The 56935-nt window shown below is 72.6% G+C and carries 51 protein-coding genes and 2 pseudogenes (1 of these 53 cut by a window edge); 34 read left to right on the forward strand and 19 right to left on the reverse strand.

Annotation, left to right across the window (positions count from 1 at the left end; translation table 11 throughout):
- The first annotated feature begins 116 nt into the window (after nt 1–116).
- The 10 genes from QOZ86_RS18390 to QOZ86_RS18435 all read left to right on the forward strand — a co-directional run bounded on the left by QOZ86_RS18390 (nt 117) and on the right by QOZ86_RS18435 (nt 10243).
- Nucleotides 117–1061, forward strand: a complete 945-nt coding sequence (locus tag QOZ86_RS18390) for an ABC transporter permease (protein ID WP_284493425.1) — start codon at nt 117–119, stop codon at nt 1059–1061.
- The gene (locus QOZ86_RS18395) at nt 1058–2080 is read left to right on the forward strand and encodes an ABC transporter permease (protein ID WP_284493426.1); all 1023 of its coding nucleotides are present in this window, start codon (nt 1058–1060) and stop codon (nt 2078–2080) included. The genes QOZ86_RS18390 and QOZ86_RS18395 overlap by 4 nt, the downstream gene beginning before the upstream one ends.
- Before the next feature lie 2 nt (nt 2081–2082).
- Nucleotides 2083–3129, forward strand: a complete 1047-nt coding sequence (locus tag QOZ86_RS18400) for an ABC transporter ATP-binding protein (protein WP_284493427.1) — start codon at nt 2083–2085, stop codon at nt 3127–3129.
- On the forward strand, nt 3126–4229 hold the full coding sequence (locus QOZ86_RS18405; RefSeq protein WP_284493428.1) for an ABC transporter ATP-binding protein: 1104 nt from the start codon (nt 3126–3128) through the stop codon (nt 4227–4229). Before QOZ86_RS18400 ends, QOZ86_RS18405 begins: the two co-directional genes overlap by 4 nt.
- Nucleotides 4226–5524, forward strand: coding sequence for a CaiB/BaiF CoA transferase family protein (locus tag QOZ86_RS18410; protein WP_284493429.1), 1299 nt, complete (start codon nt 4226–4228; stop codon nt 5522–5524). Before QOZ86_RS18405 ends, QOZ86_RS18410 begins: the two co-directional genes overlap by 4 nt.
- A 2-nt stretch (nt 5525–5526) precedes the next feature.
- The gene (locus QOZ86_RS18415; RefSeq protein ID WP_284493430.1) at nt 5527–6663 is read left to right on the forward strand and encodes an acyl-CoA dehydrogenase family protein; all 1137 of its coding nucleotides are present in this window, start codon (nt 5527–5529) and stop codon (nt 6661–6663) included.
- Complete coding sequence (locus tag QOZ86_RS18420; RefSeq protein WP_284493431.1) at nt 6660–7742, forward strand: acyl-CoA dehydrogenase family protein; 1083 nt, start codon at nt 6660–6662, stop codon at nt 7740–7742. Before QOZ86_RS18415 ends, QOZ86_RS18420 begins: the two co-directional genes overlap by 4 nt.
- Nucleotides 7743–7770: 28 nt before the next feature.
- Entirely contained in the window at nt 7771–8556 is a 786-nt protein-coding gene (locus QOZ86_RS18425) for an enoyl-CoA hydratase/isomerase family protein (protein WP_284493432.1), read from the forward strand.
- A gap of 112 nt (nt 8557–8668) precedes the next feature.
- The gene (locus QOZ86_RS18430; protein ID WP_284493433.1) at nt 8669–9781 is read left to right on the forward strand and encodes an MFS transporter; all 1113 of its coding nucleotides are present in this window, start codon (nt 8669–8671) and stop codon (nt 9779–9781) included.
- Nucleotides 9782–9829: 48 nt separating this feature from the next.
- Nucleotides 9830–10243, forward strand: coding sequence for a nuclear transport factor 2 family protein (locus QOZ86_RS18435; RefSeq protein ID WP_284493434.1), 414 nt, complete (start codon nt 9830–9832; stop codon nt 10241–10243).
- Between the two features lie 128 nt (nt 10244–10371).
- Here the strand turns inward: QOZ86_RS18435 and QOZ86_RS18440 are convergent, their stop codons facing one another.
- Both QOZ86_RS18440 and QOZ86_RS18445 read right to left on the reverse strand, forming a co-directional pair.
- Nucleotides 10372–10773 carry a VOC family protein gene (locus tag QOZ86_RS18440; RefSeq protein ID WP_284493435.1) on the reverse strand — a complete coding sequence of 134 codons (402 nt, stop codon included), beginning with the start codon at nt 10771–10773 and terminating at the stop codon, nt 10372–10374.
- Between the two features lie 361 nt (nt 10774–11134).
- Nucleotides 11135–12358, reverse strand: a complete 1224-nt coding sequence (locus QOZ86_RS18445; RefSeq protein WP_284493436.1) for an ISAzo13 family transposase — start codon at nt 12356–12358, stop codon at nt 11135–11137.
- A 118-nt stretch (nt 12359–12476) separates the two neighbouring features.
- Here QOZ86_RS18445 and QOZ86_RS18450 point away from each other — a divergent pair, with 118 nt between their 5' ends.
- The 8 genes and pseudogenes from QOZ86_RS18450 (at nt 12477) to QOZ86_RS18490 (ending at nt 22622) form a co-directional block, all read left to right on the forward strand.
- Nucleotides 12477–13700 carry an acyl-CoA dehydrogenase family protein gene (locus tag QOZ86_RS18450; RefSeq protein WP_284493437.1) on the forward strand — a complete coding sequence of 408 codons (1224 nt, stop codon included), beginning with the start codon at nt 12477–12479 and terminating at the stop codon, nt 13698–13700.
- Between the two features lie 135 nt (nt 13701–13835).
- Nucleotides 13836–16034, forward strand: a complete 2199-nt coding sequence (locus tag QOZ86_RS18455; RefSeq protein ID WP_284493438.1) for an acetate--CoA ligase family protein — start codon at nt 13836–13838, stop codon at nt 16032–16034.
- 32 nt (nt 16035–16066) lie between these two features.
- Nucleotides 16067–16804, forward strand: coding sequence for an enoyl-CoA hydratase-related protein (locus tag QOZ86_RS18460; RefSeq protein ID WP_284493439.1), 738 nt, complete (start codon nt 16067–16069; stop codon nt 16802–16804).
- 65 nt (nt 16805–16869) lie between these two features.
- The gene (locus QOZ86_RS18465) at nt 16870–18009 is read left to right on the forward strand and encodes an acyl-CoA dehydrogenase family protein (protein ID WP_284493440.1); all 1140 of its coding nucleotides are present in this window, start codon (nt 16870–16872) and stop codon (nt 18007–18009) included.
- On the forward strand, nt 18006–19088 hold the full coding sequence (locus QOZ86_RS18470; RefSeq protein ID WP_284493441.1) for an acyl-CoA dehydrogenase family protein: 1083 nt from the start codon (nt 18006–18008) through the stop codon (nt 19086–19088). The genes QOZ86_RS18465 and QOZ86_RS18470 overlap by 4 nt, the downstream gene beginning before the upstream one ends.
- Nucleotides 19085–20533, forward strand: a pseudogene (locus tag QOZ86_RS18475) (UGSC family (seleno)protein). The gene QOZ86_RS18470 and the pseudogene QOZ86_RS18475 overlap by 4 nt, the downstream one beginning before the upstream one ends.
- Nucleotides 20530–21564 (forward strand): hypothetical protein, encoded by a 1035-nt coding sequence (locus QOZ86_RS18485; RefSeq protein WP_284493444.1) that lies wholly within the window; start codon nt 20530–20532, stop codon nt 21562–21564. Before QOZ86_RS18475 ends, QOZ86_RS18485 begins: the two are co-directional and overlap by 4 nt.
- Nucleotides 21504–22622: a hypothetical protein gene (locus QOZ86_RS18490; RefSeq protein ID WP_284493445.1), complete on the forward strand. Its 1119-nt coding sequence runs from the start codon at nt 21504–21506 to the stop codon at nt 22620–22622. The genes QOZ86_RS18485 and QOZ86_RS18490 overlap by 61 nt, the downstream gene beginning before the upstream one ends.
- Nucleotides 22623–22654: 32 nt before the next feature.
- Here the strand turns inward: QOZ86_RS18490 and QOZ86_RS18495 are convergent, their stop codons facing one another.
- The 5 genes from QOZ86_RS18495 to QOZ86_RS18515 form a co-directional block, all read right to left on the reverse strand.
- The gene (locus QOZ86_RS18495; protein ID WP_284493446.1) at nt 22655–23275 is read right to left on the reverse strand and encodes a hypothetical protein; all 621 of its coding nucleotides are present in this window, start codon (nt 23273–23275) and stop codon (nt 22655–22657) included.
- Nucleotides 23276–23434: 159 nt separating this feature from the next.
- Nucleotides 23435–24679 (reverse strand): amidohydrolase, encoded by a 1245-nt coding sequence (locus QOZ86_RS18500; protein WP_284493447.1) that lies wholly within the window; start codon nt 24677–24679, stop codon nt 23435–23437.
- 455 nt (nt 24680–25134) lie between these two features.
- On the reverse strand, nt 25135–26676 hold the full coding sequence (locus QOZ86_RS18505) for an HNH endonuclease signature motif containing protein (RefSeq protein ID WP_284493448.1): 1542 nt from the start codon (nt 26674–26676) through the stop codon (nt 25135–25137).
- Between the two features lie 39 nt (nt 26677–26715).
- Entirely contained in the window at nt 26716–27450 is a 735-nt protein-coding gene (locus QOZ86_RS18510) for a hypothetical protein (protein WP_284493449.1), read from the reverse strand.
- Nucleotides 27451–27635: 185 nt separating this feature from the next.
- Nucleotides 27636–28217: a hypothetical protein gene (locus tag QOZ86_RS18515; protein WP_284493450.1), complete on the reverse strand. Its 582-nt coding sequence runs from the start codon at nt 28215–28217 to the stop codon at nt 27636–27638.
- A gap of 149 nt (nt 28218–28366) precedes the next feature.
- Between QOZ86_RS18515 and QOZ86_RS18520 the strand changes: the two genes are divergently transcribed.
- The 3 genes from QOZ86_RS18520 to QOZ86_RS18530 are packed head-to-tail and all read left to right on the forward strand — an operon-like array spanning nt 28367 to nt 32143.
- Nucleotides 28367–29899 carry a class I adenylate-forming enzyme family protein gene (locus QOZ86_RS18520; RefSeq protein ID WP_284493451.1) on the forward strand — a complete coding sequence of 511 codons (1533 nt, stop codon included), beginning with the start codon at nt 28367–28369 and terminating at the stop codon, nt 29897–29899.
- A gap of 46 nt (nt 29900–29945) precedes the next feature.
- Nucleotides 29946–30995 carry an LLM class F420-dependent oxidoreductase gene (locus QOZ86_RS18525; protein ID WP_284493452.1) on the forward strand — a complete coding sequence of 350 codons (1050 nt, stop codon included), beginning with the start codon at nt 29946–29948 and terminating at the stop codon, nt 30993–30995.
- Nucleotides 30992–32143 carry an acyl-CoA dehydrogenase family protein gene (locus QOZ86_RS18530; protein ID WP_284493453.1) on the forward strand — a complete coding sequence of 384 codons (1152 nt, stop codon included), beginning with the start codon at nt 30992–30994 and terminating at the stop codon, nt 32141–32143. Before QOZ86_RS18525 ends, QOZ86_RS18530 begins: the two co-directional genes overlap by 4 nt.
- 10 nt (nt 32144–32153) lie before the next feature.
- Here the strand turns inward: QOZ86_RS18530 and QOZ86_RS18535 are convergent, their stop codons facing one another.
- The 4 genes from QOZ86_RS18535 to QOZ86_RS18550 all read right to left on the reverse strand — a co-directional run bounded on the left by QOZ86_RS18535 (nt 32154) and on the right by QOZ86_RS18550 (nt 35109).
- Entirely contained in the window at nt 32154–32579 is a 426-nt protein-coding gene (locus QOZ86_RS18535) for a hypothetical protein (protein ID WP_284493454.1), read from the reverse strand.
- Between the two features lie 50 nt (nt 32580–32629).
- Nucleotides 32630–33664 carry a glutathione S-transferase family protein gene (locus tag QOZ86_RS18540; protein ID WP_284493455.1) on the reverse strand — a complete coding sequence of 345 codons (1035 nt, stop codon included), beginning with the start codon at nt 33662–33664 and terminating at the stop codon, nt 32630–32632.
- A gap of 51 nt (nt 33665–33715) precedes the next feature.
- A complete protein-coding gene (locus QOZ86_RS18545; protein WP_284493456.1) occupies nt 33716–34498 on the reverse strand; it encodes a hypothetical protein in 783 nt (260 codons plus the stop codon).
- Nucleotides 34499–34689: 191 nt separating this feature from the next.
- Entirely contained in the window at nt 34690–35109 is a 420-nt protein-coding gene (locus tag QOZ86_RS18550) for a DUF1810 domain-containing protein (RefSeq protein ID WP_284493457.1), read from the reverse strand.
- Nucleotides 35110–35231: 122 nt separating this feature from the next.
- On the opposite strand from QOZ86_RS18550, the gene QOZ86_RS18555 reads away from it, so the two are divergent.
- From QOZ86_RS18555 to QOZ86_RS18595, 9 genes are all read left to right on the forward strand, one after another.
- Nucleotides 35232–35360 (forward strand): hypothetical protein, encoded by a 129-nt coding sequence (locus QOZ86_RS18555; protein WP_284493458.1) that lies wholly within the window; start codon nt 35232–35234, stop codon nt 35358–35360.
- A gap of 93 nt (nt 35361–35453) precedes the next feature.
- Nucleotides 35454–35891 (forward strand): hypothetical protein, encoded by a 438-nt coding sequence (locus tag QOZ86_RS18560; protein WP_284493459.1) that lies wholly within the window; start codon nt 35454–35456, stop codon nt 35889–35891.
- A 122-nt stretch (nt 35892–36013) separates the two neighbouring features.
- Nucleotides 36014–37411 carry a DUF4407 domain-containing protein gene (locus QOZ86_RS18565; protein WP_284493460.1) on the forward strand — a complete coding sequence of 466 codons (1398 nt, stop codon included), beginning with the start codon at nt 36014–36016 and terminating at the stop codon, nt 37409–37411.
- Nucleotides 37412–37563: 152 nt separating this feature from the next.
- A complete protein-coding gene (locus QOZ86_RS18570) occupies nt 37564–38031 on the forward strand; it encodes a hypothetical protein (protein WP_284493461.1) in 468 nt (155 codons plus the stop codon).
- A 257-nt stretch (nt 38032–38288) separates the two neighbouring features.
- Nucleotides 38289–38570 carry a zinc ribbon domain-containing protein gene (locus tag QOZ86_RS18575; RefSeq protein ID WP_284493462.1) on the forward strand — a complete coding sequence of 94 codons (282 nt, stop codon included), beginning with the start codon at nt 38289–38291 and terminating at the stop codon, nt 38568–38570.
- Between the two features lie 21 nt (nt 38571–38591).
- Nucleotides 38592–39845 (forward strand): formamidase, encoded by a 1254-nt coding sequence (fmdA, locus tag QOZ86_RS18580; protein ID WP_284493463.1) that lies wholly within the window; start codon nt 38592–38594, stop codon nt 39843–39845.
- 57 nt (nt 39846–39902) lie between these two features.
- Complete coding sequence (locus QOZ86_RS18585) at nt 39903–40436, forward strand: DUF4916 domain-containing protein (protein ID WP_284493464.1); 534 nt, start codon at nt 39903–39905, stop codon at nt 40434–40436.
- Between the two features lie 468 nt (nt 40437–40904).
- Complete coding sequence (locus QOZ86_RS18590) at nt 40905–41177, forward strand: type II toxin-antitoxin system Phd/YefM family antitoxin (protein ID WP_284493465.1); 273 nt, start codon at nt 40905–40907, stop codon at nt 41175–41177.
- Nucleotides 41174–41464 carry a type II toxin-antitoxin system RelE family toxin gene (locus tag QOZ86_RS18595; RefSeq protein ID WP_284493466.1) on the forward strand — a complete coding sequence of 97 codons (291 nt, stop codon included), beginning with the start codon at nt 41174–41176 and terminating at the stop codon, nt 41462–41464. The genes QOZ86_RS18590 and QOZ86_RS18595 overlap by 4 nt, the downstream gene beginning before the upstream one ends.
- Nucleotides 41465–41540: 76 nt before the next feature.
- Here QOZ86_RS18595 and QOZ86_RS18600 read toward each other — a convergent pair whose 3' ends face one another.
- On the reverse strand, nt 41541–41699 hold the full coding sequence (locus QOZ86_RS18600; protein ID WP_284493467.1) for a hypothetical protein: 159 nt from the start codon (nt 41697–41699) through the stop codon (nt 41541–41543).
- A gap of 100 nt (nt 41700–41799) precedes the next feature.
- On the opposite strand from QOZ86_RS18600, the gene QOZ86_RS18605 reads away from it, so the two are divergent.
- Together QOZ86_RS18605 and QOZ86_RS18610 are read left to right on the forward strand one after the other, a co-directional pair.
- Nucleotides 41800–42228, forward strand: a complete 429-nt coding sequence (locus QOZ86_RS18605) for a hypothetical protein (protein ID WP_284493468.1) — start codon at nt 41800–41802, stop codon at nt 42226–42228.
- Nucleotides 42229–42426: 198 nt separating this feature from the next.
- Nucleotides 42427–45702 (forward strand): DEAD/DEAH box helicase, encoded by a 3276-nt coding sequence (locus QOZ86_RS18610; RefSeq protein WP_284493469.1) that lies wholly within the window; start codon nt 42427–42429, stop codon nt 45700–45702.
- Nucleotides 45703–45927: 225 nt separating this feature from the next.
- On the opposite strand, the gene QOZ86_RS18615 is transcribed toward QOZ86_RS18610, so the two are convergent.
- The 7 genes and pseudogenes from QOZ86_RS18615 to eat all read right to left on the reverse strand — a co-directional run bounded on the left by QOZ86_RS18615 (nt 45928) and on the right by eat (nt 55056).
- Nucleotides 45928–47172 carry a polyhydroxyalkanoate depolymerase gene (locus QOZ86_RS18615; RefSeq protein WP_284493470.1) on the reverse strand — a complete coding sequence of 415 codons (1245 nt, stop codon included), beginning with the start codon at nt 47170–47172 and terminating at the stop codon, nt 45928–45930.
- 132 nt (nt 47173–47304) lie between these two features.
- Nucleotides 47305–47479 (reverse strand): annotated as a pseudogene (locus QOZ86_RS18620) (IS110 family transposase); the annotation flags it as partial.
- Between the two features lie 63 nt (nt 47480–47542).
- The gene (locus tag QOZ86_RS18625) at nt 47543–47848 is read right to left on the reverse strand and encodes a type II toxin-antitoxin system PemK/MazF family toxin (RefSeq protein ID WP_284493471.1); all 306 of its coding nucleotides are present in this window, start codon (nt 47846–47848) and stop codon (nt 47543–47545) included.
- The gene (locus tag QOZ86_RS18630) at nt 47848–48090 is read right to left on the reverse strand and encodes a ribbon-helix-helix domain-containing protein (protein ID WP_284493472.1); all 243 of its coding nucleotides are present in this window, start codon (nt 48088–48090) and stop codon (nt 47848–47850) included. The genes QOZ86_RS18625 and QOZ86_RS18630 overlap by 1 nt, the downstream gene beginning before the upstream one ends.
- A gap of 132 nt (nt 48091–48222) precedes the next feature.
- Nucleotides 48223–52749: a cation-translocating P-type ATPase gene (locus QOZ86_RS18635; protein ID WP_284493473.1), complete on the reverse strand. Its 4527-nt coding sequence runs from the start codon at nt 52747–52749 to the stop codon at nt 48223–48225.
- Between the two features lie 80 nt (nt 52750–52829).
- Complete coding sequence (locus QOZ86_RS18640; protein WP_284493474.1) at nt 52830–53585, reverse strand: FadR/GntR family transcriptional regulator; 756 nt, start codon at nt 53583–53585, stop codon at nt 52830–52832.
- Between the two features lie 19 nt (nt 53586–53604).
- Nucleotides 53605–55056, reverse strand: a complete 1452-nt coding sequence (gene eat / locus QOZ86_RS18645) for an ethanolamine permease (protein WP_284493475.1) — start codon at nt 55054–55056, stop codon at nt 53605–53607.
- A 295-nt stretch (nt 55057–55351) separates the two neighbouring features.
- Here eat and QOZ86_RS18650 point away from each other — a divergent pair, with 295 nt between their 5' ends.
- Both QOZ86_RS18650 and QOZ86_RS18655 read left to right on the forward strand, forming a co-directional pair.
- Complete coding sequence (locus tag QOZ86_RS18650; protein WP_284493476.1) at nt 55352–56716, forward strand: glutamine synthetase family protein; 1365 nt, start codon at nt 55352–55354, stop codon at nt 56714–56716.
- Between the two features lie 34 nt (nt 56717–56750).
- Nucleotides 56751–56935, forward strand: partial view of a gamma-glutamyl-gamma-aminobutyrate hydrolase family protein gene (locus QOZ86_RS18655; protein ID WP_284493477.1) — the 5' portion only. 502 nt of this gene lie beyond the right edge of the window; only the first 185 of its 687 coding nucleotides appear in the window; it begins with the start codon at nt 56751–56753; its stop codon lies off the right edge, out of view.

Genomic DNA, 56935 nt, shown 5'->3' on the forward strand with positions numbered 1-56935 from the left:
CCCCCCCCCGGCACCTGTCCGACGGCGGTCGTCAGCCCCCGCCCGGATTGCTCCTGCGCCTGACGTGACCGTTCAGGTGCCCGACAGACAGCCCTCGTCCGTGATGGGGAGAAAACGTGCTCGGTCTGTTCGTCCGCCGGTTGCTGGTGAGCATCCCTCTGCTGCTCGTCGTCAGCTTTCTCATCTTCAGTCTGATCGTCCTCGTTCCCGGCGACCCGGCTGTCGCGCTCGCCGGTCCCCAGCCCACTCCGGAAGCCATCGAGGCGGTACGGGAACGGCTGGGGCTCAACGACCCGTTCCTCGTCCAGTACTGGGACTGGCTCAGTGGCGCCCTGACCGGCGACCTCGGCAACTCCCTCTTCACCGGTCAGACCGTCTGGGAGTCGATCATCGCCCGACTCCCGGCGACGCTGTCCCTCGCCGCGGCCGCCCTCGTGCTCGCCGTGATCCTCGGTCTCACGATCGGGGCTGTGGCCGGACTGCGCCCGGGCCGGCTGATCGACCGACTGGCCACCTTCCTCGCCAGCCTGGGGGTCGCGATCCCCTACTTCTGGCTCGGCATGATGCTGGTGCTGTTCCTGGCCATCCAGAACCCCTGGCTGCCGGCGGTGGGCTACGTACCCTTCTCGGATGACCCGGTGCAGTGGTTGCTGCACCTCGTGATCCCGGCGACAGCGCTGGCTCTCGCGCCCGCTGCCGTCATCGCCCGACAGACGCGGGCTGCCGTATCCACGGTCATGGCCGAGGACTATGTCCGCACGGCGAGGGCCAAGGGCTTGAGCCCACGGCGCGTCGTCGGCAAGCACGCCATGAAGAACGCGGCACTGCCGGTGGTCACGGTGTTCGGCATCGAGGCGAACCGGTTGATCGGCGGCACCGTCGTCATCGAGCAACTGTTCGCGATGCCCGGCATCGGCCAGCTGGCCTACCAGGGGGTCTTCTCCCGCGACTTCCCGATCGTTCAGGGAGTCCTTCTCGTCACGGCCTTGATGGTGCTCTTCATCAACATCCTCGTCGACGTCTCCTACGGCTACTTCAACCCACGGATCCGACAGTCATGAATCTTCCTAGTGCGGGGCGCCGGAGCCGGACGGACCAGGCGCAGACCGCCGTTACTGACGACGGATCGCTCTCGCCCGGCGTGGACCCCCATCAGCCGTCGGGGAGCGAGTCGCCCCCCAGCGCCCCGTCGGACTCGGCCCCGGGAACCGGCGAGGCGGCCGCGCCGGTCCGGTCCCCCGGGCTCCGGCGGTTCCTCCGTCGATTCGCCAGCAATCGTGTCTCCGTGGTGGCGCTCGGCATCCTTTTTCTCATCATCCTGGCGGCGGTGTTCGCCCCCTGGCTGGCGCCCTACGATCCCAACGCCATCGACGTCCGCAACCGGCTGAGTGCGCCGAGCGCCGTTCACTGGCTCGGGTCGGATGCGCTGGGCCGGGATACCTTCAGCCGCATCCTCTACGCAGGCCGGGCCTCGCTGTTCGCAGCGGCGACGGCCGTCGGTATCGCTGTTGCGGTCGGCGTCCCGTTCGGCCTCATCGCCGGCTACGTCGGCGGCCGGGTCGACTGGATCCTCGGCCGGGCCGCGGACGTGCTGATGACGTTCCCGGCGATCATCCTCGCGATCGCGATCATCGCCGCGACCGGTCCCGGGCTCACGAACGCGATGATCGCCCTGGGCATCGTCTACTCCCCCCGTCTCTTCCGGGTCGTACGCAGCGCGACGCTCGGCGTGCGGGCGGAGACCTACATCGAGGCCTCGGTGAGCATCGGGACGCCGGCGCACAGCATCATCGCGCGGCGGATCCTGCCGAACATCCTGTCACCCCTGCTGGTGCAGATCTCGCTCATGCTGGCGGCGGCTCTCCTGGCCGAGGCGGCTCTGAGCCTTCTTGGGCTCGGCGTGGTCCCACCGACTCCCAGCTGGGGAAACATGCTCGGTAACGCCTTCGGGGACATCCGAAGCTCGCCATTCCTCGTGTGGTGGCCAGGACTTGCGATCGCGGTGACGACTCTCTGCTTCAACCTCATCGGCGACGGGCTTCGCGACTCCCTCGGGCGCGAGGTAAGAAAGGGTGACTGACCATGCGCGATGACGTAGCCACGGTCGAACCGTCGAGGTCGACGTCGCTCCCCGAGGATGCGGACCGCATTCTCCAGGTCGACGGATTGAGCGTCGACTTCGCTACCGACCACGGTTGGGCCAATGTCGTCTCCGACGTCTCGTTCAGCGTCGGGCAGGGAGAAATCGTCGGGTTGGTCGGTGAGTCCGGCTCGGGCAAGACAGTGACCGGTCTGTCCATCCTCGGGCTGGTTCAGCGCCCGCCGGGGAGGCACGCGGGCGGACACATCTGGTTCGACGGCCGCGACCTGACCGCGATGTCCGACAAAGAGATGCGCGATGTACGCGGCAACGAGATCTCGATGATCTTCCAGGAGCCGATGACGAGCCTCAACCCGGCATTCACCGTCGGCGATCAGATCGCGGAGACGGTACGCCGGCACCGGGGTGGCAGCCGCAAGGCCGGGATGCAGCGCGCGGTGGAGGTGCTCGAACTGGTGGGCATCCCGAACGCCACCCAGCGTGTCCGGTCCTATCCGCACGAGTTCTCGGGCGGCATGCGGCAGCGGGCCATGATCGCCATGTCACTGGCCTGCGAGCCGAAGATCCTCCTCGCCGACGAACCCACCACGGCTCTCGATGTGACCATCCAGGCCCAGATCCTCGAGCTGCTCGGATCGATGCGGGAGGGGATCGGCATGGGTGTACTGCTCATCACCCACGATCTGGGTGTGGTCGCGGAGGTCTGCGATCGAGTCGTCGTCATGTACGCCGGCCAGGTCGTCGAGCAGTCCCCCGTGGCACCGATCTTCGAACGGCCGAGGATGCCCTACACCGAAGGACTGCTCTCAGCCATGCCGCAGGTCGGCGCCCGAAGCGGACGCCTGGCCTCCATCCCGGGACGCACGCCGGAGCCCTGGAACATGCCGCCGGGATGCCGCTTCCACCCCCGTTGTCCCTACACGGAGCCCAAGTGCACCGAGGGACCCATCCCGCTGGAGCCAGTCGGAGCCGGGTGGCTGAGCCGGTGCGTGCGCACGCACGAGCTCGAACTGAACGGAGCGAAGTGACGGAGAACCTGCTGGAGGTCGAGCACCTGCACGTCACCTTCAGGAAGAAGCGCCTGTTCGGGCCGGAGCACGCCGTCCGGGCAGTCAACGACGTCGGCTTCGAGATCGCGACCGGAGAGACTCTCGGCCTGGTGGGTGAGTCGGGGTCCGGCAAGTCGACAACCGGGCGTGCGGTCCTCCAGCTGGTTCCGGTCGAGTCCGGCGAGATCCGCATGGGAGGCCGCGATGTCGCCGGCTACAAGGGCAAGGCACTGCGGCGACTCCGCGCAGAGATGCAGATGGTCTTCCAGGACCCGTACTCCTCGCTCGACCCCTCGGCACCGGTCGGTGCCAGCATCGCGGAGCCGTTGCGGGTCCACCGGGGCCAGTCGAGGAAGGACAGCCGAGGGCGGGTCGCCGAGCTGCTGGACCTGGTCGGGCTCCGCCCGAGTCACGCCGACCGCTATCCCTACGAGTTCTCCGGTGGACAACGCCAGCGGGTAGCGATCGCTCGAGCGCTGGCGCTGAATCCCAAGCTGATCATCTGTGACGAGGCGGTGTCGGCGCTGGACGTGTCGACGCAGAACCAGGTCATCAACCTGCTCGAGGACCTTCGGGAGCAGTTCGGGCTGTCCTACCTGTTCATCGCTCACGATCTGGCCGTGGTGCGGCACATCTCGCACCGGGTGGCCGTCATGTATCTCGGCCACATCGTCGAGGTCGGGCCGACGGAGCGCGTCTACACCCGCCCCGCGCACCCGTACACGCAGGCTCTGCTCTCCGCGATCCCCGTGCCGGACCCGACACATCGGAACAGGGATCGGATCCTGCTGCGGGGCGACCTCCCCGACCCCTCGAACCCACCGTCCGGTTGCCCGTTCCACACCCGCTGTGCCTACGCCATGGATGTCTGCCGCCAGGTGATGCCGGAGATGACGCCGATCGACGGTGGCGGGGCGACCGCGTGCCACCTGCAGACGTCCGGCCCGGTTCTGAAGGGTGCGTCGCTCGCCGAGCTGGGCATGCCCGGCCGGCAGCGTCTCGACGCGACTCAGGACGACCACCGTCCGAGCCTCCTCACCGTTTCCGACGGCGGGCGCACTATCGGTGACGAGAAGTGACCGGTCCCTTCGACGGCCTCACCGTGGTGGAGTTCGGTCAGTTCGTCGTCGTCCCCTTCTGCGCCCAGCTCCTGGCCGATGCGGGGGCCAGGGTCATCAAGGTGGAGCCGCCGACCGGCGATTCGTACCGGTCCGGGCCCGCGCAGCTCGCACCTGGGGAGACTCGTCAGTTCCTGATCAAGAACCGCGGCAAGGAAAGCATCGCCATCGATCTTGCCCACCCGGAGGCACCCGCGGTCGTCCACCGGCTCATCGAGGCGGCTGACGTCGTCCTCGTTAATCTCAGTCCCGCCGCTGTGGAACGCCGCGGGCTCGACTACGACAGCGTGGCCGGCATCAACCCCCGGGCCGTCTACGGCGCGGTCACGGCGTTCGGCCACGTCGGCCCGGAGGCCGGGCTGCCGGGTATGGACGTGGTCGTCCAGGCGCGGTCCGGCCTGATGACGTCCCTCGCGGCGGAAGAGGACGGCCTGCCTCGACACAGCGAGGTGCAGCTGGCGGACTACTCGACGTCCCTCCTCCTGTTCGGCGGCATCGCTTCGGCTCTGTACGTCCGCGAGCGGACGGGCGTCGGCCAGCGGGTCGATGCCTCCTTGCTCGGCACCGCCCTCACGATCCAAAACAACTCCCTGGCGCACGTCTACGGGGAGGACGACTGGCGGCACGAGTTCGTCGAGACACGTCTCCCGGAGCTCCGCCGCGCCGGGGCGCCGCACGCCGAGGTGGAACAGGTTCGCCGCAGCATGCGTCCCGATCCGCCCAGCCACACCGCCCACTACCGCGTGTTCCGCACGCAGGACGGCAGCATCTCGATCGGCGCCGGAAGCGGGCACGCCCGTCGACGCCTCGCCGAGGTGACGGGGCTCGACGGCTCCTTGGCGGACACCGACCCAGCAGGTTTCGGTGTCCGCCTGGCGGGGGTCCTGGCCAGCCGGACGAGCGCTGAGTGGGTCGAGCTGTTCCGGGCCAACCAGGTCCCGGTCGCCGAGGTACGCCATCTCGAGGAGATGTTCTTCGATCCCCACATCGAGGCCGAGGGTCTGGTAGCCGACTACGACCACGAGACCGTCGGTCGCTACCGGGGTATCGGAGTTCCGCTCCGCTTCAGCGCAACACCCATGCGGGCTCACGCACCCTCACCGTCCTTCGCCCGCCACACCACGGCGCTGCTCACCGAGCTCGGGTTCGCCGAAGCAGATGTCACCGCCCTGATCGAGGCGGGCGCAGTCGTGGCCGGATCGCCGGTCGATGCGGCGGCCGATCCGTCTTCCGTTCCCGGCCCCTCAAGGAGGTAGTAGTGGAGTTCGCCCCGACCACCCTGACCGCTGCAGAAGAGGAACTGCGGTCCGAGGTCCGGGAGTTCCTCGCCGAGGAACTCCCGCCCGACTTCCGACCGGGACTCGGCATGGCCGCCGGCCACAACCCCGGATTTTCGCGCAAGCTGGCCGCCCGAGGCTGGGTGGGGATGGCGATCCCGCCCCAGTACGGCGGGCACGGACGGACCGCGGTGGACCGCTTCATCGTGACCGAGGAGCTGCTCGCAGCGGGCGCCCCTCTCGGGGCCCACTTCGTGGCCGACCGGCAGACCGGCCCCGCGTTGCTGCACTACGGCACGGAGGAGCAACGGCAGCGCTTCCTGCCCGCCATATCGGCGGGAGAGTGCTGGTTCTCCCTCGGCATGAGCGAGCCCGACTCCGGGTCCGACCTGGCCTCGGTCCGGACGGCGGCCACGAAGGTCGATGGAGGCTGGCTGATCAACGGCACGAAGATCTGGACCAGCGGCGCTCACCTAAACCACTACTTCGCCGTGCTGTGTCGCACCTCGCCCAACGAAGGGGACAGGCATGCCGGCTTGAGTCAGCTGATCGTCGACCTGTCGGCACCGGGAGTGAAGATCTCGCCGATCCCCTACCTCGACGGTAGCCACCACTTCAACGAGGTCCTGCTCCAGGACGTGTTCGTCCCGGACGACATGGTCCTTGGCGAGGTCGGTTCAGGGTGGCGGCAGGTGACGTCGGAGCTGGCCTACGAGCGGTCCGGGCCCGATCGCTACCTGAGCACCTTCAACGTGTACCGCGAGATGCTGCGCGAGCTGGCCGATCAACCACTGGATGACACCCAAACCCGAACGGTGGGATACCTGGCGGCCCGGTTCTGGACGATCCGGCAACTCTCCCTGTCGGTCGCCCGGCTCATCGACGCGAGGAGAGCGCCCGCCATGGAGGCCGCGTTCGTGAAGGACATGGGCACCGTCTTCGAGCAGGAGTCCATCGGCCTGCTGCGCGCCGCCGCGGACCGAGAACTCGACCCCGGTAGGGGTTCGCTGTTCGCTCGGCTGCTGGCAGAGGCAATCCTCACCGGTCCGTCCTTCACCCTTCGCGGCGGGACCACCGAGGTGCTGCGTTCCGTCGCCGCGAAGGGTCTGGGCCGATGAACGACGAACGACGGATGCTCGTCGACGCTGCCACGTCCATCTTCGAAGATCTGTGCTCGCCCGAAACCGTGCGTGCTGCCGAGCAGTCCGGCTGGCCGGGGCCCCTGTGGAGCGCGCTCGCCGAGGCCGGGTTCCCCTGGGTGTCGGTACCCGAGCAGCACGGCGGTTCCGGAGGCTCGGTCGCTGACGCCTGTGCGCTGCTGCGTGTCGCCGGCGCCTTCGCAGCGCCCGTACCGCTCGCCGAGACCGGCCTGCTGGCCGGCTGGGCGCTGTCGTCAGCGGGCCTGGAGCTCCCGTCCGGGCCCGCGACCGTGGGTGTCGGGAACCGCGACGACACTCTCGGACTGACGGGCAGTCCCGGCTCGTGGCGACTGAGCGGACAGCTGCACCGAGTGCCGTGGGCCCGCGAGAGCGAGCGCATCGTCGCCATCGCGCAGCAGCACGGCCAGGCCTACGTGGTGTCGGTGAAACCGGATGACACGAGGATCGAGCCCGGCCGGAACCTCGCCGGTGAGCCACGGGACACCGTTCGTCTCGATGGTGTGGCGACCTCCGACGATGCGGTGGCACCCGCCCCCGACGGGGTGTCCACGGACGCGCTGGTCCTGCGCGGTGCGCTCGCACGGGCCGCGCTGATGTCCGGTGCGCTGTCCCGCGTCAGTGCGATCACGATCCGCTACACCAACGAGCGGCAGCAGTTCGGGCGGCCGATCGCACGCTTCCAAGCCGTTCAGCAGCATCTGGTCAAGATCGCCGAGCAGACGGAGGCGGCCATCATGGCGGTGACGGCGGCAGCCGGGAACGCCGTCAGAGCGTGCGACTTCTTCGACGTCGCCGCCGCCAAGATCGTGGCGGGCGAGGCGGCCAACATCGCGTCCGCCTCATCGCACCAGGCCCACGGAGCGATCGGTATGACGAAGGAGTACGAGCTCGGTCAGCTGAGCCGGCGACTGTGGTCCTGGCGGGACGAGTTCGGCAGAGCCGAGGACTGGAGCCGATTGCTCGGGCGGCAGGTGGCAGAGGCGGGATCCGACGCGCTCTGGCCCCGCATCTCCACGGGTCTGTTCAGCAACGCCTGATACCACCTCACCTCGGAAAGGACTGGCCTTGCGCACTGAAAATGGTCTCTCGGTCGAGGTCGTCGACCGTGTCGCCCGCGTCACCATCGACCGGCCGGAGCGCCTCAATGCACTGAGCACGGGCCTGATGAAGGACATCGTCAGCACGTTCAGCGCATTCGACACCGACGACGACGTGTGGGCGGTGCTGCTGACCGGCAGCGGCGACCGCGCCTTCTCCGCCGGCGTGGACCTCAAGGAGGTCAACCAGAACGATGCTGCGTCCCGGCCCCCGACGATGCCCATGGGCGGTGCCGAACGCAACGTCTTCGAGACGGTGCTCGAGTGCAGCAAGCCGGTGGTTGCCGCGCTGAACGGTGTCGCTGCCGGGGGTGGTTGCGAGCTGGCGCTCGCCTGCGACGTCCGGCTGGCTGCCGACCACGTCCGCATCGGCCTGCCGGAGGCCAAGCGCGGCATGGGGGCCAACTTCGGGTGCCAGTTGCTCCCGCGCATCGTGCCCCGCGGCATCGCCTACGAATGGCTGTACACGGGTGAACTCGTACCGGCCCAGGAGGCTCATCGGTGGGGCCTGGTGAACCGGGTGATCCCGGCCGCTTCGCTGCTCGACGAGGCAGTCGCCCTGTGCCGGCAGTTGGTCGCCAATGCACCGCTGACCATCCGCCGTTACAAGGCGATGATCGGACGGGGCGGCGAACTTCCCCTGTCGGCAGCACTCCGCTTGAACGTCGGTCCGAACCCGTATCACAGCGAGGACCGCGCCGAGGGGGTAGCAGCCTTTGTGGAGAAGCGGGATCCGGTGTGGAGGGCACGGTGAGATCCGGCTTTTCCCTCCCCGCATGAGAACGCCAGGCGCCGCGCAGGCTGTGGACGCGACGCGTCCGCCGTCGATCGCGGGGCCGAGCGCAGCGGCAGTGGCGGTGGCCACCATGACCGTGCTGCCGCTGTCGCTCGTGGGCGGGCTGGCCATTCAGCTGAGCGCCGACCTGGAGATACCGGTCAGCGCGCTCGGGGCGGCATCCGCGGCGTTCTTCGGCGCCGGGACGGTGATGTCGCCCTTCGCGGGCGTCCTGGTCGCCAAGTTGGGTTCTCGTACCGCGATGCGTGTGTCGGCTGTCGTGGTGGGCGCCGTTCTCCTGGTCACCGGGGCCTGGGTGAACTCACTGCCGATCCTGCTCCTCCTCCTTGCGTTCGGTGGAGCCGGCAACGCCCTGGCGCAGCCCGCGACGAACCTGTTCCTGGCACAGCGGGTCACCGTCGGCAGGCAGGGCACGGCGTACGGAGTGAAGCAGTCCGCCATCCCGGCATCGAGCCTGCTCGCCGGCGTCGCCGTTCCGGCGCTCGGCCTGACGGTCGGCTGGCGCTGGGCGTTCCTGCTGCTGGCGGTTCCCGCGATCGTCCTGGCGCTGTGGGCGCCTGGCGGCGGCGGCAGGGACCACTGGGCATCCGACGCCACGGCGCGCCGACGACTGCCACGCAAGACCCTCGTGGTGATCGCCGTGGGGGCCGGCGTGGCCGCAGCATGCGCCACGAGCCTGAGCATCTTCTTGGTGGCCGGCGCGGTAGAGGCCGGGTGGGGCGAGGCCCAGGCCGGGCTGCTCTTCGCCGGAGCGAGCGCGGTGGGGATCCTGGCGCGGCTGGGATCGGGTCTGCAGGCCGACCGCCGAGGCGCGAGACACTTGGAGGTGGTGGCCCTCATGTTGGCCCTCGGAGCCCTGGGCTTCGCCACACTGGCCTCCGGGGATCACCTTCTGTATGCACTTGGTGCCACGATCGCCTACGGCCTGGGGTGGGGCTGGCCAGGCCTCCTCATCCTGTCGGTGGTGCAGCTGAACCCACACGATCCGGCAGCCGCGACCGCCCTCACCCAGGTAGGGACCTCGAGCGGCGCCGTGCTCGGGCCCCTCGGATTCGGCCTCGTCGTCCAGCATTTCGGCTACGGCCACGCGTTCGGCGCAGGGGGAATCGGGCTGGCCATCGCGGCGGTGACCATTCTTCTGGCAGCCAAGCTCGCGGGAAGGGAGACGGCCGCCGATTCATAGTTGTTCCGCTGTCGACCATCGACCCGTCGTCCCAACCCGGAGGCTTTCGTGAAGACCAATCGTCAACTCGTCGAGGACTATTTCGACGCCTGCACGCGGGGAGACGTGGAGGCGATCACCAGGTCATTCTGCGCCGATGCCATCGTTTACGACTCCAACGCCCGCCCGGTTGCAGGAGCCGATGAGATCGGCCGATTCTTCGCGAAGGTACGTGAGCAGCGCGGCGACGCATCCTGGCATATCGACACATTCGTCGAGGGCGACAGTTCCGCTGCGTCCGAGTGGACCATGATCGACCGCAAAGAATCAGAGGCATTGGTCGTGCGCGGGTCTGAGCACTACGAGTTCCGGGACGGGCGGATCAGCCAGATCCGGCAGTACTGGACGCACGACCCGAAGGGCGCGCGAACGGGACTCCGCGACTACCCCTACGAGGCTGATCCCCGCTTTGTGAAGCCCTAGGGACCGGGACCCGCAAGGCGGCAGTGCGGGGACCTCCTCTCGCCGGGTCGAGATCGACCACCCCTCCCGGTCGCTCCGCGGGCCCGGGCGCCGGTACCGACGTGCCGGCGCCCGGGCGACGGTTGTGCTCAGGCTTCGCTGAGCAATTCGACCCAGTTCCCGTCGGGGTCCTCCACCATGGCGATGCGCACTCCCGGCCGCAATTCAGTCGGCGCTACCGGGATGCGCCTGCCCGCCGCCTCGCAGTCCGCGACCACCTGTTCGAGGTCGGCGACTGACAAAGTCCAGTAGCGGTATCCCGTCGCACCCCTCAGTCCGCCCGGAGCGGCATTGTCGGCAGGAGGTTTCCGGAGCGAGATGATTTTTACAATGCTGCCGCCGCAGCCCAGTCGGTGCATGGTGCCACCGGGCATCTCCGTCTGCCCGAGATCCTCCAATCCCAGAACGTCACGGTAGAAGGTCAGGCACCCATCCGGGTCCGCCGCGACGATGCCGAGGTCGATCGATTCCTTGGTGAGCTTGATAGCCATGGCGGAAGGCTAGTGGAGACCGGCCCTCATTTCCTCGACCAGGTACGCCGTCCGTCCGATATGCCGCGACCGGGGGCCGGACAATCCGGAGAACTCGCCGCCGAGCGACCCGAGCCGGCGTGGCGGCCGGGTCGGCGGCGGAGCGACTGGACCCTCAGGCGGGGAAGCGCCGACAGCGCCATGGCCACAGGCGCGGGTCTTCGGTCGGTCGGGTGCGGCAGTGGTCGACGAACGGCTCGGACAGGCCCGGGCCGGCCGAGGCTCGGATCGCGTTCTACACCGCTGGGACACCAAGGCTCAACGTCGGCCATGACCGATCGAGGGACACCTAAGGGCTTGGCAGCGAATTACATCGATGTAGTTAGCAGTCGACGGTGACGTGCGGAGTGATGGTGTAGTTCCACTCCGGGTGGAACGGATCGCCGTGGAGTCGGACGGCGCCGAGTTCGGCGTCGGTGACCTTGATCTTGTCGGGGTAGGCGCCCTCGTCGAGGCGGGCGTAGACCTTCAGCCCGGTGCCGGTGGTGGTCGAGGTGATCAGGTCGATGATCACCTGGCGGCTTTCCAGCGGTTTGCCACGCCTGTTCATCGTGATGAAGCTGAACAGCCGGTGCTCGATCCTGTTCCACTTGCTCGTCGCCGGCGGAAGATGGCAGACCCGGATGGTCAGGCCGGTGGTGTCGGCCAGTCGCTGCAGTTCGGTCTTCCACAGCCGGGTGCGGTTGCCGTTGGAGCCGCCGCAGTCGGCGGTGATCGTCAGCGTCGTCGCGGACGGGAAGCGCGCCCTGCCGAGGTGCTCCCACCAGGACTGGATCGAGGCGACGGCGAACTGCGCGGTGTCGTGGTCGACGCCGACGCTGACCCAGCCCTCGTTGTTCGCCAGGTCGTAGATCCCGTAGGGGATCGCCTTGCCCAGTTCCGGGTCCTTGAAGTCGTGGGTGCGCACCTCGACGGGCTCACCCTTCGGGTGCCACTCGCGGCCGGCGTTCTTGAAGTCGCCGACCAGTTCCTTCTTCTTGGTGTCGACGCTGATCACCGGCTGGCCGGCATCGAGAGCCTCGCTGACCGCGGCGTTGATGTGCCGGAACTGGGCGTCGCGGTCCGGGTGCTGGCGGCCCTCTCGAGCTTTGACGTTGGCCTGCAGGCTGAAGCCCAGCTGGTGCAGCAGTTGCCCGACCACGAAGTGACTGACCCGATGCCCTCGCTCGCCCAGTGCGGCGGCCAGCTCGCGGGTGGACTTGGCCGTCCAGCGCAGCGGCCGCTCGGGATCCCCACGAGCCTCGTCGTCAACCAGCCGCTGCAGGTCCGACAGCAGCGTCGGGTCGGTCTCGGTCAACGGCTTGCGCCCGCCCCCGGTGCGACGCACCCGGTCGGTCACCGGCGCGCCGCCCGCCAGTTCGGCCATGCCCGCGGTCACCGTCTCCGGATGCAGCCCGCTGGCCCGAGCAACCTGGGCGACTCCGCCCCGACCCAGCGCCCGCGCCTCGGCCCCGGCCAGCAGCCGCCGCTGCCGTTCGTTCAGGTGTGGGAACACGCTGGCGTACTTCTCGGCCAGCACCTCATCGGAAACCCCGGTCGTCGCCACTCACCAACCTTGGCCCTCCACCGCTCAACCTGGAGTTGATCCCTGCCGGGCCCTAAGGTAGTCAGGGATTCGCCGACGGCGGCGCGGCGGACGCTCCTTCGCAGAGAAGGCCGCGCAGATGAATGCGTTCCACGGTGTGGATCTACCGCCCGAGCTCCGGTCCCTGTACGAGACCGTCGGGCGGTTCGTGCACGACGAGATATCGCCCGCCGAGGCCGGTCTCGATCCGACGGCCCGGGCCCTTCCGGACGAGGTGCTGGTGCCCCTCCAGGAGAAGGCGCGGCGCAGTGGCTTCTGGTGCATGGACGCGCCGGCGGAGCTCGGCGGGGGCGGACTGTCGACCTTCGAGATGACGTTGGTGTGGGAACAGGCGAGCCGCCACCGGTTCGCCTTCCCGGTCCCCGGTGGTGGGGTGTTCGGCTACAGCCCCCCGGTGCCCCTCTACCGAGGCAGCCGGGACCAGATCGACCGCTTCGTCAGGCCGACAATCGAGCGGGGACTCAAGACCTTCACCGCGATCAGCGAGCCATCGGGCGGCTCGGACCCGGCTCGGGCCATGCGGACCACGGCCACCCGTCGCGGCGATCGATACGTCCTCAACGGTCGGAAGATGTGGTCGACGAACGCCGACGAGGCATCCTTCGGCGTGATCTACGCCCGGACCGACCCCGCCCGGGGGCGCAAGGGCATCAGTGCCTTCGTCGTCGAGTCGGGGACGCCGGGGATGCAGGTCTCGCCGGTTCCCGTCATGCGCAACCACTGGACCACCGAGATCGCCCTCGATGGTTGCGAGATTCCGGTCGAGAACCGGATCGGCGCAGAGGGCGAAGGCTTCGCCCTGGCCGAGCGGTGGATGGTCCGGGGGCGGCTGATGCTGGCGGCGCAGGCGCTCGGGGTCGCCGCGGAAGCGATCGCGATGGCGGTCGCCTGGGCGAAGGAGCGTGAAACGTTCGGAGCCCTCCTCGCCACTCGTCAGGGGATCCAGTTCCCTCTGGCCGACTCGCTGGTCGAGCTCAACGCGGCTCGACTCCTGACCTGGCAGGCCGCCCGGAAGGACGATGCCGGCCAGGACGCGCGACTGGACGCGTCGATGGCGAAGCTCTACTCGAGCGAGATGGGCTTCCGGGTGGTGGACCGCGCCATCCAGATCCTCGGCGGGATGGGGTTGAGCAAGGAGCTCAACCTCGAGCACTGGTTCCGGGACCTGCGGACCATGCGCGTCGTCGAGGGGGGCAGTGAGATTCAGCGTTTCCTGATCGCGCGGGACATGCTCGGTTCGGCTGCGATGGGACGGCCGGCTGCCGACGGGCGCGGCCCTGCAGCGGGCGGAAGCAATCCCTAGCAACGTCCGACCGGGCAGGGGAGGGCGGCGCACGCACCGGGATCGGTACCGTGCCGGGCGCGCGGCCGTTGTTGACACTGACGTCTATGTCACCTTAGCTGCTGATGATTTCCCCTCACGCCGGAGGCGTCGCCGATGACCGTGCCGCTGCCCACTTCCATGCCATCCGCGCCGTCGGCGGATCCGCGTCCGGAGCCGCCGGGGCAGGACCACGGCCTCTCCGGGCTCCAGGGCTTCCTCCGCCCGCGGGGCATCGCACTGCTGGGCATCTCCGGCCGCTCGGAAAACCTCATGGCCCGGCCGCTGCGCTACCTGGTCGAGCACGGCTACACCGGCGGCATCTACCCGGTGAACCCGAACTACGAGGAGCTGGTCGGGCAGCGGTGCTACCCGGCGCTGGCCGACGTGCCCGGGCCGGTCGACCTGGTGCTCGTGCTGGTCGCCGCCGACCGGGTCGAGGACGCCATCCGGCAGGCGGCCGCGGCCGGGGCGTCGGCCGCCGTCGTCTACGCCTCCGGCTTCGCCGAGGTGGGGCCCGAGGGGCTGGCCCTGCAGCAGCGCCTGGCGGCGGTGGCCCGGGAGACCGGCGTCCGAGTGCTCGGCCCCAACTGCCAGGGCTTCCTGTACGCGCCGACCGGCGTGGTCGCCACGTTCACCGCGGCGGCCGACCGGCCGCTCACCTCCGACAGCGGCGTGGCCTACGTCGGGCAGAGCGGCGCCGTCGGTGGCTCGGTGCTCGACCTGGCCACCGACATGGGCCTGGGCCTGTCGTTCTGGGCCAGCACCGGAAACCAGGCCGACCTGGACCTGGTCGCGGTCTCGCAGGAGCTCCTGGAGGACCCGGCCATCCGGGTCCTCATGCTCTACGTGGAGGCCACCGACGACGGGCAGGCCTACGCCTCGCTCGCCCGCCGGGCGCGCGAGACGGGCAAGCAGCTCGTGGTGCTCCGCTCGGGCCGCTCCAGCGCCGGACGGCGCGCGGTGGCCAGCCACACCGGCTCCATGCTGGGTGACGACGTCGCCTTCGTGCTCACGTCCGAGGAGCACGGCGTGGTGCTGGTCCACGACATCGACGAGCTGCTGTCGGTGGCCGCGCTGCTGTCCACCGGCAAGCGGTCGGAGGGGCGGCGGGTCGCCGTCGTCACCACCTCGGGCGGGGCCGGCAGCCTCGCGGCCGACCAGTGCGAGGACCTCGGCCTGGAGATGCCCGAGCTCTCCGCCGACACCCAGGACCGGCTGCGCCCGCTCATCCCGGCGTTCGGCGCGCTGGCCAACCCGGTCGACGTCACCGCCCAGCTGTTCAACCGGGGTGCGCACGCGTTCGGCGATGTCTGCCGGATCGTCGCCGACGACCCCTCGGTCGACGCGATCGCGGTCTTCGTGACGATGGTGGTCGGCGACGCCGGCGCGCGGCTGGCCGAGGACCTCGTGGCGACGGCGGCCAAGCTGCCGGTACCGCTGCTGGTGGGCTGGATCGCCGGCCAGGAGCTGACCACCGAGGGCCGGCGGGTGTTCCGCGAGGCGGGCATCCCGGTCTTCGGCTCGGTCGGCGACGTCGCCCGCGCCGCCGCGCGCATGGCCGCACCGGCGCACCGGGGCACCGCGCCGGCCCTGCCACCGTCGCCCGAAGTGCCGGCCGCCCGGGTCCGCGAGCTGCTCGGCGCCGATGCCGTCGACGGACCGGAGCTGCTGCGCGCGATCGGCATCGCCCAGCCGTCCTCGACGCTCGTCACCACACCGGAGGCCGCGCGCGACGCGGTCGCGGCGCTCCCGGGGCCGGGCGTGCTCAAGCTCGCCGCCGGCGATCTGGCGCACAAGAGCGAGGTCGGCGGCGTGCGGGTCGGCGTGGCGGCCGAGGAGGCGGCGGCGGTCTTCACCGAGCTGGTCGACGCCGCCCGCCGGCACCACGTGCCCGACGTGGAGGGCGTGCTGGTGCAGGAGCTCATCCCGCCGGGCACCGAGCTGATCCTCGCCGCGACCGCCGGCCGGGACGGCTTCCCGCCGGTGATCACCGTCGGCCTCGGCGGGGTCACCACGGAGCTGTACCGCGATCTCGCCTCCGGGCTGGCCCCGGTGAGCCCCGAGCGCGCCTGGTCGATGCTGCGTGGCCTTCGCGCGTGGCCGCTGCTCGCCGGCTTCCGCGGCGCCCCACCGGCCGACGTCGCGGCTGCCGTCGACGCGGTGGTGCGGCTGTCGCAGGCCGCCGTCGCCGGTGGCGAGCGGCTCGCGGAGTTCGAGGTCAACCCCCTGATCGTCGGGGCGCGGGGCGGTGGGGCGACCGCCGTCGACGTGCTGGTACGCACCACCGGGCACCGCGCCCCGCTCGGCGAATAGCACCACCGACACAGAGAGGCAGGACTTCCCCCGTGGGACAGGTACACCTGGAGAAGCAGGGCGGCGTCGCCGTCCTAACCGTCGACAACGTCGAGGTGAAGAACGGGCTGACGCCCGAGATGGGGATGCAGCTGTCGGAGCTGTGCGACGACATCGACGGCGACCCGGCCATCGGTGCCGCCGTCGTGTTGGGCAAGGGGGGCACGTTCTGCTCCGGTGCCGACCGCCGACGCTGGACGGCGGGCTCGGACCAGGCCGAGGACAAGACCTACAAGGAACTCGGCGCGGTCTACCAGGCGTTCAAGCGGGTCGGGACGCTGCAGGTGCCGACGATCGCCGCCGTCCGCGGCGCCGCCGTGGGCGCCGGCATCAACCTGGCGCTCGCCACCGACCTGCGGATCGTCTCCGAGACGGCCCGGCTGATGGCCGGCTTCCTCCGCATCGGTCTGCACCCCGGCGGCGGCTACTTCACGATCAGCTCCCGGACGGCCGGCCGCGAGGCGACTGCCGCGATGGGGCTGTTCAGCGAGGAGATCGACGGGGTGCGCGCCGCGGAGATCGGCCTGGCCTGGAAGGCCGTGCCGGACGACCAGGTCGAGGACCTGGCGCTGGAGCTGGCCGGGCGCGCGGCCAAGGACCCGGAGCTCGCCCGCGAGGCCGCCCGCTCCTTCCGCACCGAGGCCGGCCCCCCCGGGATCGGCTGGGAGGCCGCGCTGCACTTCGAGCGGGCCACCCAGATGTGGTCGCAGCGGCGGCGCGAGACTGCCTGACCGTCCCCGCCGGGCCGCCCTCCACCGGCGGCCCGGCGGGCACCCCGACCGGAGGAGGTCCGGCGATGCAGTTCGGCGCCACCACGCTCAGCCCCGCCGAGGAGTCGTTGCGCGCCGAGGTGCGCGAGTTCCTGGCCGAGCAGCTGCCCCCGGACCACCGCCCCGCGCTGGGGTTCGCCGGTCGGCACGACCCCGGGTTCTCCCGCACGCTCGCCGCCCGCGGCTGGGTGGGCATGGCGCTCCCGCCCGAGTACGGCGGCCACGGCCGCAGCGCGGTGGAGCGGTTCATCGTGGCCGAGGAGTTGCTGTCCGCCGGGGCCCCGATCGGCGCGCACTTCGTCGCCGACCGGCAGACCGGGCCGGCCCTGCTGCACTACGGCACCGAGGAGCAGCGGCGCCGGTTCCTGCCCGGCATCGCGGCCGGCGAGATCTACTTCTCCCTCGGCATGAGCGAGCCCGACTCCGGCTCCGACCTCGCCTCGGTGCGCACCCGCGCGACGAAGGTCGACGGCGGCTGGACGGTCACGGGCACCAAGGTGTGGACCAGCGAGGCGCACCGCAACCACTTCTTCGCGGTGCTGTGCCGGACCTCGCCGATGGAGGAGGGGCGCAAGCACGCCGGGCTGTCCCAGCTCATCGTCGACCTGCAGGCCCCGGGGGTGCGGATCTCGCCGATCCCGTTCCTGGACGGCTCGCACCACTTCAACGAGGTCGCGCTCGAGGACGTCTTCGTGCCCGACGACATGGTGCTCGGCGAGGTCGGCTCGGGCTGGCGGCAGGTGACCAGCGAGCTGGCCTACGAGCGCAGCGGCCCCGACCGGTGGCTGTCGACGTTCCCGGTGCTGCGGGCGTTCGTCCGCGAGCACGCCGGCCCGGCGGTCGCCGACGACGAGGCGACGGTGATCGGGCGGTTCGCCGCCCGCTTCTGGGCGATCCGGCAGCTGTCGCTGTCGGTGGCGCGCGCCCTGGACGCCGGGGAGGCGCCGGCGGTCGAGGCAGCGCTGGTCAAGGAGGTGGGCACCCGGTTCGAGCAGGACCTGGTCGAGGCGCTGCGGGTGGCCGCCGAGACCGAGGTGGACCAGGGCACCGGCACGCTGTTCCAGCAGCTGCTGGCCGAGGCGGTGCTCACCTCGCCGAAGGTCACCCTGCAGGGCGGGACGACGGAGATCCTGCGGTCGGTGGCCGCGAAGGGGTTGGGCTCGTGAGCGAGGACCGGACCATGCTGACCGAGGTCGCCACCGGCGTCTTCCGCGATCTGTGCACCCCCGAGGACGTGGTCGCCGCCGAGACCTCCGGCTGGAGCGACCGGCTGTGGGCGGCGCTGGGGTCCTCGGGCTTCCCGTACGTATCGGTGCCCGAGGAGGCCGGCGGCTCGGGCGGCGACGTCGCGGACGCCTGCGCTCTCCTGGCCGTGGCCGGCCGGTTCGCCGCGCCGGTGCCGCTGGCCGAGGCCGGGCTGCTCGGCGGCTGGCTGCTGGCGGCGGCGGGGCTGGAGCTGCCGGTGGACGGGCCGCTGACCGCCTCGGCCGGCCGGCCCGACGACGTGGTGGAGCTCTCCGGCGGCCCGGGCGCATGGCGGCTGACCGCGCGGGTGCACCGCGTGCCGTGGGGCGGCCGCAGCGCGCGGGTGGCGCTGCTGGCGCCGGCCGGCGGGAGGGCCTGCGTGGTCTCGGCGCCGACCGCCGCGGCGCGGGTGACCCCGGGCCGCAACCTCGCCGCGGAGCCGCGGGACGCCCTGGCATGGGACGACGTCCCGCTGGCCGACGAGACCGTCGCTTCCGCACCGGCGGGCGTGGACGACGATGCGCTGCGGCTGCGCGGCGCGCTGGGCCGGGCGGCGCTGATCTCCGGCGCGCTGGCCCGGGTGAGCGAGCTGACGTTGCGCTACACCGGCGAGCGGGAGCAGTTCGGCCGGCCGATCGCCCGCTTCCAGGCGGTGCAGGCGCACCTGGTGACGATCGCCGAGGAGGCCCAGCTGGCCGGCCTGGCGGTCGAGGTGGCGGCGCGCAACGCGCGGCCGGAGCCGGGGTTCTTCGACGTCGCGTCGGCCAAGGCGGTGGCCGGCGAGGCGGCGACCGTGGCAGCCCGGGCCTCGCACCAGGCGCACGGCGCCATCGGCATGACCAAGGAGTACGAGCTCGGCCAGCTGACCCGGCGGCTCTGGTCGTGGCGGGACGAGTTCGGCAGCGAGCGGTATTGGAACCGGGTACTCGGGCGGCGCCTGGCCGACGCCGGCGCCGACGAGCTGTGGCCGCGGATCTCGACGGGGCTGGTGAACGCATGAACAGCGACTGGGACCTGGCCGTCGTAGGTGCCGGCGTGGCGGGCCTGACCGCCGCGCGGGTGGCGGCCGAGGCGGGGCTGCGGGTGGTGGCCTACGACCGGATGACCCCGGGCGGGCAACTGGTGAATCTCACCACGCTGCACGACGTGCCGGAGCCGGGCGAGGTCACGTCCTCGGCCGGGCTGCTGGGCCGGCTGGTGGCCGAGGCCGAGGCGGCCGGGGTGACGATGTCCTTCGCCGAGGTCACCCGGGTGCGTGCCGGTGCCGCGCCGCGGCTGGAGACCTCCGAGGGGGAGGTCGGCGCCCGCGCGGTGGTGGTGGCGACCGGGTTGACCGCCGGGCGGCTGGGGCTGCCGGGCGAGGAGCTGCTCGTCGGCCGGGGGATCTCCACCTGCGCGGGCTGCGACGGGCCGCTGTTCCGCGGGCGGGCGGTGGCGGTCGTCGGCGACGACGACTGGACCGCCGAGGAGGCGCTGGAGCTGGCCGAGGTCGCCACCGCGGTCACCGTGCTGGTGCCCGGGCAGCCGCGCTGGTCGGGGGAGCGGGTCGGGCGGCTGGCTGCGTCGGCCCGCGTCGAGGTGCTGACCGGGGCGACGGTGACGGCCCTGCGCGGCGAGGGCGTGCTGTCCGGCGTCGTCGTCGCCACGGCCGGGAGCGAGCGGGAACTGGCCGTCGACGGGCTGTTCCCCTACGTCGGACGGCGGGGGCCGGGCGCCCTGGTCGACGGGCTGCCCACGGACGAGGCGGGCCGGCTGCGCACCGAGGGCGGCGTGCGCACCGCCGTCCCCACGGTCTTCGTGGCCGGTGACGCCCGTTCCGCGGCGACCGGGTCGGTGCCGTCGGCGGGAGCCGACGGCGAGGCCGCCGGTGCGGCGGCGGTGGCGATGCTGCGCCCGGCGGGGGGCCCCGGCCTCCGGATCGTGGACCCGACCTTCGGTGTCCAGCCGGCCGACTCCGCGGCGGAGGCGCAGGCCGGGGGGACGGCGGACTGGTCGGAGGTGGCGCTGTTCTCGAATTCGAAGCCGAACGCCACGGAGCTGTTGCGCGGGGTGGGGGAGCGGCTGCAGGAGCACTGGGAGCTGCCCGAGCTCGGTTTCGCCAGCAAGCCCAACGCCTCCGCGGCTGCCGACAAGGACGTCATCGACTGGCTGTCGCAGCGTTACAAGATGGTGCTCGTGGCGGTCGGTGACTAGGGCTCGTGCTCGTCGTGGAGTCTCCACGACTCGGTGGAACTGGAGAAGCGTGGCGCCGTGGCACCGCTGCTGGTGACCTCGACGTTCCTGCCGCTGGTGGAGGCGCAGGCGAAGGCCCGGCGGGTGACGCCGCGGATCGTCGTCGTGCCGCACCCGGTCGGTGGGCTGAACGAGGCAGAGCTGGCCGAGCGGATCGAGGCCGCGGCCGGTGCGCTGCTGCCGCTGGCCGACGAGGCGCGGGGTAGCGCATGACGGACACGGAGGTGATCGAGCTCCCCGGCGTCACCGAGGAGACCTGGCACGAGGTCGCCTGGGAGCGCGGCTGGGGTGACGGGCTGCCGACGGTGCCGCCCACGCCGGCGCGGGTGGCGGCGGCGTTGACGGCGCTCGAGGGCATCGACCTGGAGTTGGGTCCGGTGCCGCCTTCCGGGCTGGTGCCGACCCGGGAGAGCTTCGCGGCGAACGCGGTGATGGCCGGGTGCCGCCCGGCGGACCTGCCGGTGGTGCTGGCGGCGGTGCGGGCGATGCTCGCGCCGGAGTACAACCTGCACGGCGTGCTGGCGACGACGCACCCGTGCGCGCCGCTGGTGGTCGTCGGGGGGCCGGTGCGGACTGCGGTCGGTCTCAACTCCGGCGGCAACTGCTTCGGGCAGGGCACGCGGGCCAACGCCGTCATCGGCCGGGCGGTGCAGCTGGTCACCACGCACATCGGGGGCGCGCGGCCGGGGTCGATGGACCGGTCGACGCAGGGCACCCCGGCGAAGTACTCGTGGTGCTTCGGCGAGAACGAGGAGGAGAGCCCCTTCGAGCCGTTCTCGGTGCGCCGCGGGTTCGCGCCGGGGGAGTCGATGGTGACGGTGGCGGCCTGCGAAGGGCCGCACAACATCAACGACCACGGGTCGACGACGGGTCTGGGCCTGCTCATGACGATCGCCGGCACGATGACCGACGCGGGGTCCAACAACGTGTACGTCAAGGGCCCGCACTTCCTGGTGCTGGGCCCGGAGCACGCGGCGACGCTGCACCGCGACGGGTGGACGGTCGACGCGATCCGCGACTGGCTGTGGGAGCGGGCGCGGATGCCGGTGTCGCAGTTCTCCGAGGAGAACCGCCGGCAGTTCGAGGACTGGGGAGTGAAGCCCGACGGCGACATGTACACGGTGAGCACCGGGCCGGAGATGCTGCACGTCCTGGTGGCCGGCGGGGCCGGGAAGCACTCGGCGTGGATCCCGTCGTTCGGCGCGACGGCGGCGGTGTCGCGCCCGGTGCCGGTCGCGCGGTGACCTCGCCGGACCTGCCGCTGGTCGCCGACGACGCCGACCCGGCCGCGGTGCTGGCCGACCTGCTGGCGGGCGGGCACGGGGACGGGCTGCCGGTGGTGCCGCCGACCGCGGCCCGGGTGGAGGCGATGCTGGCCGGGGTTGCGGCGCCCGACGAGGAGTTCGGTCTGGTGCCGCCGCTGTTCGGGGCGCTCAGCGTGCGGGCGGTGGCCTGGTACGCGGTGCTGGCCGGCTGCCGGGTCGACGAGCTGCCGGTGGTGATCGCCGCCTGCCGGGCGGCGCTGGCGGACTCGTTCAACCTGCTGGGGATCTCGACGACGACCGGTGCGCCGGCGGTGGCGGTGCTGGTGCACGGGCCGGGGGCGCGCCGGCTGGGCATGACGTCGGGTGCGGGCGGGCTCGGGACGGGGAACCGGGCGAACGCCTGCATCGGTCGGGCGGTGTCGATGGCGCTGGCGGGGATCGGGGGCGCGACCGCGGGGCTCACCGACATGGCGACGATCGGCCAGCCGGCGAAGTACACCTGCTGCACGGCGGAGAGTTCGCGCCCGCTGCCGTCGCTGGCCCAGCGCCGCGGGCTCGGGGTGGACGTCGACGCGGTGACGGTGATCGGGGTCGGTGCCACTGTGGAGGTGCTGCCGGGGGAGGGCTACCGGGAGCCACCGTCGGTGCTGGGGCCGGCCGCGGCGGCGATGGCCGGGATGGTGCTCGCCATGGGGGATCCGGCGCGCGGCGCCCTCGGGGAGCAGTTCCTGCTGCTGCCGCCGGAGCCGGCGGAGCTGCTGGCGATGCACGGGTGGGGTTACGAGCGGATCGCGGAGTTCCTGTTCGAGCAGGGCACTGCGCTGCTGCAGGGCGCGGCGGCGTCGCTGGCCTTCCGGGCGGGGGTGCCGGCGTATGCGGCCTCGGGGCTGGCGGTGGCGGGGTCGCCGGCCGACGTGCACGTCGTCGTCACCGGGGGAGCAGGGGTGAAGATGCTCCTGCTGCCGACCTGGATGGGCGGGTCCCGATCGGTGACCGCGCCGGTGCTGCCGCTGGAACCGGTTTCCCGGGCGGGTTGACCACGGCTCGGTGCGCCTCGGTGCCGTGGCGCTCAGACGGTCTCGGGCACGTGCAGGTGGGCGACGGCCAGGTCGAAGGTGGCCACCTCGAGCAGGTGGGCGCCCATGAGCCGGCTGAATTCCTGGCGGAGGTCGGTGGCCCGGTCCAGGGACGCCCGCATGGCCTCCCGGCTCTCGTAGGTGACGGCGGTGGCGCTCCGGCCCTCCGTCGGATCGACGAGCATGCTCACCGAGCAGAAGCCGGGGATGTCCTCGAGCCGGGGCACGAGGCTCACGCCGAAGGCGTCGACCATGGAGTCGAGCCGGTCGGGCCGGCCGCGGGTCCAGGTCACCCGGGCGCAGGCACCCTCCGGTGCCGGACGCACGCGGTGCAGCACGGCGATGGACCACTCCTCGACCATGGACGGCCCGCCCAGGGTCTCGGCGGCGCGAGCGCGCATCGCCTTCACCTCGTTGGCGCTGCGGTGCAGGGCGGCGCGGTCCTCCCAGGCGGTCGTGACGATGCAGCGGCCGGAGTGCCGGTCGGCCAGCATGGACAGCCCGACGAAGCCGTCCATGCCGAGGACCGCGGGAAGCACCCGGTCGCGGATGTAGACGATGCCGCGGTCGGCGTTCACCGGGGTGCCGGTGATGGTGGTGGAGCGCGCGTACATGCGACGGTTCCTCTCGCGAGCAGGCGAGCCCAGGACGGCATCGCCGCCCCGCTCACTGTCCTCGCTCGGGCACCGGTTGTCACCGGTTCCGGACGCGCCGGTTCCGTCGGTCGGCAGCCCAGCTGGCCAGGCTGCGCTCGGGCGGGGTCTTCCGCGCGGTCAGGCGGCGGCCAGCCAGGTGCGGGCGGCGCAGACGAGTGCGCGGATGCCGAGGTCGAGGGTGGGCTCGATGACCGGGGCGAAGTGGGGGGAGTGGTTGGAGGGCAGCCGACGCACTATCTGGCCCATGTCCCCGGGGCCACGGGCGGTCGCGAACGCGGCGGGATCACTGCCGCCGAGCAGCCAGTAGACACAGGGCGCTCCGGCCGCGGTGGCGAGCAGCCCGACGTCCTCGCTGCCGGTGACCGGTCCTGGGTCGATCACGCGTCGCGGCTCGAGGAGCCGGTCGAAGCTCGCCCGCGTGCGGGTGCAGGCGTCCTCGTCGTTGACGAGGACCGGGAACGACTCGAGTGCCTGGATCTCGGGTTCGCGGGGAGCGCCCGAGGCGGCGGCCTCGGCGCGGACGATCCGTTCGACGGCGGCCAGGACGCGGTCGCGGACGGCGGGGTCGAAGGTGCGCACGTTCAGCAGCAGTTCCGCCCGGTCCGGGATGATGTTCGCCTGGGTTCCGGCGTGCATGGCGCCGACGGTGACGACGGCGGTCTCGGTCGCTGCGGTCTCCCGGGCGACGATCCCCTGCAGTCGGAGCACGGTCGCCGCGGCCATCAGGACCGGGTCGATCGACGTCTCCGGCCGCGACCCGTGCGCGCCCGTGCCGTGCAGGACGATGCGCAGCGAGTCCGCCGCGGCGAAGGCCGGACCGGGTCGCAGCGCGAGCATGCCCGCCGGCAGGGGGCCGACGTGCTGGCCGAGGACCACGTCCGGCCGGCCGAACCGGTCGAACAGGCCGTCGTCGATCATCGCCTGCGCGCCGCGCCCGACCTCCTCGGCGGGCTGGAAGACGAGCAGCAGCGTGCCGCTCCAGGCCGAGCGCTCGTCAGCCAGCACGGCTGCGGCCCCGAGCAGGCAGGTGACGTGCACGTCGTGGCCACAGGCGTGCATCACCGGTACCTCCCGGCCGCCGGCGTCGGTCGCGCGTGCGGTGCTGGCGTACGGCAGGCCGGTCTGCTCGAGGACCGGCAGGGCGTCCATGTCCGCGCGCAGGAGAACCGTGGGCCCGGGTCCGTTGCGCAGGACGCCGACGACGCCGGTGCCACCGACCTCGGTGGTGGTCTCGTAGCCCAGTGCTCGCAGCCGGGCGGCCACCACCTGTGCGGTGCGCCGCTCCTGGAAGGCCAGCTCCGGGTGCGCATGGAGATCCCGGTAGAGCGCGACCAGATCGGCGTCGACGGCGACTGAGCTCATTCATCTTCCCCTTCTGCGGACTCCTCGCCCCGTGCCTCGGCGGGTGACGGACCCGATGTCGCGCGGGTGCGGGCACCCTCTCCCGCGCGACTATGCCGCACCGCGAGGCCGGCCTCCGCGGAAGTCGTGCGCGCGCCGGGGACCGGCCCTACGCGCTCCGCCACGGCGCCGCACGCCACTTCTCGGGGTGCTGGTCGCGCTGACGGTGTCGTCAGCGGTGGCGTTCGTGCAGCGAACGGCCCTTCCGGATGGCGGGCTCCCGGCCGCCGTCGCCGCCGTGACGGTGGGACTCGGCGTGATGGAGCTGCAGTACCTGCTCACGGTCGTTCGATCGAGTCGTCGACAGGCGCGCGGCTTCGTCGGCCAACGGGTGTCCTGCTGCGGCGGCGGGCGACCGACTGCGCGAGGCCAGGACCGCGGGGAACCGGCAATCGCAGCCGCGCCGCTTCCACCGGTCACTGGCGCAGCCGGTCGGGTGGGAACTGCTCTTCCAGCCACGGGGGAACGGGCTCCGGGTCGTGACACCACCCCGGTGGGCGGGTTTCCCGGATGACGCCGCTGGGGGTGCGGACGATGAGCCGTCCGTCGTCGAGCAGTTGGAAGGACCAGTCGCGGGCGAAGGTCTTGATCCGGTGGTGCCGTCGGCACAGGCAGCAGAGGTTCCAGCAGTCGGTGGGGCCGCCGTCGGCGTGGGCGGTGACGTGGTCGATGTCGCAGCGGGCGGCGCGCCGTCGGCAGCCCGGCATCCGGCAGTGCCGGTCCCGGGTGCGGATGAATCTGTCCTGCCTGTTGCTCGGCTCGTATGCGGTTGTGGGTGGTGGGGGACCGATCCCGGGGCCGTCGGCGGCTCCGCTGTCCGGTGGCGCGTCCCCGTGGGCGTGGGCGCTGCTCCGCCGGGCGCTGCTCCGCCGGGTGCGGCGTCGGCGCGTGCCGGCCCCGCGACGCAGTTGGTCGAGCGTGGCGACGGCGAGGAGCCGGCCGCTGACCGGGTCGCCGACGGCGATCTGGACGTAGCCGCCGGTGGGTGCGTCGCCGACGCCGAGCATGTCCAGTTCGCGGAGCAGCTCTCGGCACTGGGCGGCGGTGACGATCTCGCCGGCGATCTCGGCAGCTGGCTGCGGCGTCGACTCGGCGCCGTTCGGTTCCCGCAGGGAGGCGATGGGCGCCTGCACGTCCAGGCGGGCGGTGACCGGCGGCCGGGAGGTGTCCCAGGGGCGCAGGATGAGGTCGGCGGCGATGGCCGCCCGGATGACGCCGATCGGTCGCCGGTCGCCGTCGGCCCGCAGCATCTGGGCGTACTGGTCGATGGCGTCGGCGCAGGCGGCGGCGAGTGGGACGGACAGGTCGACGACGAGCTGGCTCATCCCGTCACCGGTCGGGCGCGCGACGACGTCGGCGCGCCGGGCGGCCTCTTTCCGCCGGTTGTCCAGGGCTTCGGCGTCGAGCTGGGTCAGGGCGCGGCGCACCCGTTGCCGGAGTTGGGGGACGGTGAGCCGGCCGGCGTGGGGCAGGACGCGTTGCTCGATCTCGTGGATCACCGACGGTTTCGCCGGGCCGAGCAGGTCGACCAGCGCCCGCATCTTCCGGACGTCGATCTCGCCGGCGTAGAGGGCGTCCCACGTGCCGGTGAGGATGGTGGTGAGCAGGATCGATTCGACGGCGAGTGATTCGGCTTCGGCTTCGGTGCATCCGCGGATGAGTGCGAGCTCCGAGATGAAGGTGTCGCTGACCTGCGCCAGGACCGGCGATCGCCGGAGCCGGCTGTCGAGGCCCGGTCCGCCGAGCCGGCCGAATTCGCGGTCCCGCTCGACCGCCCGTCGCCGGGCGAGTGCCGCGATCGCCTCGGCCCGTTGGGCGGCGTAGCGGGATTCCCGGGCGTCGGCGGCCCAGATGTCGGCGACCAGTTCGAGATCGCTCAGACCTGGGGCGACCGTGTCGGGCACGTCGCGGATCGGGACACCGTCGAGCGGTGGTCGTTCGGGGTCGGGGTCGATCACACCTGCACCGTAGAGCCGGCCTACGACAGTTTTCCCTGGTCAGTCGTAGGGGTTGGTGAGGACGGTCCGGGCTTGGAGGACGTCGAAGGTGACCGGTGGTCCGTCGGTGGTGGTGGTGCCGGGGACGTCGGCTGGTGTGCCGCCGTTGACGGTGAAGGTGGCGCCCCAGGTGACGGTGAGGTGAGCGGTGTAGGTGCCCGACCGGTAGGAGTGCTCGACGGTCTCCTCTGGGTAGGGCCGGCCGGGGTCGGAGCTGGTGATCTGGCCGGTGGCGTCGCCGGTGTGCCAGGTGAACTGCTCGGCGGTGGCTTCGATGACGACCTGGAAGCCGCGGATGTCGACGGTGAAGGTCTGGGTGGTGGGGGAGTCGGTGTAGAAGATGACCGGCAGCCCGGTCAGGCCGTCCCCGGGTGGCTGGTGCTGGGTGGTCAGCTGAGGGAGCGGAAGGCGCTGGAAGAAGCTGAACACTTCGGCGGATGACGGCGGCGGGTTCAACGGGGTGATGTCGAAGCAGCCTTCGGAGTCGTACCTCCAGTCGCCGTATGGATCACCGGGCTGGTAGTCGCCTTCCACGTCGACGACGGTGGGACCGTCAGGCCCGTCGACGACGGCGGTGTAGTCGCCTTGGACGATCGAGCGGCGCTCTACGACGAAGAATCCGACGACCCTTCCTAGTTCGGCGGGTGGGCATTGGCGCACATCGGTGGGTGAGCAGTAGCCGTCGCTCTCGGCCGCCGCGAGACAGCGATCAAGTAGGCGCCACGCAAAGGTCACTGCCTCCGAACCCTGAACTCCGACGACTGTCGGTACGCCGGCCCCCTCGTGGGTCACAGTGACCGCACCGTCGCCCGTATCTACGCAGGCACCTTTGTACGGGCAGGCTTGTGCGGCTCCCGGACTGCCGATGACGAAAGCCAGAAGCAAGCCGGCGACCAGTGAGCCGCGGATGATCGTCGTGATCATCCGAGCGTCATGCTCTTGACAAGCCAGCCCTGCTGCGCATTCGACCAGACAAGGGTGATGCCAGAGCTGAGACTGGGTTGGACCGGCAGACCTTGGTCGACCGTATTGCCTGCCAGGTCAACGAGGTGGACCGCCTCTTGTCTTACTGTGAAGGCGATTGTGGCCTCCTCGTCACCAAGCAGTGGTTCGGCGACGTCGTTAAGAGAGAGCTGGCCGCCCTCATAGCGATGTCCCTCCGCTTCGACGTCATCGAACGCCTTGGCGATGCGTGAACACTCGAGGCAGTCGGGCCCAAGCTCGCGAAGGGGCTGCCCGTCGAGTGCTTCCTGCTGGCGATCGGACAGCTCAAGGTAGTAGCGCAGAAACGCCTCGGCGCCGGCGGCATCCTTCGTGCGAGCCTCGTCGGGCACGGGGAAATCGGCCGGGCCGAGCGGCGGCAGCTCCGGCGTCGTCTCGCTGGCCGTAGCACTGGGCAGCGTGGTGCTCGCCTCCTGCTTCTCCGAGCAACCGGTCAGTGCCACGGCCAGCAGCAGACAGCCGAGCGTCGTCCGGACCAGGCCCCCACGGAGATCACGCACAGCGGGAGACTACGCAGCGTCCGGGCAAAATCGGTTCCGTAACTGTGGACAGCCACCAGGTGCCGCCGGATCGGGTGACCGGCCGGCCCGCAGAGACCTGGCACACCGGCGCACAATCCGGAGCCGGAACGGCCGGAGACGGGGGATGCATGAGCACGGAGCAGGCGGCGGGGGAGCACCTCTTCGACACGAGCGGCATCGAGGTCGGTGCCGACGGCATCCGCCGCTACACCGGCCTGCCGGTCAACCTCGTCCGCGTGCTCCTGGCCCAGGCGGCGACCCGCGGTGACCGGACGGCGATCGTCGAGCTCGGTGGCGGGCAGCTCACCTACTCGGAGCTCTGGCAGCGGGCCATGCGCGTCGCCGGGGGACTCCGGGACGCCGGCGTCGGGACCGGCGACCGGGTGGCCGTGCAGCTCCCCAACGGTGTCGACTGGGTGCTCGCCTTCTGGGGCGCCCAGCTGGCCGGCGCGGTCGCCGTCCCGATGAACACCCGACTGGCCCCGGCGGAGGCCGGCTTCATCCTCGCCGACTGCGGTGCGGCCTACGTCGTCCGCCCGGGGGAGCCGCTGCCCGACGGCGAGCCCGGCGAGCCGCCCGATCCGGCACACACCGACGTCGCCGCGCTCTTCTACACGAGCGGGACCACCGGCCGGCCCAAGGGCGCCATGACCACCCACGAGAACTTCCTCAGCAACATCGAGTCGGTGATCCGCTGTCGCCAGCTCAGCCGGGACCCGGAGGCGGGCCACGCCACGCTGATCTCGGTCCCGCTGTTCCACGTCACCGGCTGCAACTCCCAGTTCCTGGGCCAGATCGCCCTGGGCGGCACCTCGGTGCTGATGCCACGCTTCGACGCCACCGCCTTCCTCGAGGCGATCCCGCAGCACGGCATCACGCTGCTCACGAGCGTCCCGACGATCTACGAGCTCGTCCTCCGCCACCCGGCGCTGGCGACCACCGACCTCTCCACCGTCCGCACGCTCAGCTACGGCGGCGCCCCGATAGCCCCGGAGCTGGTGCACCGGCTGCGGACGGCTTTCCCGAACGCGCGCCTGGGCAACGGGTTCGGCCTCAGCGAGACCAGCGCGCTGGCCACCTTCCTCCCGCACGACTACGCCGAGACCCACGCCGACGCCGTCGGCTTCGCCACGCCCGTGAACGACGTCCGCCTCGACCAGCCGGACCCGGTCACCGGGGTCGGCGAGCTCCTGGTCCGCGGGCCCAACGTCGTCGCCGGGTACTGGGGCGACCCGGTGCGGACGGCGGAGACGTTCGTCGACGGCTGGCTGCACACCGGCGACCTCGCGACGATCACCGACGGCGTCGTCCGGATCGTCGACCGCGCCAAGGACATGATCAACCGCGGCGGCGAGAACGTGTACAGCGTCGAGGTGGAGAACGCCCTGGCAGAGCACCCCGACGTGCTCGAGGTGGCGGTCGTCGGCGTGCCCGACCCGGTGATGGGGGAGAAGGTGGGCGCGGTCGTCCTGCCGAAGCCCGGCACGGACGCCGGCCGGCTGGTGGCGGAACTGCACTCCTTCGCCCGCGAGCGGCTGGCCGACTTCAAGTGCCCGCAGTTCGTCCGGGTGATCGACGGCCCGCTGCCGCGCAACGCCGGGGGCAAGGTGCTGAAGAATCCGCTGCGCGTCGCGGAGGGCTGGGTGGCCGTCCCGCGGTAGTGCTCTACGTTGCCGGTGACCGCTCATCCGGCGACAGGAGCACCCCGTGCGCATCGGCATGCCCATCTCCTACAGCGGCGGGTTCGACCGCACGACGTCCGTGATCGCCGAGTACGAGAGCGCAGGACTCGACACGGTCTACGTCGCCGAGGCCTACTCCTTCGACGCCGTGAGCCACCTGGGCTACCTTGCCGCGAAGACGACGACGGTGGAGATCGCCTCGGGGATCCTCAACATCTACTCGCGGACGCCGACGCTGCTGGCCATGACGGCCGCGGGCCTGGACTTCCTATCCGGTGGGCGATTCACCCTCGGCATCGGCGCCTCCGGCCCGCAGGTGGTCGAGGGCTTCCACGGGGTGCCCTACACCGCCCCGCTGGCCACGACCCGCGAGGTCGTGGAGGTCTGCCGCACGGTGTGGCGGCGGGAGAAGGTCGACCACCACGGGAGGCACGTCGACGTGCCGCTCACCGTCGAGCGCGGCGGCAGCGGGCTGGGCAGGCCGCTGAAGCTGATCAACCAGCCGGTGCGGCCGCGGATCCCGATGCTGCTGGCCGCCATCGGGCCGAAGAACGTCGCCCTCGCCGCGGAGCTGTTCGAGGCGTGGCAGCCGGCGTTCTTCCTGCCCGAGGGCAGCGCGACGGCGTTCGGGGCAGCGCTGGCCGAGGGGACGGCGCGGCGGGACCCGGATCTCGGCCCGTTGGAGATCTCCGTCGACACCCAGCTGCTGATCAGCGAGGACGCCGCCGAGCAGGCCGCCGCTCTGGACCAGGTGCGCGCGAAGCTGGCGCTCTACGTCGGCGGCATGGGCGCCCGGGGCAAGAACTTCTACAACGACCTGGCCGTGCGGTACGGCTACGCGGAGGAGGCCGCCACCGTGCAGGACCTCTACCTCGACGGCCGCAAGGACGCCGCTGCCGCGGCGCTGCCCGAGGACTTCGTGCGCGGCGTCGCCCTGGTCGGCCCACCCGGGCACGTCGCCGAGCGGGTCGCCGCCTTCCGCGAGGCCGGGGTGACCACGCTCAATGCCACCCCGCTGGCCGCCGAGCACGCCGACCGGCTGCACTCCATCGAGCTGCTCAAGAGCCTGGCATGACGCCGCTGCCCGAGCACGAGCGCGAGATGGTCGCGCTCACCGCCGACTTCGTCGACCGGCGGGTGCGCCCGCGGGTGGCCGAGTTCGAGGCCGAGGACCGCTACCCGCAAGCCTTCATCGAGGAGATGAAGTCGCTCGGCTTCTTCGGTCTGCTGGTGCCCGAGGAGTTCGGCGGCAGCGCGGTGAGCACCGCCTGCTTCGCCCGCGTCACCGAGGAGCTGGCCCGCGGGTGGATGAGCCTGGCCGGCGCGATCGGCGGGCACTCGGTCATCTCCTACCTGCTGGCCACGTTCGGCACCGGGCACCAGCGCACCACCTACCTGCCGCGCATGGCCGACGGCGGGCTGCGCGCCACCATGGCGCTGACCGAGCCCGGCGGCGGCAGCGACCTGCAGGCGATGCGCACGCACGCCGACCGGGTGGGTGACGAGTACGAGATCACCGGCAGCAAGACGTGGATCTCCAACGCCCAGCACTCCGGGCTCATCGGACTGCTCTGCCGCACCGACCGCGACGCCGTCCCGCCGCACGCCGGGATGAGCGTGCTGCTGGTCGAGCCGGGCGCCGGGTTGGCGGTGTCGGAGAAGATCCCCAAGCTCGGCTACCGCGGGGTCGAGGCCTGCGAGCTGACCTTCGACGCGATGCGGGTGCCGGCCGGCGCCGTCCTCGGCGGTGAGCCCGGCCGGGGCTGGGCGCAGATGATGCGCGGGCTCGAGGTCGGCCGGGTCCAGGTCGCCGCCCGCGCGGTGGGGGTCGCGCAGGCGGCGCTGGCCGCCGCTACCCGGTACGCGCAGGAACGCGAGTCGTTCGGCAAGCCCATCTGGAAGCACCAGTCGGTCGGCAACCTGATCGCCGACATGGCGACCAAGGTGCAGGCTGCGCGGCTGCTCACCACCGACGCCGCCGAGAGGCTCGACAGCGGGGTGCGCGCGGACCTGGAGGCAGGGATGGCGAAGCTGTTCGCCTCCGAGGCGGCCATGCAGGTGGCGCTGGACGCCATGCGCGTGCACGGCGGCTACGGCTACTCCAAGGAGTTCGACGTCGAGCGCTACTTCCGCGACGCGCCGCTGATGATCCTCGGCGAGGGCACCAACGAGGTCCAGCGCAACGTCATCGCCGCCCAGTGGATCGCCCGGCACGCGATCTGAGCGGCTACCGTCAGCGGCCCCACATGCCCGACGGCGCGTCGGCCAGCGGCAGCACGTTGCCGGCCGCGGCCAGGTGCAGGCTCCAGGATGCCTCGTCCAGCACCGAGCGCAGCGCCTCGGCCCAGGCCTCGTCGTCCGCGGTGATCTCAGGACCACCCGGCCGGCACAGCGCCAGGGCCAGATGTCCCTCGCCGCCCAGCTGGTCGCCGAGCACCGTGGCGTGCACGTCCCGTAGGCCGACCAGGAGAACCTGATCGGGGAGGGGCGGCAGGTCGTCGACCGGGATGACCACCGGTAGCTGGCGGCCGTCGGTGCCGAACCAGGTCAGCCAGAGGCTGCGGCCGGCGAATTCCGGTGTGCCGAGGACGGCCAGCCAGCGGTCGGTGAGGTCGGCGGTGGAGCGGACGGGCGCGTCGGTGGGCGGTGAGATCGTCATGCCCGTCACCGTGTCAGCCCCACCGACCCGATCCGGGGTTGTCCACAGGATCAGCGGTGGCCGACGCCTCCGGGACCGTGGTCGGCCGGCACCTGCTCCGCCGCCGGCGGAGGCCCGGGCGGCGTGCCGTCGCCGAACGGCCGGTCGCCGAGCTGATCCCGGTCGTGCGGCAGCAACCAGCCCGAGGTGTCGGGGCCCTTCGGGATGATCTGCGTCGGGTTGATGTCGGCGTGCACCACGTAGTAGTGCTCCTTGATCTGCGGGAAGTCGGTCGTGTCGCCGAACCCCGGGGTCTGGAACAGGTCGCGCGCGTAGGCCCACAGCACCGGCATCTCCGACAGCTTCTGCCGATTGCACTTGAAGTGGCCGTGGTAGACGGGATCGAACCGGGCCAGCGTGGTGAACAGCCGGACGTCGGCCTCGGTGATCTGCCCGCCCATCAGGAAGCGCTGGCTCTCCAGCCGCTCGCTGAGCCAGTCCAGCGTGGTGAACAGCCGGTCGTAGGCCTTGTCGTAGGCGCGCTGCGAGCCGGAGAACCCGCAGCGGTACACGCCGTTGTTGACCTCCTGGTAGACCCGCTCCATCACCTCGTCCATCTCGTCGCGCAGGTGCTCTGGGTACAGGTCGGGCGCGCCCTCGCGGTGGTGGGCGGTCCACTGGATGGAGAGGTCGAGGGTGATCTGCGCGAAGTCGTTGGTGACGACGGCGCCGCTCGGGACGTCGACCATCGCCGGCACCGTGATGCCGCGCGAGTACTCCGGGTCGCGGGCGAGGAACGCCTCCTGCAGCCGCTCGTACCCCAGCACCGGGTCGCGGCCGCCGGGGTCGAGGTCGAAGGTCCAGCTGCGCTCGTCGTGCGTGGGCCCGCACATGCCCATGGAGATGGCGTCCTCCAGGCCCAGTAGCCGGCGCACGATCACCGACCGGTTGGCCCACGGGCAGGCGCGCGCGACGACCAGCCGATAGCGGCCGGGCTCGACCGGCCAGCGGCTCGAGCCGTCGGAGGTGATGCGGTCGGAGATGTACTTCGAGTCGCGCGTGAACTCTGCTTCGACGTAGCCCGACCCGGAGTTGTCCTCAGCCATGCCGCCCAGCCTGACTCAGACCCGGGCGCGCTGCAGGTCGGTGCACCGCAGTCAGCCCAGCTGCTCCAGCACCTGCTGTGCCAACCGCCCCCGGTCGGACTCCCGGCCGAACTGTTCGGACGACAGAGCGGTCCGGATCGCATCGCGCACCTGCCCGGTCCCGGTCGGCCGCGGGAACCGGTCCACCAGCGACTGGGCTGCGCGAAGGGCGTGGAACTGCTCGAAGGCGGTCCGGGGAGCGCTGATCGCCTTCGCGATCGTCTCCGGGTCGGCGAGAGCGGGGGCGGCGGCCATCATCCCGATCGCGACGATGCGGTAGCCCTCGTCGCCGGCGGAGAAGAGTTCCCGAACCGCCTCCGGGGAGTCGATGACGTCCGACAGCGCCTGGGCCTCGCTCTGGACCAGGTCCTTCAGCCGTTCCCGCCGCTGGGAGCTCGATTCCTCGGTCGCGCGAATGCTCTCGTAGCGGGTGGCCACCGAGCGCGATGCCTCGAGCAGCCGGGTCGCCTCACCCCGCAGCCGCGCAGCGGTGTCCCGATCACCGGCTGCGTCGGCGTCCTTGGCGGCTTCGAGCTGGGACGCGGCCGCCTCTTCCAGTTGCAGCTTCAGACCGCCGGCCTTCACCGTCTGGATCTGCTCGCCGTAGATCCCGATGGCCACGAGGGCGAACCCGGCGGCGACCAGCGCGGCTGTGCCGGCCGCGTTCGTGGACACGAAGACCGCGACCGCCCCGGCGGCGAGCAGCACCGCACCGCCGATCCCGGTGGCCAGGGAACCCGTCCCACGCGATCCCTGCGCTGGTCCCGACCGGGAGCGGACCGACGACGCCTTCATGACTCATCCCCCGTGGCTGTCTGCGACCTGTCGACTCAACGTAGGCGCAACGAGCGACCGCGGAGCCCGCGGTGTGGGCGAGGTGCGGGGTCCGTCCTGCTCGGTGACAGGAGCTCGCGCCAGCGCCGCAGGCACGCGACGACCTCGCCGGGCCGACCGCGCTCACGGGCGGGAAGCCAGCGGCGGAGCGATCAGAGGCGGCTGGTCGTCGCGTCGTCCTCGGCGCTGCCGAAGAAGTGGTCGAGCACGTCGCGGAAGACCGGCTGATCCGGGCCGGCGCGGGCGAACAACGTCATCGACGACCGGAGCTTCTGCGCGTCGATCGACCCCATGACCGCGACCGGGTCGTCGGTGTCCAGCGCGGTGAGCGCCCGGGCGGACTCGACCAGCCGGCGGCCCAGCACCGGGTGCGCCAGGTAGGCGCGGGCCTCGTCGAGATCGGCGATCGCGAACCGCTGCGCCATTCCGCTGCGGCCCAGCCCCGCGATCTGCGGGAAGACGAACCACATCCAGTGCGTGCGCTTCCTCCCGGCGCGCAGCTCGGCGAGCGCCTGGTCGTAGGTGTTCGTCTGCGCGTCGAGGAACCGGCGGAGGTCGGAGGGATCGCTCACCCCGGCAGCGTGCCCCAGGCGAGGCGTTCCACACCGGTCCGGCGCGGTGCCCACCGGGATCTGCTCCGGGCCGGCGCCCGGCAGTACCGGATGCGCGTCGCTCATCGGCCGCTCGCCGCCAGGTGGATGCCCTGGAACCGGGCCCGTACGCGGTCGGGCTGCCGTACCAGCGGTCGATCCCCTCGCACCTCGTCGGCGGCGTCGGCGCCGATGCCCGGTCCGTGGTCGACCACCTGGTCGCCCGGCGGTAGATGTCGAAGCGGTGTCAGTTGCCGCCGTCGCCGTGTGACGACGTCGCCGGTGGGCACGGCACCCGCCGACGATCCACCGCACGAGGAGGAGACATGCGCAGGAGCACACGGACGTTCGCCGGCGCGCTGCTCGCTACCGGCCTGGGCCTGAGCGGCTGCGCCTTCGGCGACGACGAGGCCGACCTGGAGGGCACCGGCATCCCGGCCGTCTTCGACGAGGAAGAAGTCGGCGGGCCGGACCGGGTCGACGGCGGCGCGGAGGACGCGGACAGCGTCGATCCCGGCACCGGCGGGATCCAGGACGACGAGCAGACCGGCGCCGAGGGCGACGACCCCGACACCGTCGAGGACGGCGGGGGCACCGACGGCGGCGCGGTCACGAACAGCGAGGCCGAGATCACCGACGACGACGGGACCGCCGACGACGAGGGGGCCACCGACGGCGGCACGCCCTTCGAGAGCCCGGGCGACGACGGCGACGCCGGCCCGGACACCGGTCCCGACACCGTGGAGGACGGCAACGTCGGCTGACGGCTGCGACACCCCGGGCCCGGTAGCGAGATCGATCACGGTGCCGGCTCCTCTCCCGGACTGCCGATAAGCACCCGTGGGTGACGGTCCTTCGCGATCCCCGTCACCCGGGGGTGCACAGCATGAGCGAGCGACGACGGCGGCTCGGGGACGGGCTGACGGTCCTGGCCGGCGCGCGTCCGGACGTGCTGGCGGCCGCGCCGGGAGCCCGGCCGCGCTTCGTGGCGCTGGGCGGCGTGCTGCTCAGCACGGGTGCGCTGGCCGCCGTCTCGGCCGCTTTCGCCGTCGGCATGGCGCTGGGTGTCTGGTGGCCGGTGGCGCTGCTCGTCGGGCTGGGATGGGGCGCGGTCGTGGTCAACCTCGACCGGATGATCCTGGTCGGGATGGCGCACGACGCCTCGCTGAAGCGGAACCTGGTCATGGCCGTGCCGCGGGTCGGCCTGGCGCTGGTGCTCGGCGTCGTCGTCGCGACCCCGCTCACCCTGCAGGTGTTCTCCAAGGAGATCGACGCGGAGATGGTGTCGATGCAGGCGGAGGCCGCCGACGCCCACCGCCAGAGCCTGGAGGCGGACACCCGGTTCGCCGGCCTGCCCGAGTTGGAGGGACGGATCGCCCAGCAGGAGGCGATCGTCGCCAGCGGGGGAGCGGCCGACACCGGCCTCGCGGTGGTGCGTGGCACGGTCGCCGAGAAGCAGGCGGCGCTGGACGCGGCGGTGACCGTCTCCCGCCAGCTGGAGGCCAAGGCGCAGTGCGAGCTGGACGGCACCTGCGGCACCGGTGACGCCGGCACGGGGCAGGCCTACCTGCAGGCGCGCGCCGCGGCCGACGCGCAGGCCGCGGTGGTCGACTCCACGCGGGCCGAGCTCGACGCCGCCGTCGCCGCGGTGACCGCGGCCGAGGGGCGCAGCGCCTCGCTGGCCGAGGGCTCCCTGGACCGCGACCGCGACGAGCTGGCCCGCCTCACCGCCGAGCTCGACCGGCTGCAGGCCGCCTTCGACGCCGAGAACGAGGGCTCCGGCGGCATCCTGCTGCGCCTGGAGGCGCTGGACCGGCTGGGCGACGAGAACGTGACCCTGGCCGCGGCGCAGTTCATGCTCTCGCTGCTGTTCATGTGCGTGGAGGTCCTCCCCGTGCTCATGAAGCTGCTGCTCAACTTCAGCCCGCCCACGGCCTACGACCGGCTGGTCGCCCTGCGCGACTCCGGCGACGTGGATCTGGAGGAGATGGCCCAGGAGTCGCGGCGGACCGTGGCCCAGGCCAAGGAGGAGCTGCTGGTGCTGGCCGAGCGCGAGCGGGTCGACCGGCAGAAGGAGGCGATCCTGGCCCGGCGCCGCGCGGCGCTGGCCGAGGTCACCGCCCGCGCCGAGGCCGCCCGCGCCGAGCCGGAGACCGCGGCCGCCGAGGCCCCGGCCGAGCCGGCGCGGCAGATGTGGGACACCGGCCCGATCCGCGAGCTGGCTGCCCGCACCGTGCGGTCGGTCCGTCGCCGGCCCACCGACCGGGTGCCGACGTCGGTCTGAGGCTTCGCTGCGGGTCCGCTGTGAGTCCGGCCGGGACGGCGGCGGTGCGGCCGGGCGCTGTGGCAGTGTCGCGGGAACCGCCCGGCCGATCTCGCCGGTCGCCGCCTGCGGGCGAGCGCTTCCCCCCGAACTGGACCGAAGGACGTACCGCCATGAGCACCGACAACCCGAACCCGGCCGGCAGCAGCGCGAGCGGCTCCGGCGAGCCCGGGCCCGGGCCCGGCGAGACGACAGTGCCCCCGGTATTCCCCGCGGCCGGGGCAGCCGACGGCCTGGGTTACGGCGTCATGCCCGGCGTGATCGCCTCCGGTCCGTCCGGTGAACCGGGCTGGGCGCAGCGGAACAGCGGGCTGCTGATCGCGGCGATGGTGGCCGTCGTCGTGGTCGCGATCGCGATCGCCGGGCTCATCCTCTGGCGCGGCGGGATCGACGAGGGCAACGCCGCCACCGAGGCCGCCGTCACCCGTGCGATTGCCGAGCAGGGCGGTGAGGTGGAGACCGTCGAGTGCGACGACGACGTCTGCGCCGCGATCATCGGCGGGCAGGCCTACACCGTGCTGGTGCAGTTGGACGAGGACGGCGAGCGGCACTTCGGGATCGGCGCGTACGTCGGCGACTGATCGCCGGCCGCTCCGCGAGCCCCGTACCCGGTCGGGTACGGGGCTCGCGTCGTCTCGCGCGGGTGTGATCTACACCACAGCGTCACCGTCCCTGACTCGCGCGTGACCACGCGCGGTGCCGCGGCGGGGGAACCGGCGCCCCGGTTGGCCGGCGTCCCGCGTTCCCCCGAGGCTCGGGGCGGGCGCCGTGCGCAGCGCGGCCCCGCCCAGCCGGGGGACCGGGCACGGTCCTCCCGACCGGAACCGGAGGGATCGCCATGGTCGTATACCAGTACCGGTGCGCCGGCCACGGCGTCCTCGAGGTCCACCGCCCGATCGGCACCGCGACCGACCGCGAGCCCTGCCCCGACTGCGCCGCTCCCGCGCCGCGGGTCTTCACCGCCCCGCAGCTGTCCTTCGGGTCGGTCCGCAACCGGGCGCTGCTCGACCGCACCGAGCGCACCGCCGACGATCCCGCCGTCGTCTCCGCCCTCCCGTCCCGGCGCACCGCGCCGCGGGCGGCGACGAACCCGGCGCTCGCCCGGCTGCCCCGTCCCTGACCCGTTCCCCGGAGGTCTCCGATGCCCGAGGTCGTCTTCCCGCTCGACTCCAGCCGCTCGTTCACCGACCAGCAGCTGGTCGGCCACAACCGCTGGCACCCCGACATCCCGCCGGCGGTGACCGTGCGACCGGGTGACGTGTTCCGCGTGCACTGCCGGGAGTGGTTCGACGGAGCGATCCACAACGACGACTCCGCCGACGACGTCCGGGACGCGCCGCTGTCGCGGGTGCACGCGCTGTCCGGCCCGATCCGGGTGGAGGGCGCCGAGCCCGGTGACCTGCTGATGGTCGACATCCTCGACCTCGGGCCGATCCCGCAGGAGGACTCCGGGCCGCTGGCCGGCCAGGGCTGGGGCTACACCGGCATCTTCGCGAAGCAGAACGGCGGCGGCTTCCTCACCGACCAGTTCCCCGACGCCTACAAGGCCGTCTGGGACTTCCGCGGGCAGACGGCGACCTCCCGGCACATCCCCGGGGTGTCGTTCACCGGCATCACCCACCCCGGGCTGATGGGGACGGCGCCCTCGGCGGACCTGCTGGCCCGGTGGAACCGGCGCGAGGGCGACCTGATCGCCACCGATCCCGACCGCAACCCGCCGCTGGCGCTGCCGCCGCTGGCCGACGACGCGATCCTCGGCTCGCTGACCGGCGCGGAGTTCGACCGCGTCGCGGGTGAGGCCGCGCGCACCGCGCCGCCGCGGGAGAACGGCGGCAACCAGGACATCAAGAACATCACCCGCGGCAGCCGGGTGTTCTACCCGGTCTTCGTGCCGGGCGCGAACTTCTCCGTCGGCGACCTGCACTTCTCGCAGGGCGACGGCGAGATCACCTTCTGCGGGGCGATCGAGATGGGCGGATTCATCGACTTCCACGTCGACCTGCTCAAGGGCGGCATGGAGACCTACGGCGTCGACGCCAGCGCCATCTTCATCCCCGGCAACGTCGATCCGCAGTACGACCGCTGGCTGGCCTTCGCCGGCACGTCGGTGACCCTGGACGACCGACAGTTGTACCTGGACTCGCAGATGGCCTACCAGCGGGCCTGCCTGCACGCGATCACGTACCTGACGAAGCTCGGCTACAGCCCCGAGCAGGCGTACCTGCTGCTGGGGGCTGCGCCGATCGAGGGCCGGCTGTCCGGCGTCGTGGACATCCCGAACTCGTGCGCGACGGTCTACCTGCCGACCGGGATCTTCGACTTCCCCGTCGAGCCGTCGGCGTCCGGGCCGGTGCAGATCGACCCGGGCATGGGGGCGCCGCACTCGACCTTCTGACCTCGTTCCCGGCGGGGGCGCGCCGGCTGCCGGGGGTGCGTCGGCTAGACAGTCCCCATGACGGACGTGACGACGGCGACCGGTGCCGGCTGGCTCTCCCGCGAGGACATGGACGCCGCGCGCGAGCGGCTGCCGATCCTCTACGTCGACGTGGTGCCGGTGCGGGTGGACGACCACGGCGTGGTCACCGCGGTCGGGCTGCTGCTGCGGGCCGGTGCGGACGGGCAGATCAAGCGGGCGCTGGTCTCGGGGCGGGTGCTGTACCACGAGCGGGTGCGCGCAGCTGTGGTGCGGCACGTGGAGAAGGACCTCGGCCCGCTGGCGCTGCCGCGGATCCCGCCCGCGCCACAGCCGTTCACCGTGGCCGAGTACTTCCCGACGCCGGGGGTGACGCCGTTCCACGACCCGCGGCAGCACGCGGTGTCGCTGGCCTACGTGGTGCCGGTCGAGGGCGACTGCGCGCCGCAGCAGGACGCCCTCGAGCTCACCTGGTTCGCACCCGACGAGGCCCGCGATCCGGGTGTGCTCGCCGAGCTGGCGAACGGGCAGAGCGCGCTGCTGCTGCAGGCGCTGGCGCACCTCGGGGTCTGACGCGGCGTCCTCTGTGACGCATGTCGCCGGTGCCAGGTGTGGCGACCGGATGGCCTCGGGGGCGCGCGCGCTCACCACACTCCTCGACGGCGACCCCTGGCTTCCCGCGCCTGCCTGACCCAGCCATCCGGACCTGAGTAGTTACGACGCACCATCCTTTGATGGAGCAGTCCCGCGTGCAAGGTTCCGTCTGACCCCCGCCGATGCCGTTACTGCTGCTCGAGGCGAGCCTCTCGTCGACCAGCGGCCGCAGGTCGTCGGACGACCAGGTGGCGCCGGAGGGCTGGGCGAGGAAGGCATCGGCGATCTCGTCGAGGTCGTCGTCGGACAGACGGCGGCTCGACGCCCTCGTCGAGCGCATGCGGGACGTCGTTGGACCCGGACGGTCCGCCCCGGCTCTGCCATGTGGTGAGCCGGTCCCGCGAAGCTTCGTCAGGTTCTGGCCAGATTCCTGGCTAGAATGATGTGATGACGAGCATCCCGCTCAGCGAAGCGAAGGACAAGCTGTCGGCCCTCGTGGAGGCGGCCGAGACGACACACGAGATCGTCACCATCACCCGACACGGGCGCGAGGCCGCGGTACTGATGGCCAAAGAGGATCTCGATTCGTTGCACGAGACGCTCTTCTGGCTTTCGCAGCCGGGCGTTCGACAGGACATCGACGCGGCGCGGGCAGACACTGCCGAGGGGCGCACTGTGTCGGGGGAGGAGCTGAGGGCCGAGTTCGGGCTCGCCGAGTGACCGACCGGTTCGAGCTCCGTGTCTCCTCAGCGGCCCGGCGGCAGCTCCGTCGGCTCCCCGCCAAGGTCGCCATCGCCATCGTCGAGTTCATCACGGCGGTACTGCCGGAAAATCCGCTGCGGCTCAGCAAGCCCCTCACGGGCCAGCTGACCGGCCTGCGAAGCGCTCGGCGGGGCGACTACCGGGTGTTGATCGAGGTGGACGACGAGGCGCGGCACATTCTCGTGGTGCGGGTAGCGCATCGTGCTGATGCCTACCGACCTCCGGTGCCGTCCGAGAGGGAGTGAAGGCCAGGGATTCACGGCAGCCGGTAGGCACGGCCTCGGACGGTTCGTCAGGGCCGGCCGTCGTCCGGGACGGACGTCACGGCACCGGGGGCTGCGCATCGAGGGCATCGAGCGCGGCACGGTAGGCATCCAGGTCGACCGGCCGGCGGTCGGCCAGCGCGTGCCAGAGGAATTCGGTCGCCACTCCGGCGAGCTCGTGGAGGACGTCGTGCCGCTCCATACCCGCCGCGAGCATCCGCTGGGCCGCCTGCCAGGCCTCGGGTGGGTCGTCGTCCCCTCACCGCCCGCACGTCGTCCGGGTCGTCGTCGAGGAAGGCACCGGCGGCGACACCGGCTTGCGTGTGGTCCACGAGAACGACGAGGGCGTGCGGTCGGTCGGGGCGGGCGAACTCGACCGCGACCGTCGCGGCGTCGCCGTAGACGTCGCGCAACGTCCAGGCCCCGGTCGGCGTGACGTCGTCCAGACCGGTGGCCCAGGCCGGGTCCTGGACGCCGGCCGCGGTCAGCCGGTCGATGCCGGCGGCGGCGAGGTCGCGCTCGCCCGGACCGCCGATGGCCGCGAGGCACCGCAGCAGACCGAGCGACGTCGGCCGGCGCACCTTACCGGCCTGCCGCGCCAGATCGGCCAGGAGATCGGCCGGTGGTCGCTCGGTGGCCGGATCGCCGTGGCGGGCCAGGCGGGCGGCGCCGAGCAGGGCGGACACCGTGACCTCGGCGGACAGCGTGTCGGCGTCCTGCAGCTCGAGCTCCAGTTCCTGGAGTAGTCGAGCACCCGGGGAGAGGCGCCCGGCGCCCGCCGAGCGGCGGTGCTGGCGACGGCTCGGGTTCCGCGGTGTCCGGCCTCTGCTCTTCGGGCTCACGCCGTCAGCTTCGCAGCGGCTGCGCGGACAGAGAAAAGGGGAGGCGGTAGCCGCACTGTGGACGGTCGTCGCCGGGGCTGCGGTCGCCGTTAGCCTCGGGCGGTGCTGGAGGAGCTGCGGCCGATGCTCACCGACCCCGTCATCCGCCGGACCGTCGGTGACGAGGGGTTCCGGCGCGGGGCGGTCTACGCCGGCCAGGGCCGGGTGTCCGACATCGGCTACTCGCGCACGCAGCGCCGGTTCGCTGCCATGGTCGTCGGCAGCGGCGGTCGCCGGTACGCCACCACGGTCGAGTACGACCCCGTGTCCGCCAGCTGGTGGGGGCAGTGCAGCTGCCCGGTCGGTGAGGACTGCAAGCACGTCGCCGCCGTCCTCGTCGCCGCGCGGAACGGCGTGGCCGGCGCACCGGCGGCCGATGCCGCCCGCGCTCCGGACTGGGAAGCGGCGTTCGCCGAGCTGGTGCCCGCCCCGTCGTCACGGCAGCGGCCGGGCGCTCCGCTCGGCCTGCAGTTCGGCGTCGAGCCGGCGAGCGGTGCAGGCCTCCCCTCATCGGTTCGGCTGCGCCCGGTCGTGCTGGGCAAGAAGGGCCGCTGGGTCCGCACGGGGGTGTCCTGGCGGAACCTGCAGTACGACTACCACTCCCAGCGCGATGCCGCCCAGGCCGCCGCGCTCCGCGCGCTGCACCGCGCCCACCAGGCTGCCGACGACGCCCCCGTGTACTACGGCTACGGCTACGGCTCCGCGGACACGCAGGTGCGGCTGGAGGACTTCGGCCCCGCGCTGTGGCCTGCCCTGCAGCAGGCGGTGGACGAGGGGGTCACCCTGGTGAGCACCCAGGGCGGTCCGGTTCGAGTGGCGGCCGAGCCGGCCTCCCTCGTCGTCGACCTGCGCCGGGACGGCGACGCCGACCTGCGGGTGGAGCCGGTGGTCGATCTGGGCTCCGGCGTCGTGGCCGGTGCGGCCGCGGTGGGGCTGCTCGGCAGCCCGCCGCACGGCGCGTTCCTGCTTCCCGGCGACCCGGCACTGCCGTCGGGCCTGGTTCCCGAGAAGGGGCTGCTGCTGGTTCCCTTGCAGCCGGTGCCCCGGCGCGTCGAGAAGCTGCTCACCGCGGGCCCACTGCGGGTGCCCGCGGCCGACCGCGGCCGCTTCCTGACCGGGTTCTACCCGGCGCTGCGCCGTGCGTTGCCGGTGCGCTCGTCCGACGGGTCGGTGGAGCTGCCGGAGATCCTTCCCCCGCAGCTGTGCCTGCAGGTCGAGCACGGCGGTGGCAACCGGACCCGGCTTGCCTGGTCGGTCCAGTACCGGACGGGCGACGACGTCCGCCGACTGCCGCTGGCAGAGGACGGCGCCGCCCCGGACGCCGGGCGGGACACCGCAGCCGAGGCGCGGCTGGTGCAGTCCCTCCCGCTGCCGACGGACCGGTTGGCCCGGTTGTGGCAGGAAGGCCCGGAGCGGCGGCTGGCTCCGGCTGCCGAGCTGGGCGGCATGGACAGCGTCGTCCTCGCGACCGAGGTGCTGCCCCGGCTGGCGGATGCGGGCGTGCTGGTGGAGGTGACCGGCGAGCCGCCGGACTACCGGCACACCGAGGAGGCCCCCGTCGTGCACGTGTCGGCAACGGAGGCCGACGACAGCGACTGGTTCGACCTCGGCGTCACGGTCACCGTCGACGGCGAGGACATCCCGTTCCCGCTGCTGTTCACCGCACTGGCCGCCGGCGACTCGCACCTGGTGCTGCCCAGCGGGACGTGGTTCGACATCCGCAGGCCGGAGTTCGACCGCCTGCGCTCGCTCATCGAGGAGGCGCGGGCGCTGCAGGACGCCGAACGGCCGGGCCTGCGGATCAGCCGCTACCAGGCCGGGCTGTGGGACGAGCTGGTGGAGCTGGGCGTGGTGGCCGAGCAGAGCGAGCGGTGGGCGCGCGACGTCCGGGCGTTGCTCGACGTCGACGACGCCGCGCCGCCGCCGGCGCCCGCCGGGCTGGCCGCGGACCTGCGGCCCTACCAGCTGCAGGGCTACCAGTGGCTGTCGGTGCTCTGGGACGCCGGGCTCGGTGGTGTGCTCGCCGACGACATGGGGCTGGGCAAGACCGTGCAGGCCCTCGCCCTGGTGTGCCGGGCCAAGGAGGCCGGCGGCCTCACCGCACCGGTGCTCGTGGTGGCTCCGACCAGCGTGGTGTCGAACTGGGCGCGCGAGGCGGCCCGGTTCGCCCCCGGCCTCGTCGTCCGGACCATCGACGCCACCGGCCGCAAGCTGGGCGCGCCGCTGGCCGAGATGGTGGACGGCGCCGACCTGGTCATCACCTCGTACACGCTGCTGCGCCTCGGTGACGAGGACTACCGCGAGCTGCCCTGGAGCGGGCTGATCCTGGACGAGGCGCAGTTCGTGAAGAACCACGCCGCCAAGACCTACGCCGCCGCCCGGCGGCTGCCGGCCCGGTTCAAGCTCGCCATCACCGGCACGCCGGTGGAGAACAACCTGATGGACCTGTGGGCCATGCTCTCGATCGTGGCGCCCGGGCTCTTCCCCAGCCCGCAGAAGTTCACCGAGCACTACCGGACGCCGATCGAGCGAGGGAGCGATCCGGAGGTGCTGGCGGCCCTGCGCCGCCGGATCCGGCCGCTGATGCGCCGCCGGACCAAGGAGCAGGTCGCCGCCGAGCTGCCGCCCAAGCAGGAGCAGGTGCTGGAGGTGGTGCTCAACCCGAAGCACCGCAAGGTGTACGACACCCACCTGCAGCGGGAGCGGCGAAAGGTGCTCGGCCTGGTCGACGACCTGCAGCGCAACCGGTTCACCATCTTCCGCTCGCTGACCCTGCTGCGGCAGCTGGCCCTGGACGCGTCACTGGTCGACGAGTCCTACGCCGGTATCCGGTCGAGCAAGGCCGACACCTTCCTGGAGCACCTGCAGGAGGTGGTGGGGGAGGGCCATCGCGCGCTGGTGTTCAGCTCGTTCACCGGTTTCCTCCGTACGGTCCGGGAGCGGCTGGACGCCGAGGGGCTGCCCTACGCCTACCTCGACGGGCGGACGCGGGACCGGCAGCGGCGGATCGACGAGTTCCGCGACGGGCGCGCCCCGGTGTTCCTGATCAGCCTCAAGGCCGGCGGTTTCGGGTTGAACCTGACCGAGGCCGACTACGTCTTCGTGCTGGATCCCTGGTGGAACCCGGCGGTGGAGGCGCAGGCGGTCGACCGTGCGCACCGGATCGGCCAGGACAAGACGGTGATGGTGTACCGGCTGGTGGCCGCCGGGACCATCGAGGAGAAGGTCCTGGCGCTCCAGGCGCGCAAGCGCGACCTGTTCGCCCGCGTGATGGACGACGACGCCGGTGCCCTGTCGGGGACGCTGACGGCCGAGGACATCCGCGGCCTCTTCACCTGACCCTGCTCGAGGTCGCCGTCAGGTCGTCTCGCCGGCGGGCGGCAGGAGTGGTCGGTCAGCGCGGAACGACCGTGATCGGACAGCGGAGCCCCGGTACGCGGCTGAGTCGAGCCGTCCGCCGTGAGGAGCGCGCAGCCGAGGGCCTCGGCGAGCGCGAGGTAGGAGGCGTCGTACGCGGAGACGTTCTCCCGCGCCGCGCTCCGGCGACGGGGCGGTCACCCGGGATCACCCGACGGACGCCGTCCGTTCGCCGGCGCGGGCGGACTCGATGAACTCCCGCACGACGGGGTAGACCTCGGCCTCCCAGCGCGAGCCGCTGAAGACGCCGTAGTGGCCCACCCCGTCCTGCAGGTGGTGGCGCTTGTGCTCCTCCGGGATCCCGGTGCACAGCTCGTGGGCCGCCTTGGTCTGGCCGGGGGAGCAGATGTCGTCGTTCGCCCCCTCCACGGTGAGCAGCGCGGTGTTCCGGATGGCGCCGGGGTCGACCCGCCGGCCCCGCCAGGTGAAGCGCCCGGTGGCGAAGTCGTGCTGCTGGAAGATGCGGGCGACCGTCTCCAGGTAGAACTCGGCGGGAACGTCCATCACTGCGCCGTACTCGTCGTAGAAGGCGCGGGTGGTGGCGGCCGCGGCCGTGTTGCCGGCCACGAGGTCGCGGTACAGCCGGGCGTGCGCGGTGAGGTGCCGCCTGGGGTTCATCGACATGAAGGCCGTGAGCTGGACGACGCCGGGGTACACCCGCCGTCCGGCGCCGGCGTACCGGCCCGGCACCGTGTCGACGACCCGGCGCTCGAACCAGGTGATCGGCCTGGTGGTGGCCGAGGTGTTGACCCGGTTGGGGTTGATGCGGGTGTCGACCGGGCCGGCCATGAGGGTGACGCTGCTGGGCTGCGCGGGGTCGTCCGCTTCCGCGAGCAGCGCGACGGCGGACAGGACGGGGACGGCGGGCTGGCAGACGGCCACGACGTGGGTGTCGGGGCCGAGGTGGCGCAGCGCCTCCATCACGTGCTCGATGTACTCGTCCAGCCCGAAGGGCCCGTGCTCGGTGGGGATGTCGCGGGCGTTGTGCCAGTCGATGACGTGGACGTCGTGGTCGGACAGCAGTGTGCGGATCGTCGGCCGGATGAGCGTGGTGAAGTGGCCGGACATGGGGCCGACGACGAGCACGCGGGGCTGGGGAGGGACCGACGGCTTGGCGAAGTGCAGCAGGGTGGCGAACGGCGTGGTCAGCGTGGAGCGCTCGACGACCTCCACGTCGCGGTCGCCGACCGGGACGACGTCGATGTCGAACGCCGGGCGGTCGTGCGTGGGCCGGGCCTTGGCGAGGATGTCGCAGGCCGCCCGCACGTGCCGGACGCCGGGCGTCCTGGCCAGTGGGGCGGGCAGGGCGTGCAGTGCCCGCGAGGTCAGCTCGGACGCCGCGACGACGGGCGCTCCCGCTCGGCGGTTCATCTCGTACGCGGTGTAGAGCATCGGCCTGCCTGTCCGGAATCGGTGAGGAGTGACGGGCGTCACCTCATCGGACGGTAACCGCAACCGCGGACGGCGGCACGCAAGGGTGCAGCGGGGTGGCCGGCAGTGTCGTCCGGGGACGGTCGTCATGGGCATGGAGGAGCCCGACCGGCGGGACGGGGACCAGGCCGGCGCCCGGCGGTGGGAAGGCGCTGCCGTCGCCGGTTCCGCGCGGGATGCGGGCTGCGGTCCTGACCCCCACGCCGGGCAGCGAGGTCAGGACCCGGGCGAGAGCGTGGTCATCGAGCCGCCCTACGACCTCGCCGGCACGGGCCGCCGACGGCCGAGGACGTCCGCGGCCTGTTCAGCTGACGGCGCTGCTCCGGCTCCGTCAGTATCCGTACAGGTCGAAGGCCGCGTGGATGGCCTCGGTCAGGTCTGTCTCCTGGCCCGGGAGCAGGTAACCGATGTGCCGGCCGAGCGACGCGGTCGGCACGGTGACGATGTTGTCGAGGTTGACGACGCTTGGATGATCCAGGCCGTTGGCCGGTCCCACGGGCACCTCGGTCGAAAGACCCCGAACGGTGCTCGTGATGGGAGCGACCGTCACCCGGGTGAGGTGCGGCCGGACGACCCCTCGGGTGAGCACGAGGACGGGGCGCACCTCGTCCAGCTGTGCGACATGGATCGGCCGCATCAGTCGAGATCGTCCAACGGCACGTCTGCGGCGTAGGCCGCGAGCGCGTCGAGATCGGCGTCGTCGCGCCGATCCGCGGCGGCCAGGATGGCGGCGTCGCGCGCAGCGACCTGGCGCCGCCGCTCCCGTTCCAGGGCGCGGCTGACGACGGCGGCTCGGCTGCTGGCCCTTCCTTGCGCCACCAGCGAGTCGATGAAGTCGACGATCTCGTCCGGAAGCCGGACCGCGATCTGCTTGCTCATCCCACAATGGTACCGGGTTGGGATGCAGCTCGACGGCCACACAGCTTCGGGGCGAGCCGTGGCAGGTACGGCCCTCGAGCAACGGCCGCCCACGTGTGGGCTGGTTGCCGTCCGGCTGCTCGCCGCCAGGAGTTACGAGGAAGCCGGCGCCGTTGCACCACTGCTGCCTGCGGACCGCCACCGGGCGACCAGGGGCGGCACCAGCTCCGCGCCCGCGGCGCCGACGGCGGCCGAGCCGAGCACCGTCGACCACGACACCGGGTCCAGCGGCGTGCAGCCGAAGAACCGGCTCAGGCCCGGGGTCTGCACGATCGCCACGAGGGCGGCGAGCGAGCCGGCCACGGTGACCAGCACCAGGGGGCTGCGCCGTCCCGACCACGCGGTCTGCGCCAGCTGGGTGCTGATCAGCGCGGCGAGGCCCATCGTGCTCGCCCGGCCGGGAAGGATCGGCGTGGCCCGCCCGACGGCCCAGGCGCCGGTGGCGCCGGCCGCTGTCGCCGCGCCCCGGACGAGCACCATGCGGCGGACCTCCCGGGTGAAGCCGCGGTGCGGGCCGGCGTGCAGCACGGCGGCGAGCGGGTGTCCGGCCAGCGGGCCGTCGTCGTCGCCGGCCTGGACCTGCCGGGGTGCGGCGACCGCGACGGCCAGCGCCGGGAACATGTCGGTCAGGAGGTTGACCAGCAGCAGCTGACGGGTGCCCAGCGGCGCCCGGCCGCCGACCGCGGTGCCGAGCACGGTGAACGCCACCTCGCCGGCGTTGCCGCCGACCAGGATCGCCACCGCGTCGCGAACCCGGGACCACATGGCCCGGCCCTCGGCGATCGCGTCGACCAGCCGGGTGAGGTCGAGGTCGGTGAGCACGAGGTCGGCGGCGGTGCGGGCGGCCGGGGACTCGGCGCCCTCGACCCCGACGCCGACGTCGGCCAGCCGGATCGCCGCCGCGTCGTTCACCCCGTCGCCGGTCATGGCCAGCGTCGCCCCGGCCCGGCGCAGCGCGGCCACCAGGGTCACCTTCTGCTCGGGGGAGAGGCGGGCGAACACCGCGGTCTCGGCCACCAGCCGGGCCCGTTCGGAGTCCGAGGCGCGGGCCAGCTGGGCGCCGGTGACCACCAGGTCGGCGTCCGGGATACCGGCCTCCGCGGCGATCGCGCTGGCGGTCTCCGGGTGGTCGCCGGTGGCGACGACGACGCGAACCCCGGCGGCCCGCAGCTGCTCGACGGCGCGCACCGAGGACTCCCGCAGCGTGTCGGCGAGCCCGATGAATCCGCGGAGGGTGAGGCCGGTGGCGGCCTCGTCGAGGTCGTCGGGGACGCCGTCGACCGCGCGATCGGCGACGGCGAGCACCCGCAGGCCCTCGCCGGCCAGCTCCTTGATGCGGTCATGGACCTGCGGGGCGTCGGCGCAGCGGCGGAGCACGGTCTCCGGGGCGCCCTTGACCACCAACCGCCCGTCCCGGACGGCGGCGGAGAAGCCGCGCCCGGCGGCGAAGGCGAGGCTCGCGTCGGGGGGTGAGTCCCAGGCGTCGCCGGCCGCGTCGAGGACGGCGCGGTCGGTCTCGTGGGCCCGGTCGTCGCCGTTGCCCATGCCGGCGGCCGCCAGGCGGAGCAGTTCCTCTTCAGTGCCGTCGAGCGGGACCAGGCGGGTGACCCGCAGCCGGTTCTCCGTCAGCGTGCCGGTCTTGTCGAAGCAGACGGTGTCGACGCGGCCGAGCGCCTCCAGCACCCGCGCGCTGCGCACCACCGCGCCGCGCCGGGACAGTCGCCGGGCCGCCGCCTGCTGGGCGACCGTGGCCACCAGCGGCAGCCCCTCGGGGACGGCGGCCACCGCGATGGCGACCCCGGCCGACACCGACTCGCGCAGCGGGCGGCGCCACAGCACGGACAGGACGGTGACCGCCGCGCCGCCGGCGAGGGTGAGCGGCAGGACGGCGCGGGTGAGTTCGGCCAGCCGGGCCTGGACGCCGGCCGGGGGAGCGGCCCCCCCGGCGGCGCGCGCGGCCCGCCCGGCCTGGGTGGCGGAGCCGACGGCGACGACGACCGCTCGGCCACGGCCGGCCACGACCGTGGTGCCGTCGAACAGCATGCAGGTGCGGTCGCCGACCTCGGCCCCGGGCGTCGCGGCCACCGACTTGGCGACCGACAGCGACTCGCCGGTGAGGCCGGACTCGTCGACCTCCAGGTCCGATGCCTCCAGCAGCCGGGCGTCGGCGGCCACGACGGTCCCGGCCTCGACGAGGAGGACGTCGCCGACGCGCAGCGCGGTGCCGGGCACCTCCTCGTGACCGCTGTCGGTCTCCCGGCGGGCGCAGGTTTCCTGCTCGAGCAGCAGCGCCTCCAGCGCGGACTCCGCCCGCAGCCGCTGCAGCCCGCTGACGACGGCGTTGATCGCCGTGACGCTGCCGACCAGCACTGCGTCGGTGACCTCGCCGAGGACGGCGGTCGCGCCGGCTCCGGTGACCAGGATCGGGGTGAGCGGGTCGGCGAGCTCGGCGGCGACCGTACGGGCGAACCGGGCCGGTACCCGCACGGGCGGGAGCGCGGCCGCGCGGCGGGCCAGGGCCGGCACGCGGCCGGGGCGGTGCTCGGGCTCGGCCGGGACGTCGGCCAGCCGGCGCAGGACGTCGTCGGGCTCGAGCGCGTGCCAGGGGGTGTGCACGGTCGGGGCGGGAACGGGGCGGCTCGCGGACCGGGCGGCGGTCCAGGTGGCGGCGGCCATGGTGCTCACCGTCGCGCCCTTGCCCGGCGTCGTCGCTTTTCGCTGGCCGTAGCGGGCGCTGCCGACGGCGGCGAGCAGGCCGCCGAGCACGTTGCCGGTCAGGGCGGTGGCGGCGGACCGCCGGCTGACCGCCTTCGCGTCGGGGACGGCGGCGACGATCCGGCAGGCGTCGGCCAGCCCGGGGGAGGTGACCAGGTCCGCGCCCCACGCCGGTGCCCGCCCGTCGAGGACCGGGGTGACCGCGATGTCGGCGGCCAGCAGCGCCGGGCCGTTGACGGCGGACACCAGCAGGACACCGCGCCCGTCCTCCTGCAACTGCCGGACCGTGTCGACGAGCGGCACGTCTGCGGGCACGATGTCGTCGGTGAGGCCGGCGATCTCCCGGGCACCGACGTGCCGGGTGAGCACCAGCTCGAGGCCGGCGTCGGCGGCGGTGCTGAGCAGCGCCTCGGCGTGCGGGTCGAGCTCGGCGGCGACGGTGACGGTGCCGACCCTCCTGCGGCCTTCAAGGAGGGAGCGGACCTCGCCGCCGGGAGCGTCGTCGCTGCTGCGGACCGGGCCGAGGCGCAGCCGGCTCCCGTCATCGCTCGTCGTGAGCAGGCGGCTGGCGGCTGTCCAGACGGCGGCGTCGTCCCAGCCGTCGGCCTCGGCGGTGGCCTCGACGACCACCGGCGGGCCGGTGCAGAGCGTGGCGGCGTCGACGACGACGGTGTCGACGCGGTCGAGCCGGCGGTAGGCCGAGCCGTCGAGCGGGAGGATGCCGCGGCGGCACAGCAGCAGGTCGAGCGTGGCGGCGAAGGACTCTCTTCCCTGGACCGCGGCCTTGGGGGTGAGGGCCCGCAGCAGGTCGGCGGAGCGGCCGGGGCGGCGCGTCAGCGCGAGGAGGGTGAGGGCGGCGGCGAGCTCGCTGGGGGCGAGGCGGTCGCGGTAGGTCTCGACCGGGCCGTTCCGCAGTGGTGCCGGGCGGGGGCCGGGGGGTTGCTCGGGTGTGGCCTCGTCGTCGTCGGGTCCGGGGCGGCACAGCTCCCGTTCGCGGCGGCACCAGACCTGGCGGCGGGCGCGCATCTCCAGGGCCCGCTGGACGGCGGCGGTGGCGTTGAGCGCCGGCACGGTGGGGCTCTGGGTGAGGGCGTGCAGGAGTGCGCTGGTGCCCTCGAAGACGAGGTCGGTGCCGACGGGACCGATGCGGTCGGACAGCGCCCGCTTGAGCCACTGCTGCGTGTCCAGCACGGACATGAGGAGGGTGGCGTGCCGGTGCACCGCGGGGATCGGCAGGTACTTGGCGGCGGTGGCGACGCCGAACGCCGCGGTGTCGACCGCGGCGGCGAGGACAGCGGCCAGGAGGGGCTCGAGATCGGCCGGGTGGTCGGGGCGCTGCGGGAAGACGCCGGTGCCGCCGCGGGCCTGCTCGATCTCGGTGACCACGCCGACGACGTCCTCGACGGTGACCCGGCGCGCGTCGACGGCGATCATCACCCGGCCGACGACGTCGTTGACCGTGGCCCACTCGACGCCCTCGAGCCGCTCCAGGTGGCTGCGCAGCGCGCGGCGGGCGCCCGGGGCGTCGTCGTCGGTGGGGTCCTCGACCTCGATCTGCAGGCGGTCGCGGTCGCCCCAGACCCTCCTCGTGTGGCGGGCGAGTGGCGGCTCGAGCATGCCCTTGGCGGCGTCGACGAGGTCGTGCAGGTGGCCGCCGGGGAGCGGGTCGGCACCGGTGACCAGGGTGCCGACCGCGCGGGTGGTACGTGTGGCGGCGCTCTGGGCCAGGTGCAGCGAGCCGTTGACCCCGGCGCGGGCGACGCTCCTCGTGAGCCCGGCCGTCTCGCCGAGCAGCCCGGCGCCGACGAGCACGGGGACGGCCGCCAGCCCGGCGATGCCGGCGGCGAGGCCGGCGGCCTCGCGTGCGGCCCTCCGGGCCGAGTCGAGCCGATCGAGCAGAGTCATGTCACCCCCGTGACGGCGGTCACGGGGAACGGTACGTGGACTGGGTGTGAACCGCAGGGGGTGCGGGTCCTCGGTTCCCGTCAGGTGAGGAAGCCGCGCAGCAGGGCCGCGGTGCCGGCCAGGTGCTCGGCCATGCCGGAGCGCGCGCCTTCGGGGTCGCCGGCCAGGATCGCGGTGACGACCGCCGCGTGCTGGCGGTCCGAGTGCTCGATGTTCGGCGGCAGCAGCGGGATGGCGTCGAGCAGCTCGTTCACGCGGGTGCGGACGTCCGCGACCGCCGTCGTCAGGGACGGGGAGCCGGCCACCTCGGCGACCGCGAGGTGCAGGCGCGAGTCCAGCCTGCGGTAGTCGGCAGGACCGGCGCCGGTGCACCCGGCGAGCAGGCCGGTGAGGTGCTCGCGGTCCGCGCGGGTCAGCGATCGGGCCGCGGCGGCCTCGGCCGCGCCCGCCTCGAGCACGAGCCGGAACTGCAGGACGTCCTCGAGGTCCGCCGGCGGCCGGCTCCTGGCAGGGCCCGGTCGCGCACCCGCCGGCGGCGCCGCCACGACGAACGTCCCGCCGTAGCGCCCACGCCGGGACTCCAGGTAGCCGGCCGACTGCAGGGTCGCGACCGCTTCCCGCAGCGTCGCGCGGCTCACCCCGAGCCGCGGGGCGAGCTCGCGTCCCGGCGGCAGCCGCCCTCCCGGCGCCACGACGCCGAGCCGGAGCGCCTGGAGCAGCCGCTCCACCGTCTCCTCGAAGGCGTTGCCGCCCCGGATCGGGCGGAAGACGGCCTGGTCGGCGCCGCGGACGGGCAGCTCGTCGCCCGCCGGTGGCGGGGCCGCCGATGACTTCATCGGGGATCCCCGGCCGGGGTCAGTCGCCTGCGAGCTCGGCCTCGGCCCGCCCGATCGCCTCGAACTCCTCCTCGGGGGCGTCGGCCACGAGGCGGTGCCGGCTGTAGAACCAGAAGTAGGCCAGCGCCGCCACGAAGATGAGCGCGGTGATGCCGGCGGCCTTCTCGTCGACGAAGAAGGTGGCCACCACGGCGGCCGCAGCGAGCACGAGGGCGATGCCCGTGGTGACGACACCGCCGGGCGTGCGGTACGGCCGGTGCAGGTCGGGCTCCCGCCTCCGCAGCACGATGTGCGACAGCATCATGAGCACGTAGGACACCGTCGCGCCGAACACGGCGATGTTGATCAGCAGTGCGCCGTCCTGGGTGATCGCGGCCAGCAGGAAGCCGATCAGCCCCGGGACGATCAGGGCCAGGTGCGGTGTCTTCCGGGAGCTGGTGCGCGACAGCCAGCGCGGCAGGTAGCCCGCCCGCGAGAGCGCGAACAGCTGCCGCGAGTAGGCGAACACGATGGAGAAGAAGCTCGCCACCAGGCCGGCGAGACCGGCGTAGTTGACGAAGTCCGCCATCCAGGTGTTGCCGCCGTAGGCCTCCCGCAGCGCCAGGGGAAGCGGGTTGTCCGACTCGGCGATCGCGGCCGCACCGGCCCCGCCGGGGGCGGTGACCAGCATGAGGGCCGCGGTGACCAGCAGCACCATCATCGCGGCGATGATCCCGCGCGGCATGTCCCGCTTGGGGTCGCGCGCCTCCTCGGCCGCGAGGGGCACGCCCTCGACGGCGAGGAAGAACCAGATGCCGTACACGAAGGCGGCCAGCACGCCGGCGAAGCCGAACGGCAGGAAGTCGCTGGCCCCGGCGGCGGTGGTGGGCTCGATGTCGAACAGGTTGGCCGCGTCGAACCGGGGCAGCATGCCGATGACGAACACGGCCAGGGCGACGACGGCGATCGCGGTGATGCCGAACATCAGCTTCAGCGCCTCGCCGACGCCGTACAGGTGCACCCCGACGAAGAGCGCGTAGCAGACGAGGTAGACCGGCCAGCCGCTGGTCAGCCCGAACAGGCCCAGCGCCTCGACGTATCCGCCGATGAACACCACGATGGCGGCCGGGGCGATGACGTACTCGATGAGGATCGCCGTGCCGGTGGCGAACCCGGCCAGCGGCCCCAGCGCCCGGCGGGCGAACCCGTAACCGGCGCCGGCGACCGGCAGCGCCGAGGCCAGCTCGGCCAGGCCGAAGACCATGGCCGTGTACATGATCCCCATGAGCACGGTGGCGATCAGCAGACCGCCCCAGCCACCCTCGGCCAGGCCGAAGTTCCAGCCGGCGAAGTCGCCGGAGATGACGTAGGCGACGCCCAGCCCGGCCAGCAGCACCCACCCGGCCGCGCCGCCCCGCAGCTGCCGCTGCTCCAGATAATCTGCGTCGACCCGCTCGTAGTCGGCACCGTGTACGTGGCGGCGATCGGCCATGCCGGCCTCCATGCTCGGGCCCGCCCAGCGGCGGGCTTTGGGCTTCACCTGGACCTTTGGGTGTGATCGGTGGCGCGAACAGTGGCCGTGCGCGCGGGCCCTGTCAAGGCTGTGGCGCCGCCCCCGTGCAATCGGTGCTCCGACCTGACCTGCGAAGGCGCCGACTGCCGGCCGGTCCGGAAGCCGTTGACGCCGGGCCGGTCGGACGTGTTGCATCTGCCCGCAATGGACTCGTGCTGATCCCTTGACGCCCCCACCGTCCGCACGGAAGGGGTGCAGCGCCCGAGGAGGCTACGTGGAGCGACCCCCGGCACCGCTGTCGGTCGACGAGCTGGGCAGGCTGGTCGCCGACGGCCGGATCGAGACCGTGCTGGTCGCCATGACCGACATGCAGGGCCGGCTGCAGGGCAAGCGCTGCGGGGCCCGGTACTTCATGGAGGAGGTGCTGCCGCACGGGGCCGAGGCGTGCAACTACCTGCTCGCCGTCGACGTCGAGATGAACACCGTCCCCGGCTACGCCATGACCTCGTGGGAGAGCGGCTACGGCGACTTCGCGCTGAGCCCCGATGTCTCGACGCTGCGGCTGGTGCCGTGGCACCCGGGGACGGCGCTGGTGCTCTGCGACGTCCGGTGGCTGGACGGCCGGCCGGTCGCGCCGTCGCCCCGGCAGGTGCTGCAGCGGCAGCTGGACCGGCTGGCCGAGCACGGTCTGACCGCCTACGTCGGCACGGAGCTCGAGTTCTTCACCTTCAAGACGTCGTTCGAGGACGCCTGGCGCCGCGGCTACCGCGACCTGGAGCCGGCCAACCAGTACAACGTCGACTACTCGCTGATCGGCACCGGCCGCATCGACGGGCTGCTGCGCGACATCGCCCGCGGGATGACCGGGGCCGGCCTGTACGTCGAGTCCGCCAAGGGCGAGTGCAACCTCGGCCAGCACGAGATCGCCTTCCGGTACAGCGACGCGCTGAGCACGTGCGACAACCACGTCGTCTACAAGACCGGCGCCAAGGAGATCGCGGCGCAGCACGGCATGAGCCTGAGCTTCATGGCCAAGTTCGACGAGCGCGAGGGCAACTCCTGCCACATCCACCTGAGCCTGCGCGGCTCGGACGGCCGCTCCGCGATGGCCGGCGACGGCGAGCACGGGTTCTCGCCGCTGATGGACCACTTCCTGGCCGGGCAGCTGGCCTGCCTGGAGGAGCTGACGGCGCTGCTCGCCCCGAACGTGAACTCCTACAAGCGGTTCGCCGAGGGCAGTTTCGCGCCCACCGCGGTGGCCTGGGGCGTGGACAACCGCACCTGCGCGCTGCGCATTGTCGGGCACGGCGAGTCGCTGCGGTTCGAGAACCGCCTGCCCGGCGGCGACGTCAACCCCTACCTCGCGGTCGCCGCACTGATCGCGGCCGGGCTGCACGGGCTGGAGAACCGGCTGCCGCTGGAGCCGCCGGTCACCGGGAACGCCTATGCCTCGGACAAGCCGCGCGTGCCCACGACGCTGCGACAGGCAGCCGACCGGCTCGAGGCCAGCGAGATGGCCGTGCAGGCGTTCGGCGAGGAGGTCGTGCAGCACTACGTGCACGCCGCGCGGGTCGAGGTCGCGGCCTTCGAAGCCGCGGTGACGGACTGGGAGCGGGTGCGTGGCTTCGAACGGCTCTGACTCCGTGGGCGGGGGACATCGTCCGCGCATCGGCGTGACGACCTACCTGCAGAACGCCCGCCACGGGGTCTGGGACCACGAGGCCGCGGTGCTGCCGCGCTCCTACGTCGACGTCGTCGTCCGGGTCGGTGGCTCGCCGCTGCTGCTCCCGCCGGTGGACGAGGTCGATCCGGACGTGATCGGCGTGCTCGACGGCCTGGTGCTCAGCGGCGGCGGGGA

Origin of the sequence: Blastococcus capsensis, assembly GCF_030165005.1 — a bacterium.
GTDB classification, from domain to species: Bacteria; Actinomycetota; Actinomycetes; order Mycobacteriales; family Geodermatophilaceae; genus Blastococcus; species Blastococcus capsensis.

Bases quoted from the DNA above. Each gene is read 5' to 3' on its own strand.
- QOZ86_RS18395 (WP_284493426.1), top strand. From the start codon at position 1,058: ATGAATCTTCCTAGTGCGGGGCGCCGGAGCCGGACGGACCAGGCGCAG.
- QOZ86_RS18400 (WP_284493427.1), top strand. From the start codon at position 2,083: ATGCGCGATGACGTAGCCACGGTCGAACCGTCGAGGTCGACGTCGCTC.
- QOZ86_RS18420 (WP_284493431.1), top strand. From the start codon at position 6,660: ATGAACGACGAACGACGGATGCTCGTCGACGCTGCCACGTCCATCTTC.
- QOZ86_RS18430 (WP_284493433.1), top strand. From the start codon at position 8,669: ATGACCGTGCTGCCGCTGTCGCTCGTGGGCGGGCTGGCCATTCAGCTG.
- QOZ86_RS18440 (WP_284493435.1), bottom strand. From the start codon at position 10,773: ATGGCTATCAAGCTCACCAAGGAATCGATCGACCTCGGCATCGTCGCG.
- QOZ86_RS18450 (WP_284493437.1), top strand. From the start codon at position 12,477: ATGAATGCGTTCCACGGTGTGGATCTACCGCCCGAGCTCCGGTCCCTG.
- QOZ86_RS18455 (WP_284493438.1), top strand. From the start codon at position 13,836: ATGACCGTGCCGCTGCCCACTTCCATGCCATCCGCGCCGTCGGCGGAT.
- QOZ86_RS18465 (WP_284493440.1), top strand. From the start codon at position 16,870: ATGCAGTTCGGCGCCACCACGCTCAGCCCCGCCGAGGAGTCGTTGCGC.
- QOZ86_RS18485 (WP_284493444.1), top strand. From the start codon at position 20,530: ATGACGGACACGGAGGTGATCGAGCTCCCCGGCGTCACCGAGGAGACC.
- QOZ86_RS18495 (WP_284493446.1), bottom strand. From the start codon at position 23,275: ATGTACGCGCGCTCCACCACCATCACCGGCACCCCGGTGAACGCCGAC.
- QOZ86_RS18500 (WP_284493447.1), bottom strand. From the start codon at position 24,679: ATGAGCTCAGTCGCCGTCGACGCCGATCTGGTCGCGCTCTACCGGGAT.
- QOZ86_RS18520 (WP_284493451.1), top strand. From the start codon at position 28,367: ATGAGCACGGAGCAGGCGGCGGGGGAGCACCTCTTCGACACGAGCGGC.
- QOZ86_RS18530 (WP_284493453.1), top strand. From the start codon at position 30,992: ATGACGCCGCTGCCCGAGCACGAGCGCGAGATGGTCGCGCTCACCGCC.
- QOZ86_RS18535 (WP_284493454.1), bottom strand. From the start codon at position 32,579: ATGACGATCTCACCGCCCACCGACGCGCCCGTCCGCTCCACCGCCGAC.
- QOZ86_RS18540 (WP_284493455.1), bottom strand. From the start codon at position 33,664: ATGGCTGAGGACAACTCCGGGTCGGGCTACGTCGAAGCAGAGTTCACG.
- QOZ86_RS18545 (WP_284493456.1), bottom strand. From the start codon at position 34,498: ATGAAGGCGTCGTCGGTCCGCTCCCGGTCGGGACCAGCGCAGGGATCG.
- QOZ86_RS18560 (WP_284493459.1), top strand. From the start codon at position 35,454: ATGCGCAGGAGCACACGGACGTTCGCCGGCGCGCTGCTCGCTACCGGC.
- QOZ86_RS18565 (WP_284493460.1), top strand. From the start codon at position 36,014: ATGAGCGAGCGACGACGGCGGCTCGGGGACGGGCTGACGGTCCTGGCC.
- QOZ86_RS18570 (WP_284493461.1), top strand. From the start codon at position 37,564: ATGAGCACCGACAACCCGAACCCGGCCGGCAGCAGCGCGAGCGGCTCC.
- QOZ86_RS18575 (WP_284493462.1), top strand. From the start codon at position 38,289: ATGGTCGTATACCAGTACCGGTGCGCCGGCCACGGCGTCCTCGAGGTC.
- fmdA (WP_284493463.1), top strand. From the start codon at position 38,592: ATGCCCGAGGTCGTCTTCCCGCTCGACTCCAGCCGCTCGTTCACCGAC.
- QOZ86_RS18585 (WP_284493464.1), top strand. From the start codon at position 39,903: ATGACGGACGTGACGACGGCGACCGGTGCCGGCTGGCTCTCCCGCGAG.
- QOZ86_RS18590 (WP_284493465.1), top strand. From the start codon at position 40,905: ATGACGAGCATCCCGCTCAGCGAAGCGAAGGACAAGCTGTCGGCCCTC.
- QOZ86_RS18600 (WP_284493467.1), bottom strand. From the start codon at position 41,699: ATGCTCGCGGCGGGTATGGAGCGGCACGACGTCCTCCACGAGCTCGCC.
- QOZ86_RS18615 (WP_284493470.1), bottom strand. From the start codon at position 47,172: ATGCTCTACACCGCGTACGAGATGAACCGCCGAGCGGGAGCGCCCGTC.
- QOZ86_RS18625 (WP_284493471.1), bottom strand. From the start codon at position 47,848: ATGCGGCCGATCCATGTCGCACAGCTGGACGAGGTGCGCCCCGTCCTC.
- QOZ86_RS18630 (WP_284493472.1), bottom strand. From the start codon at position 48,090: ATGAGCAAGCAGATCGCGGTCCGGCTTCCGGACGAGATCGTCGACTTC.
- QOZ86_RS18635 (WP_284493473.1), bottom strand. From the start codon at position 52,749: ATGACTCTGCTCGATCGGCTCGACTCGGCCCGGAGGGCCGCACGCGAG.
- QOZ86_RS18640 (WP_284493474.1), bottom strand. From the start codon at position 53,585: ATGAAGTCATCGGCGGCCCCGCCACCGGCGGGCGACGAGCTGCCCGTC.
- eat (WP_284493475.1), bottom strand. From the start codon at position 55,056: ATGGCCGATCGCCGCCACGTACACGGTGCCGACTACGAGCGGGTCGAC.